General features: G+C 45.5%; 59 protein-coding genes and 1 riboswitch (1 of these 60 only partly in view). Of the genes, 15 read left to right on the forward strand and 44 right to left on the reverse strand.

Features of this window, described 5'->3' with window-relative positions; genetic code table 11:
* The 13 genes from AB5N96_RS09205 to AB5N96_RS09265 form a co-directional block, all read right to left on the reverse strand.
* Nucleotides 1-194: the 5' portion of a low molecular weight protein arginine phosphatase gene (locus AB5N96_RS09205; RefSeq protein ID WP_499705345.1), read on the reverse strand. Its footprint begins 253 nt before the window's first position; only the first 194 of its 447 coding nucleotides appear in the window; it begins with the start codon at nucleotides 192-194; its stop codon lies off the left edge, out of view.
* 35 nt (nucleotides 195-229) lie between these two features.
* The gene (locus AB5N96_RS09210; protein ID WP_499705346.1) at nucleotides 230-1,249 is read right to left on the reverse strand and encodes an L-threonylcarbamoyladenylate synthase; all 1,020 of its coding nucleotides are present in this window, start codon (nucleotides 1,247-1,249) and stop codon (nucleotides 230-232) included.
* A 6-nt stretch (nucleotides 1,250-1,255) separates the two neighbouring features.
* A complete protein-coding gene (locus AB5N96_RS09215) occupies nucleotides 1,256-1,495 on the reverse strand; it encodes a hypothetical protein (RefSeq protein ID WP_499705347.1) in 240 nt (79 codons plus the stop codon).
* A gap of 47 nt (nucleotides 1,496-1,542) precedes the next feature.
* Complete coding sequence (gene prmC / locus AB5N96_RS09220) at nucleotides 1,543-2,400, reverse strand: peptide chain release factor N(5)-glutamine methyltransferase (RefSeq protein WP_499705348.1); 858 nt, start codon at nucleotides 2,398-2,400, stop codon at nucleotides 1,543-1,545.
* Nucleotides 2,384-3,463 (reverse strand): peptide chain release factor 1, encoded by a 1,080-nt coding sequence (gene prfA / locus AB5N96_RS09225; RefSeq protein ID WP_499705349.1) that lies wholly within the window; start codon nucleotides 3,461-3,463, stop codon nucleotides 2,384-2,386. The genes prmC and prfA overlap by 17 nt, the downstream gene beginning before the upstream one ends.
* Nucleotides 3,464-4,076: 613 nt before the next feature.
* Nucleotides 4,077-4,649: a thymidine kinase gene (locus AB5N96_RS09230; RefSeq protein ID WP_499705350.1), complete on the reverse strand. Its 573-nt coding sequence runs from the start codon at nucleotides 4,647-4,649 to the stop codon at nucleotides 4,077-4,079.
* A 241-nt stretch (nucleotides 4,650-4,890) separates the two neighbouring features.
* The gene (gene rpmE, locus AB5N96_RS09235; protein WP_094943609.1) at nucleotides 4,891-5,106 is read right to left on the reverse strand and encodes a 50S ribosomal protein L31; all 216 of its coding nucleotides are present in this window, start codon (nucleotides 5,104-5,106) and stop codon (nucleotides 4,891-4,893) included.
* A gap of 172 nt (nucleotides 5,107-5,278) precedes the next feature.
* Nucleotides 5,279-6,562, reverse strand: a complete 1,284-nt coding sequence (gene rho / locus AB5N96_RS09240) for a transcription termination factor Rho (RefSeq protein ID WP_204589796.1) — start codon at nucleotides 6,560-6,562, stop codon at nucleotides 5,279-5,281.
* Between the two features lie 143 nt (nucleotides 6,563-6,705).
* On the reverse strand, nucleotides 6,706-7,668 hold the full coding sequence (gene glpX / locus AB5N96_RS09245) for a class II fructose-bisphosphatase (RefSeq protein WP_204589797.1): 963 nt from the start codon (nucleotides 7,666-7,668) through the stop codon (nucleotides 6,706-6,708).
* Between the two features lie 47 nt (nucleotides 7,669-7,715).
* On the reverse strand, nucleotides 7,716-9,005 hold the full coding sequence (murA, locus tag AB5N96_RS09250; protein WP_204589798.1) for a UDP-N-acetylglucosamine 1-carboxyvinyltransferase: 1,290 nt from the start codon (nucleotides 9,003-9,005) through the stop codon (nucleotides 7,716-7,718).
* Nucleotides 9,006-9,013: 8 nt separating this feature from the next.
* Nucleotides 9,014-9,661 carry a fructose-6-phosphate aldolase gene (gene fsa / locus AB5N96_RS09255; protein ID WP_204589799.1) on the reverse strand — a complete coding sequence of 216 codons (648 nt, stop codon included), beginning with the start codon at nucleotides 9,659-9,661 and terminating at the stop codon, nucleotides 9,014-9,016.
* Between the two features lie 64 nt (nucleotides 9,662-9,725).
* Nucleotides 9,726-10,583 (reverse strand): class II fructose-bisphosphate aldolase, encoded by an 858-nt coding sequence (locus AB5N96_RS09260; protein WP_392454700.1) that lies wholly within the window; start codon nucleotides 10,581-10,583, stop codon nucleotides 9,726-9,728.
* A 106-nt stretch (nucleotides 10,584-10,689) separates the two neighbouring features.
* A complete protein-coding gene (locus AB5N96_RS09265; RefSeq protein WP_204589801.1) occupies nucleotides 10,690-11,052 on the reverse strand; it encodes a response regulator in 363 nt (120 codons plus the stop codon).
* A gap of 173 nt (nucleotides 11,053-11,225) precedes the next feature.
* Between AB5N96_RS09265 and AB5N96_RS09270 the strand changes: the two genes are divergently transcribed.
* Entirely contained in the window at nucleotides 11,226-11,750 is a 525-nt protein-coding gene (locus AB5N96_RS09270; RefSeq protein ID WP_499705351.1) for a DUF2529 family protein, read from the forward strand.
* Nucleotides 11,751-11,802: 52 nt separating this feature from the next.
* Here AB5N96_RS09270 and pyrG read toward each other — a convergent pair whose 3' ends face one another.
* The 17 genes from pyrG to speE form a co-directional block, all read right to left on the reverse strand.
* Nucleotides 11,803-13,404 carry a CTP synthase gene (pyrG, locus tag AB5N96_RS09275; RefSeq protein ID WP_392454702.1) on the reverse strand — a complete coding sequence of 534 codons (1,602 nt, stop codon included), beginning with the start codon at nucleotides 13,402-13,404 and terminating at the stop codon, nucleotides 11,803-11,805.
* A gap of 172 nt (nucleotides 13,405-13,576) precedes the next feature.
* On the reverse strand, nucleotides 13,577-14,125 hold the full coding sequence (gene rpoE / locus AB5N96_RS09280; RefSeq protein ID WP_499705352.1) for a DNA-directed RNA polymerase subunit delta: 549 nt from the start codon (nucleotides 14,123-14,125) through the stop codon (nucleotides 13,577-13,579).
* 548 nt (nucleotides 14,126-14,673) lie between these two features.
* Nucleotides 14,674-17,940 (reverse strand): fused isobutyryl-CoA mutase/GTPase IcmF, encoded by a 3,267-nt coding sequence (gene icmF, locus AB5N96_RS09285; RefSeq protein WP_499705353.1) that lies wholly within the window; start codon nucleotides 17,938-17,940, stop codon nucleotides 14,674-14,676.
* Complete coding sequence (locus AB5N96_RS09290) at nucleotides 17,941-18,582, reverse strand: TetR/AcrR family transcriptional regulator (protein ID WP_392454706.1); 642 nt, start codon at nucleotides 18,580-18,582, stop codon at nucleotides 17,941-17,943. It lies immediately after the preceding gene.
* Nucleotides 18,583-19,722, reverse strand: coding sequence for an acyl-CoA dehydrogenase (locus AB5N96_RS09295; RefSeq protein WP_204589807.1), 1,140 nt, complete (start codon nucleotides 19,720-19,722; stop codon nucleotides 18,583-18,585).
* A 17-nt stretch (nucleotides 19,723-19,739) separates the two neighbouring features.
* On the reverse strand, nucleotides 19,740-20,876 hold the full coding sequence (locus AB5N96_RS09300; RefSeq protein ID WP_204589808.1) for an acyl-CoA dehydrogenase: 1,137 nt from the start codon (nucleotides 20,874-20,876) through the stop codon (nucleotides 19,740-19,742).
* A gap of 12 nt (nucleotides 20,877-20,888) precedes the next feature.
* Entirely contained in the window at nucleotides 20,889-21,740 is an 852-nt protein-coding gene (locus AB5N96_RS09305; RefSeq protein WP_204589809.1) for a 3-hydroxybutyryl-CoA dehydrogenase, read from the reverse strand.
* A 15-nt stretch (nucleotides 21,741-21,755) separates the two neighbouring features.
* Nucleotides 21,756-22,952 carry an acetyl-CoA C-acetyltransferase gene (locus AB5N96_RS09310; RefSeq protein WP_392454708.1) on the reverse strand — a complete coding sequence of 399 codons (1,197 nt, stop codon included), beginning with the start codon at nucleotides 22,950-22,952 and terminating at the stop codon, nucleotides 21,756-21,758.
* Nucleotides 22,953-23,123: 171 nt separating this feature from the next.
* On the reverse strand, nucleotides 23,124-25,283 hold the full coding sequence (locus tag AB5N96_RS09315; RefSeq protein WP_499705354.1) for a (Fe-S)-binding protein: 2,160 nt from the start codon (nucleotides 25,281-25,283) through the stop codon (nucleotides 23,124-23,126).
* Nucleotides 25,284-25,453: 170 nt separating this feature from the next.
* Nucleotides 25,454-26,026, reverse strand: coding sequence for a cob(I)yrinic acid a,c-diamide adenosyltransferase (locus AB5N96_RS09320; protein ID WP_499705355.1), 573 nt, complete (start codon nucleotides 26,024-26,026; stop codon nucleotides 25,454-25,456).
* Complete coding sequence (locus tag AB5N96_RS09325) at nucleotides 26,027-27,493, reverse strand: adenosylcobinamide amidohydrolase (protein WP_499705356.1); 1,467 nt, start codon at nucleotides 27,491-27,493, stop codon at nucleotides 26,027-26,029.
* Nucleotides 27,494-28,489, reverse strand: a complete 996-nt coding sequence (locus AB5N96_RS09330; protein ID WP_499705357.1) for a FecCD family ABC transporter permease — start codon at nucleotides 28,487-28,489, stop codon at nucleotides 27,494-27,496. It lies immediately after the preceding gene.
* On the reverse strand, nucleotides 28,482-29,432 hold the full coding sequence (locus tag AB5N96_RS09335; protein WP_499705358.1) for an ABC transporter substrate-binding protein: 951 nt from the start codon (nucleotides 29,430-29,432) through the stop codon (nucleotides 28,482-28,484). Before AB5N96_RS09335 ends, AB5N96_RS09330 begins: the two co-directional genes overlap by 8 nt.
* A gap of 130 nt (nucleotides 29,433-29,562) precedes the next feature.
* Nucleotides 29,563-29,700, reverse strand: a riboswitch (cobalamin riboswitch).
* Nucleotides 29,701-29,704: 4 nt separating this feature from the next.
* Nucleotides 29,705-31,369 (reverse strand): arginine--tRNA ligase, encoded by a 1,665-nt coding sequence (gene argS / locus AB5N96_RS09340; protein ID WP_204589816.1) that lies wholly within the window; start codon nucleotides 31,367-31,369, stop codon nucleotides 29,705-29,707.
* Nucleotides 31,366-31,785 carry a YwiB family protein gene (locus AB5N96_RS09345; RefSeq protein ID WP_204589817.1) on the reverse strand — a complete coding sequence of 140 codons (420 nt, stop codon included), beginning with the start codon at nucleotides 31,783-31,785 and terminating at the stop codon, nucleotides 31,366-31,368. Before AB5N96_RS09345 ends, argS begins: the two co-directional genes overlap by 4 nt.
* Nucleotides 31,786-32,154: 369 nt before the next feature.
* Nucleotides 32,155-33,030 carry an agmatinase gene (speB, locus tag AB5N96_RS09350; protein WP_392454714.1) on the reverse strand — a complete coding sequence of 292 codons (876 nt, stop codon included), beginning with the start codon at nucleotides 33,028-33,030 and terminating at the stop codon, nucleotides 32,155-32,157.
* Nucleotide 33,031: 1 nt separating this feature from the next.
* Entirely contained in the window at nucleotides 33,032-33,865 is an 834-nt protein-coding gene (speE, locus tag AB5N96_RS09355) for a polyamine aminopropyltransferase (protein ID WP_499705359.1), read from the reverse strand.
* 132 nt (nucleotides 33,866-33,997) lie between these two features.
* On the opposite strand from speE, the gene AB5N96_RS09360 reads away from it, so the two are divergent.
* Entirely contained in the window at nucleotides 33,998-34,273 is a 276-nt protein-coding gene (locus tag AB5N96_RS09360) for a hypothetical protein (RefSeq protein WP_499705360.1), read from the forward strand.
* 360 nt (nucleotides 34,274-34,633) lie between these two features.
* Here the strand turns inward: AB5N96_RS09360 and AB5N96_RS09365 are convergent, their stop codons facing one another.
* Nucleotides 34,634-35,155, reverse strand: coding sequence for a YwhD family protein (locus tag AB5N96_RS09365; protein ID WP_204589821.1), 522 nt, complete (start codon nucleotides 35,153-35,155; stop codon nucleotides 34,634-34,636).
* Nucleotides 35,156-35,227: 72 nt separating this feature from the next.
* Here AB5N96_RS09365 and thmT point away from each other — a divergent pair, with 72 nt between their 5' ends.
* On the forward strand, nucleotides 35,228-35,413 hold the full coding sequence (gene thmT, locus AB5N96_RS09370) for a 2-hydroxymuconate tautomerase (RefSeq protein ID WP_204589822.1): 186 nt from the start codon (nucleotides 35,228-35,230) through the stop codon (nucleotides 35,411-35,413).
* Between the two features lie 479 nt (nucleotides 35,414-35,892).
* On the opposite strand, the gene AB5N96_RS09375 is transcribed toward thmT, so the two are convergent.
* The 5 genes from AB5N96_RS09375 to pta all read right to left on the reverse strand — a co-directional run bounded on the left by AB5N96_RS09375 (nucleotide 35,893) and on the right by pta (nucleotide 40,158).
* Nucleotides 35,893-36,396, reverse strand: a complete 504-nt coding sequence (locus AB5N96_RS09375) for a YwgA family protein (protein WP_204589823.1) — start codon at nucleotides 36,394-36,396, stop codon at nucleotides 35,893-35,895.
* A 2-nt stretch (nucleotides 36,397-36,398) separates the two neighbouring features.
* Nucleotides 36,399-37,700, reverse strand: a complete 1,302-nt coding sequence (locus tag AB5N96_RS09380) for an HD domain-containing protein (protein WP_499705361.1) — start codon at nucleotides 37,698-37,700, stop codon at nucleotides 36,399-36,401.
* Nucleotides 37,701-37,856: 156 nt separating this feature from the next.
* Nucleotides 37,857-38,105, reverse strand: a complete 249-nt coding sequence (locus tag AB5N96_RS09385) for a YuzB family protein (protein WP_204589825.1) — start codon at nucleotides 38,103-38,105, stop codon at nucleotides 37,857-37,859.
* 246 nt (nucleotides 38,106-38,351) lie between these two features.
* Complete coding sequence (gene lipL / locus AB5N96_RS09390) at nucleotides 38,352-39,182, reverse strand: octanoyl-[GcvH]:protein N-octanoyltransferase (protein ID WP_499705362.1); 831 nt, start codon at nucleotides 39,180-39,182, stop codon at nucleotides 38,352-38,354.
* A gap of 28 nt (nucleotides 39,183-39,210) precedes the next feature.
* Entirely contained in the window at nucleotides 39,211-40,158 is a 948-nt protein-coding gene (pta, locus tag AB5N96_RS09395; RefSeq protein WP_499705363.1) for a phosphate acetyltransferase, read from the reverse strand.
* A gap of 142 nt (nucleotides 40,159-40,300) precedes the next feature.
* Here pta and hemQ point away from each other — a divergent pair, with 142 nt between their 5' ends.
* Nucleotides 40,301-41,050: a hydrogen peroxide-dependent heme synthase gene (gene hemQ / locus AB5N96_RS09400; protein WP_204589828.1), complete on the forward strand. Its 750-nt coding sequence runs from the start codon at nucleotides 40,301-40,303 to the stop codon at nucleotides 41,048-41,050.
* A gap of 214 nt (nucleotides 41,051-41,264) precedes the next feature.
* Here the strand turns inward: hemQ and AB5N96_RS09405 are convergent, their stop codons facing one another.
* Genes AB5N96_RS09405 through AB5N96_RS09420 form a run of 4 tightly spaced genes read right to left on the reverse strand, consistent with a single transcriptional unit; the run spans nucleotide 41,265 to nucleotide 43,368 of the window.
* Nucleotides 41,265-41,645, reverse strand: a complete 381-nt coding sequence (locus AB5N96_RS09405) for a DUF423 domain-containing protein (RefSeq protein WP_499705364.1) — start codon at nucleotides 41,643-41,645, stop codon at nucleotides 41,265-41,267.
* A 19-nt stretch (nucleotides 41,646-41,664) separates the two neighbouring features.
* Complete coding sequence (locus AB5N96_RS09410) at nucleotides 41,665-41,949, reverse strand: YwdI family protein (RefSeq protein ID WP_499705365.1); 285 nt, start codon at nucleotides 41,947-41,949, stop codon at nucleotides 41,665-41,667.
* Nucleotides 41,950-41,987: 38 nt separating this feature from the next.
* Nucleotides 41,988-42,635 (reverse strand): uracil-DNA glycosylase, encoded by a 648-nt coding sequence (locus AB5N96_RS09415; protein WP_499705366.1) that lies wholly within the window; start codon nucleotides 42,633-42,635, stop codon nucleotides 41,988-41,990.
* Nucleotides 42,636-42,642: 7 nt separating this feature from the next.
* Complete coding sequence (locus AB5N96_RS09420; protein WP_499705367.1) at nucleotides 42,643-43,368, reverse strand: DUF4230 domain-containing protein; 726 nt, start codon at nucleotides 43,366-43,368, stop codon at nucleotides 42,643-42,645.
* Between the two features lie 96 nt (nucleotides 43,369-43,464).
* Here AB5N96_RS09420 and AB5N96_RS09425 point away from each other — a divergent pair, with 96 nt between their 5' ends.
* The 5 genes from AB5N96_RS09425 to AB5N96_RS09445 all read left to right on the forward strand — a co-directional run bounded on the left by AB5N96_RS09425 (nucleotide 43,465) and on the right by AB5N96_RS09445 (nucleotide 47,427).
* The gene (locus AB5N96_RS09425; protein WP_499705368.1) at nucleotides 43,465-43,725 is read left to right on the forward strand and encodes a hypothetical protein; all 261 of its coding nucleotides are present in this window, start codon (nucleotides 43,465-43,467) and stop codon (nucleotides 43,723-43,725) included.
* Between the two features lie 89 nt (nucleotides 43,726-43,814).
* Nucleotides 43,815-44,648 (forward strand): bifunctional hydroxymethylpyrimidine kinase/phosphomethylpyrimidine kinase, encoded by an 834-nt coding sequence (gene thiD / locus AB5N96_RS09430; protein WP_499705369.1) that lies wholly within the window; start codon nucleotides 43,815-43,817, stop codon nucleotides 44,646-44,648.
* A 50-nt stretch (nucleotides 44,649-44,698) separates the two neighbouring features.
* Nucleotides 44,699-45,049, forward strand: a complete 351-nt coding sequence (locus AB5N96_RS09435; RefSeq protein WP_204589835.1) for a YojF family protein — start codon at nucleotides 44,699-44,701, stop codon at nucleotides 45,047-45,049.
* Between the two features lie 12 nt (nucleotides 45,050-45,061).
* Nucleotides 45,062-45,751: a bacillithiol biosynthesis deacetylase BshB2 gene (gene bshB2 / locus AB5N96_RS09440; protein WP_499705370.1), complete on the forward strand. Its 690-nt coding sequence runs from the start codon at nucleotides 45,062-45,064 to the stop codon at nucleotides 45,749-45,751.
* A 329-nt stretch (nucleotides 45,752-46,080) separates the two neighbouring features.
* Complete coding sequence (locus tag AB5N96_RS09445; protein ID WP_499705371.1) at nucleotides 46,081-47,427, forward strand: YjiH family protein; 1,347 nt, start codon at nucleotides 46,081-46,083, stop codon at nucleotides 47,425-47,427.
* A 225-nt stretch (nucleotides 47,428-47,652) separates the two neighbouring features.
* On the opposite strand, the gene AB5N96_RS09450 is transcribed toward AB5N96_RS09445, so the two are convergent.
* Complete coding sequence (locus tag AB5N96_RS09450) at nucleotides 47,653-48,606, reverse strand: L-threonine 3-dehydrogenase (protein WP_499705372.1); 954 nt, start codon at nucleotides 48,604-48,606, stop codon at nucleotides 47,653-47,655.
* 532 nt (nucleotides 48,607-49,138) lie between these two features.
* Between AB5N96_RS09450 and AB5N96_RS09455 the strand changes: the two genes are divergently transcribed.
* Nucleotides 49,139-49,273, forward strand: coding sequence for a hypothetical protein (locus tag AB5N96_RS09455; protein WP_499705373.1), 135 nt, complete (start codon nucleotides 49,139-49,141; stop codon nucleotides 49,271-49,273).
* A gap of 278 nt (nucleotides 49,274-49,551) precedes the next feature.
* On the opposite strand, the gene AB5N96_RS09460 is transcribed toward AB5N96_RS09455, so the two are convergent.
* Together AB5N96_RS09460 and AB5N96_RS09465 are read right to left on the reverse strand one after the other, a co-directional pair.
* The gene (locus tag AB5N96_RS09460) at nucleotides 49,552-50,742 is read right to left on the reverse strand and encodes a glycine C-acetyltransferase (RefSeq protein ID WP_204589839.1); all 1,191 of its coding nucleotides are present in this window, start codon (nucleotides 50,740-50,742) and stop codon (nucleotides 49,552-49,554) included.
* 39 nt (nucleotides 50,743-50,781) lie between these two features.
* Entirely contained in the window at nucleotides 50,782-51,432 is a 651-nt protein-coding gene (locus AB5N96_RS09465; protein WP_204589840.1) for a DUF6198 family protein, read from the reverse strand.
* Between the two features lie 97 nt (nucleotides 51,433-51,529).
* On the opposite strand from AB5N96_RS09465, the gene AB5N96_RS09470 reads away from it, so the two are divergent.
* The 5 genes from AB5N96_RS09470 (at nucleotide 51,530) to AB5N96_RS09490 (ending at nucleotide 56,532) form a co-directional block, all read left to right on the forward strand.
* Complete coding sequence (locus AB5N96_RS09470) at nucleotides 51,530-53,710, forward strand: DNA topoisomerase III (protein WP_499705374.1); 2,181 nt, start codon at nucleotides 51,530-51,532, stop codon at nucleotides 53,708-53,710.
* 89 nt (nucleotides 53,711-53,799) lie between these two features.
* Complete coding sequence (locus tag AB5N96_RS09475) at nucleotides 53,800-54,036, forward strand: hypothetical protein (RefSeq protein ID WP_499705375.1); 237 nt, start codon at nucleotides 53,800-53,802, stop codon at nucleotides 54,034-54,036.
* A 53-nt stretch (nucleotides 54,037-54,089) separates the two neighbouring features.
* A complete protein-coding gene (locus AB5N96_RS09480; protein WP_204589842.1) occupies nucleotides 54,090-54,272 on the forward strand; it encodes an SE1832 family protein in 183 nt (60 codons plus the stop codon).
* 66 nt (nucleotides 54,273-54,338) lie between these two features.
* Complete coding sequence (gene abc-f / locus AB5N96_RS09485; RefSeq protein ID WP_204589843.1) at nucleotides 54,339-55,916, forward strand: ribosomal protection-like ABC-F family protein; 1,578 nt, start codon at nucleotides 54,339-54,341, stop codon at nucleotides 55,914-55,916.
* A 430-nt stretch (nucleotides 55,917-56,346) separates the two neighbouring features.
* Nucleotides 56,347-56,532 carry a hypothetical protein gene (locus AB5N96_RS09490; RefSeq protein ID WP_499705376.1) on the forward strand — a complete coding sequence of 62 codons (186 nt, stop codon included), beginning with the start codon at nucleotides 56,347-56,349 and terminating at the stop codon, nucleotides 56,530-56,532.
* Here the strand turns inward: AB5N96_RS09490 and AB5N96_RS09495 are convergent.
* A complete protein-coding gene (locus AB5N96_RS09495; protein ID WP_499705377.1) occupies nucleotides 56,489-57,031 on the reverse strand; it encodes an RNA polymerase sigma factor in 543 nt (180 codons plus the stop codon). The two genes, AB5N96_RS09490 and AB5N96_RS09495, sit on opposite strands and share 44 nt — an antisense overlap.
* Nucleotides 57,032-57,209: the final 178 nt, after the last annotated feature.

Consider the following 57,209-nt stretch of genomic DNA (forward strand, 5'->3'; position numbering starts at 1 on the left):
GTCACGGGTTGAGAAGCATGCGAAGCATCTACCCCCTTTTCAGCCAAGGCTTGTTTGGCATGATAGGACATGTCCGCTCCGTGGCTTGCATAGACACCAGCCGATTGAACTTCGACGCCATCGAGCTCGCGCCAAATTGCTGCTGCCATTGGACTACGACATGTATTTCCTGTACAAACAAATAAAATGTTCATAGAAAGTCATCTCCTTTTTACCCCTCGTGGTTATCTCATAACCAAGTACCGCCCGCAGCTTTCTCGAGACGGTTCATCAATGCCTTGCCGACTCCTTCAGCTGGGAAAGCGGCCGCCACAATCAAATCGACTTCTACTTGATTACATGCCCGAAGTGCACTAAACAAGTGACGGCTAATTGACTCGAGTGACGCGTCAGTCCCGAGTGACAAAAACTCATCGTGAGGAAGGTAGCGATACTTTTCTGGAGCCACCAGCGCAATTTTTTTACCCATTCTGCGCAGCTCTTCCATTTTGTCACCTGTCATTGCCTGATCTAAATATGCTAAGTAAACCGGCGCATCTGGGGCATAATGCGTGTATTTCATTCCCGGAGCTTTTGGAGCCTGTTCTTCGCGAAGACGACCTGCACCTTGCATGTCTCCAATCACGTCTTGGAGCATTTCTTCTGTGATGGAACCTGGACGCAACAGTGCGGGTGGTTGAACGGTAAAGTCAACAATCGTCGATTCCAACCCGGCCGTTGCAGGTCCTCCATCCACAATCATTGGAATGCGTCCCTCTAAATCTTCAACAACGTGACTTGCCGCAGTGGGGCTAGGTTTGCCACTGCGGTTTGCGCTTGGTGCCGCTATAGGAATGTTCGCAAATTCAAGAAGTTCATGGGCAACGGGATGCGCCGGCATTCGCACACCGACTGTGGATAACCCAGCTGACACGGCTGGCGCAAGCGCCCCTTCTTTTAAAGGTAAAATTACCGTTAACGGACCCGGCCAGAATGCATCCATCGCTTTTTGTGCAAGTTCTGGAATATACGCGATGAACCCTTGCAGTTGCTCGGTTTTTCCTACATGAACAATAAGTGGATTATCAGAAGGACGGCCCTTTGCCTCGTAGATTTTAGCAACAGCTTGAGGATTTCTCGCATCTGCACCAAGGCCGTATACAGTCTCTGTCGGGAAAGCCACTACTTCTCCAGCGACCCACTTATCCACAATTTGTTGATAACTTTCAAGGTTATCCCCATCTCTATCCACATGTACAAACTTTGTCATTTCGCGTCATCCTTCTTGTAAACTGATTTTATTCCCATCCTGTGGAGAACTATCGTCATCATCTGTGGAAAACCATCGCTTCCATAGTGTGACAAAAAACGATTTTGGCTCTTCGACATCCTTCTCGTCGTAGCAACTATTTTTCACGAGGATACACCAAAAGTTATCTCCACGTCCATCTAATAAGATCCATAGAAAATGTTCAGCGGCGTCTAGCCGATTTAGTAAATTTTGAAAATGAGTCATCCCGATTCCCCCTTGAAATCAGCATGACCCACTTTCTACTACTCTATTCATAAAGTTGCAAAAACCATTCGGTCGCGTCCATTTAAATCTTGAACGACTTCCACTTTCGCTGTCGGAAGCGCTTGCTCTAGCAGTAGTTTAACTGCTGGACCTTGCAAATACCCGATTTCAAAACCGACGATGGCCTGCGCACTTAGTAGTTCTGGTAACCTTGCACACATTTTTTTATAGAAGTAAAGCCCCTCGTCTTCTGCAAATAGAGCAAGATGTGGTTCGTGGTCAAGGACGTTACCATGCATTTGCTGCTTTTCCACTTCTGCGATATAAGGGGGATTGGAGACGAAAATATCCCACTTCTCCCCTTCAATCGGCTCGGTCATATCCCCTTGCAAGAATTGAACGTCTGCTTGTAGGAAATCTGCATTTTGTCGCGCGATTTCTAGAGCTTGAGACGAGATATCCACAGCATGGACCTCAGCTTCTGGAATCTCCAGTTTCAAAGTCGTTGCGATGCATCCAGTACCTGTTCCGATATCCACAATTCGAACGGGTCGCTTAGCAAACACAGATTCCTTGCGGTGCACGAGTTGTTCAATCAATTCTTCCGTTTCCGGACGAGGAATGAGGACATCCGGAGTCACTTTGAAGTGACGGCCGTAAAATTCAGCTACTCCGCTTACATACTGATATGGCGTTCCGGTTGCGATTTGTTCAATTCCTTTTTCGTACTTTGTAATTTTATCTTCCGGAAATGGATCGAACTGCTTCATCATCACATCACTGGACGTGAACTGTAAAACATCTTGCAAGAAAAACTTTGCAGCAAGTCCTTCTTGTCCGTTTGCCTCTAAATAAGAAGAAGCCCATGAGAGGGCCTCTTGAATTGTATTAAATCGTGCTTTCATTCATCTTCTCCAGCTTTTCGGCTTGATCTTCGATAATCAATGCTTCAATGACTTCATCGAGTTTGCCTTCCATAATCTGGTCAAGTTTCTGGATTGTCAGGCCGATACGATGGTCGGTTACACGATTTTGCGGGAAGTTGTACGTACGGATACGCTCAGAGCGGTCACCCGTTCCAACTGCTGATTTACGTACAGCATCGTATTCCGCTTGTGCTTCTTGACGGTACTTGTCCGCAACACGCGCACGCAGTACTTTCATCGCTTTTTCTTTGTTTTTAATTTGCGATTTTTCATCCTGACACGTCACGACTGTATTCGTTGGAATGTGAGTTAGACGAACCGCTGACATCGTCGTATTAACCGATTGTCCACCGGCACCAGACGATGCATACGCGTCGAAACGAATGTCTTTGTCGTGAATTTCCACATCGACTTCTTCCACTTCCGGAAGACAGGCAACTGTCGCAGTTGACGTATGAATACGCCCACCCGACTCCGTTTCAGGAACACGTTGCACGCGGTGTGCACCGTTTTCATACTTCAATTTTGAGAAAGCTCCGTTTCCAGCAATCATGAAGACGACTTCTTTGTAACCACCAAGACCTGTAGGAGAAGAATCCATAATATCGATTTTCCAGCCATTTGTTTCAGCAAAGCGGCTGTACATACGAAATAGACTTCCAGCAAACAAGGCTGCCTCGTCTCCACCTGCTGCTCCGCGGATTTCCATGATGACGTTTTTGTCATCGTTCGGGTCTTTCGGAATCAATAAAATGTGCAGGCGTTCTTCGAGTTTTTCGATTTGCGCCTCCAGTTCATTGACTTCTTCTTTGACCATTTCGCGCATGTCTGCGTCGAGTTTGTCATCTAACATTTCTTTAGCTTCTGCCAATTGTTCTTTTGCTGCCTTGTATTCACGGTATGCATCGACTGTTTCTTGTAGGTCCGATTGCTCTTTTGAGTACTGGCGAAGCTTGTTTGTATCATTGACGATTTCCGGGTCCGATAGCATTTCGTTCAGCTTGTCATAGCGGTCTTCAACGGCTTGTAAGCGATCAAACATAGGGACACCTCCTGGGGCGGGTTTGTTATTAGGTTTTAAATACTTTTAAATGAGTAGTTGGTAATTTGTAATTTGTGCTATTTTATTGGAAATCCCTCCACCCAGGTCGTCATTTCCTGGGGGATTTTCCTCGAGCCTCCCCACGTAAGATGAAAGAAAAGCACTTTCATCTTCGTTGCCGGGTCTCGAGAAAACTCCGATAGCCCGGGAAATAACGACCTGGCTTCCGGGATTTGACGTCACAATTAAGTTATTCATGAAAATACTATAGCTATAAAAAGTGACAGGCACTAAATTTGATGCCAGCACTAAGTCACTAAGTCACTAAAGTAGGTTCAATCGACAAGAGTAGGTAGTGAGTTCCTGGGGTGACGTTCTATTAATCTAAATGGAATCGAGTTGCACCTCCTAGAAATCCCGCAAGATGCCATCGCATCCCATGAAGCAAAGAGCGCTTCACGGGCTCCGCTGTCATCTCGCACAATTTCTGAACAGTCGGCTCCACATCTAATTACAGTGGAGGCGAGAAGTGCAAGCTTCTCGTATGCCAAGAGGAGGCTCCGGTATGCTCCCCCCTGGGACTCACTGCCGTATCGCCAGAGATTGATCCTAACTATAGTGGTGGATTCGCATGACACTTCCGGCAAACCGGGTAGTAGCTATCGTTACCACCGATCACGATTTGAGTGCCCGTGCGAACTGGCTTTTTGTTCTCATCTACCCGCAAATTCATCGTTGCTTTACGGTGACAGAACCAACAAATTGTTTTCATTTCTTCGATTTTATCGGCGTACGTCAACATGTACCGGCTACCTTCAAACAATTCATTCATGAAGTCATTTTTCAGACCAAAGCCCATCACAGGAATATTTAGCTCATCTACGATTTGCGTAAGTTGCAGGACGTGTTCTTTGCTAATGAATTGGACTTCATCAATAAGAACACAATAGATACGCTCATTTTGATCTTTTACGTAGTCAAACAAGTTGGTATCCTCAAATACCGGAATCGCTTTGCGCTTGAGTCCGATTCGACTTGCGACCGTCCCCACTTCATCCCGTGTATCGATTGCTGGTGTGAAAATAATGACCGGTTTGTTTTGCTCTTCATAGTTGTGGGCAACTTTGAGGATCTCGATGGATTTCCCGCTGTTCATTGCGCCATGCTTGAAAAATAGTTGTGCCATGTAGGTACTCCTTTATAGTTTTTATAGGTACCTGTCCCAGAAACTATTCTGACATTCATGAATATTCACCAAATATACACCACGAACCTGTGTTATTACAGTTAGTTTTACATATTTATGAATTGTGTTTGAATTGTGTGGGTGACAGGTACCTTTTGGGAGTTACTTCCAAATAGAAGCCCGCTCCACTTTTCTATCAAAAAATACCTGTAAGGCAAATGCCCCACAGGTATTTAGGTTCTTAGTTTTGTTGCTCTTCTTTAAGACCGTATTTTTTGTTGAAGCGATCAACACGACCATCCGCTGCTGCGAATTTCTGACGTCCTGTGTAGAATGGGTGACACTCGCTGCAGAACTCGACGTTGATGTTTTCTTTTACAGAACCTGTTTTGAATGAGTTTCCACATGAACAAGTAACTGTTGCTTCTTTGTAGTCTGGATGAATTCCTGATTTCATCTGCTTTCTCTCCTCTCGCCCTGAACCATCTGGAACAGAGTTGGTTATGAAAACTGATACCTTACATGGCCCGGTGTGTCAGCCACATATGTAACAGAAATAATAAAACTTACAACGACTAGAATACCATGTTTTGGCGGTCAATTCAAGTAGTTAGTTTGAAAAAAGTTGCTTACAGGGAGGCTTTGTTTGCCTTATGTGCTTTCATTTCATCCGCTAATTGTTGGAAGAATGCGTCGTTGTCTTTTGTCTGTTTCAACTTGCGCATGAATCGCTCGGTAAAGTCTGGAGAATCCGAGAATGTCTTGCGGATGGCCCATAGTTTATCCAGCTGTTCTTTTGGCAGTAACAACTCTTCTTTCCGTGTACCTGAGCGGCGAATATCTAACGCTGGGAAGATGCGACGTTCAGCAAGCTGGCGATCTAGGTGAAGCTCAAGGTTTCCTGTTCCTTTGAACTCCTCGTAGATCACTTCATCCATACGCGAGCCTGTGTCGACTAAAGCCGTTGCTAAAATCGTCAAGCTTCCGCCTTCTTCGATATTACGAGCTGCTCCGAAGAAACGTTTTGGACGGTGGAATGCTGCTGGATCAATCCCTCCAGAAAGCGTCCGACCGCTTGGTGGAATGACTAAGTTGTACGCGCGTGCAAGACGCGTGATGGAGTCCATCAAAATAATGACGTCCCGCTTGTGCTCAACAAGGCGCATCGCACGCTCAAGAACAAGTTCTGTCACTTTTACGTGATTTTCAGGAACTTCGTCGAATGTTGAGCTAACAACATCTGCTTTCACTGAACGCTCAATATCTGTCACTTCTTCTGGTCGCTCATCGATTAGTAGGACAATCAATTCCGCTTCCGGATGGTTCGTTGTGATGGCATTGGCTACTTCTTTCAATAACATCGTCTTTCCGGCTTTTGGTGGGGCTACAATTAATCCACGTTGACCGAAGCCTACTGGCGCAACTAGATCCATGATGCGTGTAGACAATCGTTCTGGCGTCGTCTCTAACTTTAACTGACGGTCCGGGTAGAGCGGTGTAAGGGCAGGAAAATGAACACGTTCTTTTGCCGTCTCTGGGTCTTCCCCGTTTACCAGTTCAACGTGTAACAATCCGTAGTAACGCTCGCTCTCTTTTGGAGGACGTACTTTTCCGGTAACTTTATCTCCGTTACGTAAATCAAAGCGACGAATCTGCGAGGCAGAGATGTAGATATCTTCAGAACTCGGCGAATAGTTGATTGGGCGAAGAAAGCCAAATCCTTCTGATGAAATGATTTCTAAAACACCTTCCATGAAGAAAAAGCCTTCTTGCTCGGCACGCGATTTCAAGATGGATATAATGAGTTCTTTTTTTGTTAGTTTGCTGTAAGACGAGATTTTGTATCTCTTTGCGAGCTCATATAGCTCTTTTAACGTCATATTTTCCAGTTCATTGATTGTATGCTGGGTCATATTGGCACCACACTCTTAGATTATTTTGTTGGGATTGCATGTGTTGGGAGTTATCGGATACAGGAAGGGATGATTCAGTAGGAGTACTAAATGATAGAAGAAATGTCCGCACAGAAAAAGCTCTGTGCGGCATTCTATCTTTTTTACAGGACTAGATTCGGTTTCTTTTTCAAGCTATGACGGCCTTCTACGAAACGGACCGTACCAGATTTTGCGCGCATAACCAGTGTATGTGTTTCTGCATACCCTGCTTTGAACTGAACGCCGCGAAGAAGCTCTCCGTCTGTAACACCTGTAGCTGTGAAAATCGCATCGTCACCGCGTACAAGGTCTTCCATACGCAAGACTTTGTTCACATCAAGACCCATCTTGATACAACGCTCTAGTTCACCTTCTTCATGAGGTACTAGACGACCTTGAATTTCTCCTCCTAGACACTTCAAGCCAACAGCCGCGATCACGCCTTCTGGTGCTCCACCCATGCCGAACAAGATGTCGACACCTGTCTCATCAAACGCCGTGTTGATGGCACCTGCCACGTCTCCGTCGTTGATCAATTTGATGCGAGCTCCAGAAGCACGAATTTCGTCAATGATCTGTTGGTGACGCGGGCGATTTAAAATTGTTGCCACTACGTCTTGAATATCTTTGTTTTTGGCACGAGCAACGGCCTTTAAGTTATCGATGACCGGTGCATCAATATCGACCAATCCGACTGCTTCTGGACCCACTGCAAGTTTGTCCATATACATGTCTGGGGCGTGGAGCAAGTTGCCACGGTCTGCGATTGCTAGAACTGCTAATGCGTTCCAACCACCTGACGCGACAATGTTAGTGCCTTCAAGTGGATCAACGGCCACATCTACTTGTGGCCCACCGTTACCAAGACCTAATTTTTCACCGATATACAGCATCGGCGCCTCGTCCATTTCACCTTCACCGATTACGACGACACCTTCCATAGGAATTGTGTCAAATACAGAACGCATTGCGGTCGTCGCCGCGTCATCTGCTTCTATCTTTAACCCGCGCCCCATCCAGCGTGCAGACGCAATCGCTGCCGCCTCAGTTACACGTACTAATTCCATTGATAAACTTCGTTCCATCGTTTCTCCTCCTGCCAAGCGTTTTCTAAACCTGTCTTATTGTACCACTACACGGTTCTGTCTGCATTCGTAATTTCGACAGGCTCGAGCTTCACACGTCGAATGTCTGCGCCTAAAGCAGATAATTTCTCAATTAATCTACCATAGCCACGTTCAATGTGATAAATGTCGTGGACTTCTGTTTCCCCTTCAGCAATCAAACCAGCTAGCACTAGAGCAGCTCCTGCACGTAAATCACTTGCGCGGACACTTGCTGCTTCTAACTTTGTCGGTCCTTTAATAATGGCTGTGCTGCCTTCCACTCGACCTTCTCCGTTCATGCGACGCAATTCATCGATTTGCTTGAAACGAGCAGAATAGATCGTGTCTGTAATAACAGACGTACCATCCGCTTGCGTCATCAGCACAGTGAATGGCTGCTGCAAGTCTGTTGCAAAGCCTGGGTAGACAAGGGTCTTCACATCGACATTTTTCAAGTACTCTACGCGTGGAATATAGAGGGACTCTTCACGTTCTTCAATGACAACGCCCATTTCTTGCAGTTTGGCAGTAAGTGCTTCTAAGTGTAGCGGAATGACATTGTCGATCTGCACACCGTCACCGATGAGCGCTGCCATGATCATAAATGTTCCGGCTTCGATTCGGTCCGGAATAATCGTATGGTTCGTGCCGTGTAGGCTGTCCACACCTTCGATTCGGATGATGTTCGTCCCGGCTCCTTTGATGTTCGCTCCCATATTCGAAAGGAGTGTTGCCACATCAATGATTTCAGGTTCTTTCGCTGCATTTTCGATGATGGTACGTCCATTCGCACGCACAGCAGCGAGCATAATGTTGATAGTTGCGCCAACGCTGACAACGTCTAGATACACTTTTGTGCCTTCGAGTTGTTCTGCACGTAAATAGATAGCACCGTGCTCATTGGACACTTTCGCACCAAGAGCTTCAAACCCTTTGATGTGTTGGTCAATCGGACGTGGTCCTAAGTGACATCCACCAGGCAGACCAATTGCTGCGTGACCGAATTTGCCTAGCATTGCACCCATCAAATAATACGATGCACGTAGTTTTTTAATATTGCCATTTGGCAACGCCATGTCCTGGATGTTCGTCGGATCAACGACCATTGTTCCGTCTTCAAACGTCACAACAGCTCCGAGCTCTTCTAAAATTTCTTTTAAAATATAGACATCCGCGATTTCTGGTAAGCCTTCGATAGTGACAGGTGAATCGGCTAAAAGGGTTGCGGGAATTAGTGCTACCGCGCTGTTCTTTGCACCACTGACTTTGATGGTCCCTTTTAAACGATTGCCTCCATTGATTTTATAAACCTCCATAGAAGCACCTACTTCGCTTGACGATTGTTCCAGTCGTTCAAGAATGCTTCGATACCCTTGTCAGTCAGAGGGTGATGGAAGAGTTGTTGCAATACTTTAAATGGTGTTGTAGAGATGTGCGCACCATTTAATGCAGCGTCCGTGATGTGTTGAGGGTGACGGATCGATGCTGCGATGATTTCTGTATCGATATCGTGGATCGTGAAGATATCTGCAATTTTCGCAATCAGTTCCATTCCATCATGACCGATATCATCAAGACGCCCTAAGAAAGGAGACACATACGTTGCTCCTGCACGCGCTGCAAGTAAGGCTTGGTTTGCACTGAAGATCAGCGTCACGTTTGTTTTAATGCCTTCTGCGCGGAAAACTGAACATGCTTTTAAGCCTTCCGGAGTCATAGGAAGTTTTACTGTAATATTTGGAGCGATTGCTGCTAGCTCGCGTCCTTCTTTGATCATGCCTTCTGCGTCCAAAGCAATTACTTCTGCAGAAACAGAGCCATCGACAAGTGCTGTGATTTCACGAAGACGATCGTGGAATGAGATATTTTCTTTTGCTACTAGTGACGGGTTTGTTGTAACACCGTCGATGATGCCCCATGAGTGGGCTTCTTTAATTTCGTCAAAGTTTGCTGTATCGATAAAAAATTTCATGAATAATTTCCTCCAATTAGTGAAATGGGAGAAGCAATGAACGCTTCTCCCGTTAGTTCAATATTTACGCTTGGCCTGAGCTACCGAACTCGCGCATTTTGCCTTTTACTGTTTCTTTAATAGCATCGCGCATCGGCGTCAAGTATTTACGTGGGTCATATTGCTCTGCGTCTGCGTTTAAGAAGTCACGCACAGCTTTTGTACCCGCAATTTGATTTTCAGTATTTACGTTGATTTTTGCTGTCCCTAAAGAAATCGCACGTTTGATATCTTTCGTTGGGATGCCTGTTCCTCCGTGAAGAACAAGTGGAAGGTCTGCAAGTTTTGAGATTTCTTCCATTTCAGCAAAACCAAGGTTTGGTTCACCTTTATATGGTCCGTGTACGGAACCTAGTGCTGGTGCTAGGAAGTCGATGTTTGTGCGCTTCACAAGCTCTTCACACTCTTTTGGATCTGCATAGATGACGCCGTCTGCAACGATATCATCTTCTTGGCCACCAACTGTTCCAAGCTCTGCTTCTACAGAAACGCCATTTGCATGTGCATATTCTACAACTTTAGAAGTCGTTTCAACGTTTTCTTCAAATGGGTGGTGAGATGCATCGATCATGACAGATGTAAAGCCTGCATCGATTGCTTCTTTACATTTTTCAAAACTAGAACCGTGATCTAAGTGAATTGCAACAGGAACAGTTGTCCCGAAGTCTTTCATTAATCCCTTCACCATATGTACCACAGTGTTGAAGCCGCCCATATAACGCGCTGCTCCTTCAGATACACCTAAAATGACAGGAGATTTTTCTTCTTCTGCAGCTTGAAGGATCGCTTGTGTATATTCAAGGTTGTTAATGTTAAATTGCCCAACTGCATAGCCCTCACGTTTGCCTTTTTCAAGCATGTCTTTCATTGATTCTAATGCCATGAATGGACCTCCTCTAAATGGTGATAGCTTAAATTTAGGTTGACCTGCTATCTATCCTTCAGTGTACCAAAAAAAGGCGTGGGTTTCCACACCTGTCCTCTCGCTATTAAGAAGCTTTGAGCTGTTCGATCACTGCTGCACGTACTTCAAAGATATCAAATGGTTTGGTGAAGTAAAGAGACGCCCCAAGTCGCTTTGCTTCGTCAATCAAGTTCAATTCCCCATAAGCAGTCATCATCATCACCGGTGTAGTTGCATCCAGTGCTTTGATGCGCTTTAAAATCTCTATCCCGTTCATACCCGGAATTTTCATATCGAGCAAGACGCCGTCAATCGTCTGTGCATCAAATTTCTCGAGTGCTTCTTGGCCATTTGCCGCTACTGTAACCGTATATCCGGACTGTTCAAACACTTCTTGCAACAGCATTCGAATTCCCGGTTGATCATCGACGATCAATAAATGCGTCACACTTTCCCATCTCCTTATCGTACAAAAGTTTCTCGCATAATTAGTAACAATTATCCTCTTAGCAGGAAAAAAATTCAATACGTTTTTCGAAACATTTTTTCAACAAATCCTGACGTCCCACTAGCAAGGAGACCTTCAGGTTTTGTATACTGTGTCGTGAGGTGAAAGAACGTATGAAAATGTTAACAACACAAGTGACAGGTCTGCTCCAGCGGATCGCCAATAGCCAAGAAGAAGCGATTGAAGAAACAGCACGTCTTCTGGCACAAGCGACAGTCGGCGAAGGCCAGGTCTATTTGGCTCCATTTGGTGAGATGGAAGCTCTCTATGCAAATGCTACTGCTTCACAGCTATTCCCGAGTTTAGCAAAGTGGACAAGTGCGAGTGAATTAACGTCTGCGGATCGCGTATGGATTTTAACTCCGCGCGCTGATCATCCGGAAGCTTTAGCTCTTGCACGTGAATTAAGCGACCGCTTCATCCCATTTAGTGCGCTAGCTGCAGATAAAGCGTCGGAAGAAAACGTCTTAAGTGAGTTGGCCTATACTTACGTGTCACTAGGATTTGCAAAAGGATTGCTCCCGACCGATACCGGTGAACGCGTCGTGTTGCCTTATGCGTTAGCGGGCCTATTCGTTTATGAAGCAGTCCTCCTCGAGGTGCGCGACATGACGCTTGGGTCAGATGAGTTGGAGTAGACATAAAAAAAACCGGATTCGCGTTTGCGGATCCGGTTTTTATTTGGCTAGATTAGTTTTTTGCTTCTACAGAAGCTTTGATGAACTCACGGAACAATGGTTGTGGACGCGTTGGGCGTGACACAAATTCCGGGTGGAACTGAGAAGCTAAGAAGAACGGGTGATTTGGAAGCTCGATGATTTCTACTAAACGACCATCTGGGCTCGTTCCTGAGAATACGAAGCCTTCGTTTTCAAATGCTTCACGGAATTCATTGTTGAACTCGTAGCGGTGACGGTGACGCTCATACACTAAGTCTTCGCCGTAAGCTTCACGCGCTTTTGAGCCTGGCTTTAATTTACATGGGTATAGACCAAGACGAAGCGTTCCACCTAAGTCTTCCACATCTTTTTGCTCTGGAAGAAGATCGATGATTGCATGGTTTGTTTCTGGGTTCAACTCAGTAGAGTGTGCGCCTTCTAAGTGTAAGATTGAGCGTGCAAATTCTACAGTTGCAAGTTGCATACCTAGGCAAATCCCGAGGAATGGCACGTTGTTTTCACGTGCAAACTTCGTCGCTAAGATTTTCCCTTCCACACCACGGTCTCCAAATCCACCAGGAACTAGGATTCCGTCCACATCAGACAAGATTTCGTCTACATTTGATTCGTTGACATGCTCCGCGTTGATCCATTTCACATCGATATCTGCATCGAATGTGTATCCAGCGTGCTTCAATGCTTCTACGACAGAAATGTACGCATCCGGAAGCTCTACATACTTCCCGACTAGACCGATTTTGACTTTTCCAGAAAGACCTTTCACTAGAGAAACAAGGTTTTTCCAGTCTGTCATGTCCGCTTCTTTGTTTTCTAGCTTGAAGTGGTCAAGAACGATTTGATCAAGGTGTTGCTCTTGCAGATGAAGTGGAATTTCATATAGAGATTCCGCATCGAGTGCTTCGATAACTTCTTCCGGCTTGATATCACAGAACAATGCAATTTTGTCTTTCATTTCTTGTGGTACGGGTGCTTCAGAACGAACCACGATTACATTTGGTTGAATTCCTAGTGAACGTAATTCTTTTACAGAGTGTTGTGTCGGCTTTGTTTTCATTTCGCCCGCTGCACTGATGAACGGAAGAAGCGTCACGTGGATGTACATGACGTTGTCGCTGCCGACGTCACGTTTCATCTGACGAATCGACTCTAGGAATGGAAGAGATTCGATATCCCCTACTGTCCCGCCGATTTCTGTGATGACGATATCTGCATGTGTTTCGCGTGCTGCAAGGTACAAACGCTCTTTAATCTCGTTCGTAATGTGCGGGATGACTTGAACTGTTCCGCCGTTGTAATCGCCGCGACGTTCTTTGCGAAGAACAGACGAGTACACTTTTCCTGTTGTGATGTTCGAGTATTTGTTTAAGTTGATGTCGATGAAGCGCTCGTAGTGACCTAAGTCTAGATCTGTCTCTGCGCCGTCATCTGTTACGAAAACTTCCCCGTGTTGATAAGGACTCATTGTCCCTGGATCGATGTTGATGTATGGATCAAACTTTTGGATCGTGATGTCGAGTCCACGATTTTTTAGAAGACGTCCGAGTGATGCGGCCGTGATTCCTTTACCAAGTGATGATACAACGCCACCTGTTACGAAAATATACTTTGTCATGTGTAGTTCCTCCTGCATTTGAAATTGCCCTAACCGTGGCTATCTGTAAAAACAAAAAAGCGCCCTCCTGCTGCTTTGGCAGGGGAGCGCATTATGCACATTGGATGTCGTCTCTTTTTTGAGAGCCCAATTAAATCTTAATGCGATATGACACTGAAGTCAAGAATGAAAATTAGAGTTCTTCTTCCTCGTCCTCTAGGTCTTCATCAGCCTCTACTTCTTCGTCGATTTCAAATTCTTCGTCTTCCTCATCTTCAATAAGGTCTTCGTCGATTTCTTCGTCAACAGGAAGAAGTACTGGATCTTCTGGATCTTCGTCGTCATCTTCATCTTCGACTAGTTCTTCAAGTTCTTCTTCATCGTAAAGAAGCTCATCTTCGTCTTCGAGGATTTCTTCGTCTTCATCAACAGCTTTTGCTTTTTTCTTACGCACTTTAACAGTCGGTGCAGACTCTTCTTCGATCGTGTCTACCGGGTACCACTCACGTAGGCCCCATTGGTATTCTGATGTCGCCAGGAAGCGGCCATCGATATTCATGTCTGTATAGAATTGAAGTTTTTTCTCTTCCATTTCAGCATCTGTATATCCTGAAACGTCTTGAATTGCTTTGAACAAATCTTGCAGTTCAAGCGCTTCGCGACGGTCTGTAAGTAGGGTGAACGCTAGGTTGATTAGCGACTCTTCTTGTAATTGTTCTTTCGTCATCTCACGAAAATTCATTCGGTCAACGTCCTTTCTTTGTCCGTTTGCATACCTTTCATTGTACCCATTATGCAGAAATATTTCCACTATCTCTTTGTTCTTTTTTTCGACTTTATCATAAAGAACCCTACGGCGAATAAAAAGAAGGCTAAAATCAGGAGCGGAATGGAGCCGATTTGTTCGTTGTAGACGAATGCGGTGACAAAAAGGAGTGCGAGGACTATAAGCCAGATGATAAGTTGTTTCAAGAAGGACCCTCCTTTGTCTGATAGAATTATCGTACTATTTTGACAGGGCAGGCGCAAGGGGCATTCTAATAGGTACCTGTCCCAAAAACAATTCCGACAATCGTGATTATTCATAGATTATGCAACAGGAGTGTGCATTCTTGTGTAAGAAATCGGATAACTATAAATTGTTTTGGAATTGTTTGGGTACCAGGTACCTTTTGGGAGCGTTTTCCATTTGGTACCTGTCACCTTTCTTGAACATTGTTCCCAACCATAAAGAAACGCCACCGGCAAAGAATTACCTTCTCTACCAGTGACGCTCTTATCATCTAAAACTTACATATTCCGTCGATACTGCCCGCCCACTTCATATAGAGCGTTGGTGATTTGGCCAAGGCTTGCGACCTTGACTGTATCCATCAACTCTTCAAAAATGTTGCCACCTGTTTTCGCGACTTCTTTTAGACGAGCAAGTGCTGCTTCCGAAACGTCTGCATGTGCCGACTGGAAGTTACGCAAATTGTTGATTTGTGTTTCTTTTTCGTCTTTGGATGCACGTGCGATTTCCATGTTGTCGATATCGTCCTCAGTTGCCGGGTTCGGATTGAGGTAAGTGTTGACACCGATGATTGGAAGTTCACCTGTATGTTTTTTCATTTCATAGTGCATCGACTCTTCTTGGATCTTGCCGCGTTGGTATTGTGTTTCCATCGCGCCCAGGACACCCCCGCGATCGTTCATGCGGTCGAATTCTTGTAGCACCATTTCTTCCACTAAATCTGTTAACTCTTCCACGATAAATGCACCTTGGAGCGGGTTCTCGTTTTTCGACAAGCCGTGCTCTTTTGTGATGATCATTTGAATCGCCATTGCGCGGCGTACAGATTCCTCTGTCGGTGTAGTGATTGCTTCGTCATAGGCATTCGTGTGAAGCGAGTTACAGTTGTCTTGTAGTGCCATCAAAGCTTGTAGCGTCGTGCGGATATCGTTGAAATCGATTTCCTGAGCATGCAAGCTGCGACCAGACGTTTGAACGTGGTACTTCAGTTTTTGTGAACGTTCGTTTGCGCCGTACTTCTCACGCATGACGACTGCCCAGATGCGACGCGCCACACGACCGATTACCGTGTATTCCGGATCGAGACCGTTCGAGAAGAAGAACGACAAGTTCGGTGCAAAATCATCGATGTGCATGCCGCGGCTCAAATAGTATTCCACGTATGTGAACCCATTTGATAATGTGAACGCGAGCTGTGAAATCGGGTTTGCTCCTGCTTCTGCAATGTGGTAGCCAGAAATTGAAACCGAGTAGTAATTGCGCACTTTGTGATCGATAAAGTATTGCTGGATGTCGCCCATCATACGCAGTGCAAATTCTGTTGAGAAGATGCACGTATTTTGCCCTTGGTCTTCTTTTAAAATGTCCGCTTGAACTGTTCCACGGACGACTTGAAGAGTCGCTTCACGGACTTGTGTGAATTCTTCCACAGTCAAAGTGCGACCTAGCTCTTCTTCCTTCAGCTTCACTTGCTGATCAATCGCCGTGTTCATGAACATCGCCAAAATGATTGGTGCCGGACCATTGATTGTCATCGACACAGACGTCGATGGTGCACATAGGTCAAAGCCGTCATAGAGCTTTTTCATGTCCTCAAGCGTACAGATGCTCACGCCTGATTCGCCGACTTTTCCGTAAATATCCGGACGATGGTCTGGGTCTTCGCCGTAAAGCGTTACGGAATCAAATGCAGTAGATAAACGTTTCGCTGTATCGTCTTTTGAAAGATAGTGGAAGCGACGGTTTGTACGCTCCGGTGTACCCTCTCCAGCGAATTGACGTTTCGGGTCTTCCCCTTCACGTTTGAACGGGAATACACCTGCTGTATACGGGAATGAACCTGGTACGTTTTCTTTATACGCCCAGCGTAAAATTTCGCCGTAATCTTTGAATTTTGGTAATGCTACTTTTGGAATCTTTAGACCTGACAAGCTTTCCGTGCGAAGGATCGTACGAATCTCTTTGTCCCGTACTTTTGTAACGAACTCGTCTCCTGAATACGCTTCTTTCAGCGCTTCCCAGTTTTCTAAGATCCGTTTTGATTCAGCAGACAATTCGTTTTTCACGCCATCAAGTAGCGATTCGAGCGACTGGACAAGAGCTTCTTCTCCGCCCGATTCTTTGACTGCTTGTAGAGCACCTTCTAGTTGGAACATGCGGCGTGCCAATTCGACTTGTTGCTCCGACTTGGCGTGGTATCCGCGCACTGTATCTGTTAATTCACGCAAGTAGTAACGACGGTCGTTTGGAATAATGACATTTTGCTTTTGCGTTTTTGCAAACTCTTCGTAAGATGTCAACCAGTCAGAACCTGTCTTTTCATTGATTTTTGCAATGAGCGCAGCAAACAATGAATTCGTCCCTTTATCGTTGAACTGGCTCGCAATCGTTCCGTACACTGGCATCGTATCTAAGTCATCATGCCATAGTTCACGGCTGCGCTGGTACTGCTTCTGTACTTGGCGAAGTGCATCTTCAGACCCTTTTCGCTCAAATTTGTTGATGACGATCAAGTCTGCAAAATCGATCATATCGATTTTCTCAAGTTGAGATGGTGCACCGAATTCGCTCGTCATGACGTACATCGACAAGTCTGAAATTGTCGTGATTTCCGCATCCCCTTGGCCGATACCACTCGTTTCCACGATGATCAAGTCATAGCCAGCCGTTTTGACAACGTCTAACACGTCTTTGATAGCGCCAGATAGCTCGGTGCGTGAACCACGTGTCGCAAGGGAACGCATGAATACGCGTTTGTTGAAGATCGCATTCATACGGATGCGGTCTCCAAGCAATGCGCCACCTGTTTTTTGTTTCGTTGGATCAATCGACAAAATTGCGACACGTTTATCCGGAAGCTCAGATAAGAAGCGGCGGATCAATTCGTCTGTAAGTGAACTTTTCCCTGCGCCTCCAGTACCTGTGATCCCAAGAACCGGTGTACCTTTTGATTTTGCTTTTGCTGCTTCAATCAATTGCTTCGCTTCGTCAGAACCTGTTAAAGTGGCTTCTTCTGCAATCGTGATCAAACGTGCAAGTGTCTCTGGCGTTTCAACAGATGCTGTCTCCAGCTGCGCTAAAGCCCCATCTGCAGGCGTTGCAACGTCACACTCTTCAATCATTCGGTTGATCATCCCCTGAAGACCTAACTTACGCCCATCTTCCGGTGAGAAAATGCCACTGATTCCGTAGGCATGTAGTTCTTTGATTTCTTTTGGTAGGATAACCCCGCCGCCACCGCCGTAAATACGGATATGCGGTGCGCCTTTTTCAGCGAGCAGGTCTTTCATATATTTGAAATATTCAACGTGTCCTCCCTGGTACGATGAAATCGCAATGCCTTGTGCATCCTCTTGAATGGCAGCATTGACGACTTCTTCCACGGAACGGTTATGGCCAAGGTGAATGACCTCGACACCGCTCGCTTGTAGGATGCGACGCATGATATTGATCGATGCATCATGTCCGTCAAACAAACTCGATGCCGTCACGAAACGGACCGGATTGGTCGGACGGTAAACTTCAACCTGTGCTACTTGTACCACTTACAGTTCCCCCTTTGTTCTTGCCCCTAGACCACGCAAAATAAATGCGACTTGTAGGTCTGTAAATTCATCAATCGAGTAGTTCTTGTGAAGAGCCCAGCGACGGTAAGCCCACATTTGACCCTGTGTAAAAATCGAGTGTGCGTATAAGTCTATCTCTCGCTCATTGAGCGACAGTTCCCCTGACGTCACGCAACTTTGTAAAATCGTGCGGAAGATGGCTGTCATTTCTTCTTCTTTACGAAGAACATACGACAAGGCTTCTTTCGGAAGCGATTTTGTTTCTTGGTACATGACAACGAATTCATCTTGCATATCATTGATGACACTGTAGTAATAGCGAATCGCGGACACCAGTTCGTCAAGTGTACCGTTTTTTGCACCGACGGACTCGATGCGTTCAAATACTTCATCATAGATGCTGTCACAGACGAGGTAGAGCACGTCTTCCTTCGTACGGATGTATTCATAGAGCGTGCCTATGCTAAATCCGGCTTCTTTGGCAATTTCACGCGTGGTGGTGCGGTGAAAGCCCTTCTCTTTGAAGAGCTTGACCCCCGCACCGATCATTTGCTGACGACGCTTTGTGATCAGCTGTTCGTCTTTGACGGACGTTTTGACAAGGTGCTTGCCCTCTGTCATTTATTTTGTCAAGTTGCGCGAGATAACAAGGCGTTGAATCTCTTGCGTACCTTCATAGATTTGTGTGATTTTCGCATCGCGCATGAAGCGTTCAACCGGATAGTCTTTCGTGTAGCCGTAGCCACCGAAGACTTGAACTGCTTCTGTAGATACTTTCATTGCTGTATCCCCCGCCATCAATTTCGCCATTGCCGACGCTTGACCGTATGGAAGGTTGTTCGACTCAAGCCATGCTGCTTGGTACGTCAGTAAACGAGATGCTTCAGTCGCCGTCGCCATATCGGCCAGTTTGAATGAAATCCCTTGGTTTGCTGTGATTGGCTTACCAAACTGAACGCGCTCTTTTGCGTAGTTCACAGATGCATCAAGTGCACCTTGCGCGATTCCGACCGCTTGCGCAGCGATACCGTTACGACCCCCATCTAACGTCTTCATTGCAATGATGAAACCTTGACCTTCTTCACCGAGTAGGTTTTCTTTTGGCACGCGGCAGTTATCGAAAATAACTTCAGTTGTTGGAGATGAACGAATTCCAAGCTTCTTTTCTTTCTTCCCTACGGAGAAACCAGGCGTGCTTGCTTCTACGATGAATGCAGACGTCCCTTTATGTTTTGATTCTGGATCTGTTACCGCGAATACGATATAGATGTCGGCAATCCCACCGTTTGTGATGAAGATTTTCGAGCCGTTGATCACGTACTCATCGCCATCAAGTTTTGCAGTTGTTTTCATTCCACCTGCATCTGAACCCGAATTCGGCTCTGTTAAGCAGTACGCACCGATTTGAGACCCTTCTGCCATAGGACGAAGGAATTTTTGTTTTTGCTCTTCTGTACCGAACTTGAATACAGGCCAGCCCGCTAGAGATGTGTGAGCTGAAAGCGTTACTCCAGTAGATGCACAGACACGTGATAATTCTTCTACTGCGATGACATATGCCAAGTAGTCAGAACCGATCCCGCCGTATTCTTCTGGCCACGGAATACCTGTTAAGCCTAGCTCTGCCATTTTGTCGAACAGCGCACGGTCAAAGCTTTCGTTTTCATCGCGTTCTGCAGCTGTTGGTGCCACTTCTTTTTCCGCAAAGTCGCGTACCATTTTTCGAATCATTTCATGCTCTTCTGATAATTGAAAGTTCATTTCATTTCCCGCCTTTTTTAGTTTGTAAGGTGTTTGCCGATTACGAGGCGCTGAATTTCAGACGTACCTTCGTAGATTTCTGTAATTTTTGCATCGCGGAACAAGCGCTCCACTGGATATTCTTCTGTATAGCCGTAGCCACCAAACACTTGAACTGCTTCAATCGAAACGTCCACTGCTGTTTTGGAAGCAAATAGTTTTGCCATAGACGCTTCTTGTCCGCATGGTTTGCCGAGCTGGCGCAAGTTTGCTGCGCTGTAGACAAGTAAGCGAGACGCTTCAACGGCAGTTGCCATGTCTGCAAGTTTAAAGCCGATACCTTGGTTGACAGCAATCGGTTTCCCGAACTGCTTGCGTTCTTTGGAGTATGCGACTGCCTCGTCAAGTGCTGCTTCAGCAATTCCAAGTGCTTGTGCTGCAATTCCGATACGTCCTACATCTAAGTTCGCCATCGCGATTTTAAAGCCTTCCCCTTCTTGCCCTAGCAAGTTGGCAGCAGGTACTTTCATATCTTCAAATGTTAATTCGACTGTGCGTGAACCGTGTAAGCCCATTTTGTGCTCGTCTTTTCCGACGATAAAGCCTGGCGTGTCTTTCTCCACGATAAATGCCGAGATCCCGCGAGAGCCTTTTTCTGGATCTGTGTTTGCGAACACAATGTATACGTCTGCTTCTCCGCCATTTGTAATGAACACTTTCGAGCCGTTCAGCACGTAATGATCCTCTTTTTTGACTGCACGTGTTTTTAAAGAGCCTGCATCACTACCAGCAGCCGGTTCTGTTAAACAGAATGCCCCGAGGTACTCTCCACTTGCTAGCTTCGGTACATAGTTTTGTTTTTGTTCTTCAGTTCCGAAGTATAAGATTGGATTTGTGCCAACCGACGTATGCACGGACAAGATAACACCGACTGTCGCCGAAACTTTCGACAACTCATGGATGGCGATGATGTAGCTCATGAAATCCATTCCTGCACCGCCGTACTCTTCCGGAATCGTGATGCCCATCAACCCAAGCTCGCCCATCTCTTTGATAATGTCGCGTGGGAATTCCCCAGCTTCCATGTGCTCAATAAACGGAGCGATTTTTTCTTTGGCGAATTCACGGACCATATTGCGCATCATTGTTTGTTCTTCAGTAAAACGTAGTTCCATACTAAACGCTCCTTATTCGTAGACGTAGAATCCGCGACCAGATTTCTTGCCGAGCCAACCAGCCTTCACATATTTGCGAAGTAGTGGACAAGGGCGGTATTTGCTGTCGCCGAAGCCGTCGTGTAGGATTTCCATGATGTAGAGGCATGTATCAAGACCTATGAAGTCTGCAAGTTGCAGCGGTCCCATCGGGTGGTTCATTCCAAGCTTCATGACGTCATCAATGGCTTCTTTTGTTGCAACGCCCTCGTACAATGTGTAGATGGCTTCGTTGATCATCGGCATTAGAATGCGGTTTGAAACGAATCCTGGGAAGTCGTTCACTTCGACAGGCACTTTGCTCAATTTTTTCGTCATATCTTCGATTTCTGTGTATACGTCATCTGAAGTCGCAAGTCCGCGAATGATTTCGACTAGCTTCATAACAGGTACCGGGTTCATGAAGTGCATACCGATTACTTGTTCCGGTCGGTTTGTGACCGCTGCGATTTCCGTGATTGGAAGAGACGATGTGTTTGTCGCCAAAATCGCATGTTTCGGTGTGATTTCATCAAGCTGTTTGAAGATTTGTTGCTTGATTTCCATGTTTTCCACTGCTGCTTCGATGACGATATCTACGTCTCGTGCGTCGTTGATATCTAAAGACTTTGTGATGCGTCCAAGGATGGCCGTTTTTTCGTCTTCTGTCTTGCGTCCTTTTTCCACATCACGTGCTAAGTTTTTTGTAATGCCTGCTAAGCCGCGTTCGAAGAATTCTTCAGCACGGTCATTTAGTTTCACATCAAAACCTGCTTGCGCACAAACTTGCGCGATTCCTGACCCCATTTGGCCTGCGCCAATTACTAATACCTTTTGAATAGCCATCTCTATCCGCCTCTCTTACGCTTGTTTTGGTACTTCGATTAGAATTGCATCCCCTTGACCGCCGCCTGAACAGATGGCTGCGATACCAAGTCCTCCGCCACGCTTTTGAAGTTCAAGTGCTACTGTGTAAACAATACGTGCTCCTGATGCGCCGATCGGGTGACCGAGAGCAACCGCTCCGCCGTTCACGTTTACTTTCTCTGCATCCAGGCCAGCGATCTGATTGCTGACAAGTGCAACCGCTGCGAATGCTTCGTTGATTTCAATCAAGTCGATTTCTTCAATCGATTTGTTATATTTTTCAAGAAGTGTGTTGATAACTAGTCCTGGTGTTTGCGGGAAGTCTTCTGGTGCCACTCCCACTTCTGCATGTCCGACGATATAGCCAAGCGGTGTTGCGCCTAGTTCTTGTGCTTTTTGTTCAGAAGTCAGTACGACTGCACAGGCTCCGTCGTTCACACCTGGTGCGTTTCCTGCTGTAATAGTTCCTTCTTTTCCAAACACCGGTTTCAAGTTCGCGAGCCCTTCTACTGTCGTGCCTTTACGAGGTGCCTCGTCTGTTGCCACCGTGATTGGGTCTCCCTTGCGTTGTGGGATCTCAATCGGTGTAATTTCCTCTTCAAAACGACCAGACTCAATTGCTTTGAGTGCTAAGTCATGTGAGCGTGCTGCCCATTTGTCTTGCTCCTCGCGGCTGATTTCAAATGAATCCGCTGTTGAGTTTCCGTACGTTCCCATATGCACATTTTTCGGATGGAAAGCACAGGACAATCCGTCATACACCATGCCGTCTACTACTTGCGCATTCCCCATACGGAATCCTTCGCGTGCTTTTGGAAGGTAGTACGGTGCGTTAGACATCGACTCCATCCCGCCTGCAACGATGATATGCTCTTCTCCAAGTCGGATCAACTGGTCACCGAGTGAAATGCTGCGCATACCAGATGCACATACTTTGTTGATGGTTTCTGTTTTGACGCTCCACGGAATCCCAGCTTTGTTCGCTGCTTGACGAGAAGGAATCTGTCCTTGACCTGCTTGCAGAACTGTTCCCATGATCACTTCATCGACTTGCTCAGGTGTAACTCCAGCGCGTTCTAAGGCTGCTTGAATTGCGTGTCCCCCGAGATCTGATGCGGAAAGTGGGCTAAGTGCTCCACCAAATTTACCAAATGCCGTACGTGCTCCTGAAAGGATAACTGTCTTTGTCATTTGCGTAACTCCTTTTATTGAAAAGTTTTGTTGTAATCGCTTTCATAAGGTAGAAAAAATATAGGCTATCGAGCGCTCGCTCAGTTTAGTCCCGTAAAGAAAGGGAGTGCATTCCACACTCCCTTCACTTACGTTTAGTTTAACGAATTATCTGATGAATTGCAATACTTACTACTGAAGGATTGGTTCTACTTCTTCTTCAGTCGTGGGTGGTTGCATTTCCCCAAATACAGCTAGCTCAAGAAGTTCCGCCACATCATACGTACCGACTGACTCTTCTACTTCTTTTGCTTTCGTTCCATCGGACAACATTGTCAAGCAGTATGGACATCCAGATGAGATCACAGATGGGTTTACTGCTAATGCTTGTTCCGTACGTGCTACATTGACACGGTTTCCAACGTGTTCTTCCATCCACATCATACCGCCACCCGCTCCACAGCACATGCCTGTCTCGCGGTTACGTTCCATCTCGACAAGCTTGACACCAGGAATGGCTTTTAGAATTTCACGTGGTGGATCGTAGACATCATTGTAACGGCCTAAGTAACACGAATCGTGGAACGTGATGGTCTCGTTTACAGCGTGTGTAGGCTTCAAGCGTCCCTGATTCACAAGGTCATACAACATTTCTGTATGGTGAAGGACTTCTCCCGACCAACCGAAATCACTGTATTCGTTTTTAAAGATATTGTATGCATGCGGATCAATCGTCACAATTTTTGTAACGCCCGCTTTTTCGAATTCTTTGATGTTTGCTTGTGCAAGCTCTTGGAATAAGAATTCATTTCCGAGACGACGTGGTGTGTCTCCAGAGTTTTTCTCTTTATTTCCTAAGATAGCGAATTTCACGCCTGCCTCGTTCATCAAGTGTGCGAAAGCTAGAGCGATTTTTTGTGAACGGCTATCGAACGATCCCATTGCACCAACCCAGAACAAGTACTCGAATCCTTCTCCTGATTTGTCTGCTTCTTTCACAGTAGGGATGGCGATGTCCGGACGTGCGTCACGCCAGTTTTCTTTTTCTTTACGGTTTAGTCCCCATGGATTCCCTTGCTTTTCGATGTTTGTCATCGCGCGCTGAGCGTCTTTGTCCATTTTTCCTTCCGTCATGACAAGATAACGGCGAAGGTCGATAATTTTATCAACGTGCTCATTCATTACAGGACATTGGTCTTCACAGTTACGGCACGTTGTACATGCCCAAATTTCTTCTTCTGTGATGACATCTCCGATCAATGATGGGCTGTAGATGTCTTCAATAACAGCACCTTGTGCACCAGCTGCCATAGCCAACTGGTTTCCTTTAGTCCCGCTGAACGCCAGTGCTGGCACCCATGGCTTTTGTTGTGTCTCAACAGCTCCCGTGAATGTTAAGTGATCACGAAGTTTTGTAATCAGATCCATCGGTGACAACATTTTCCCTGTCCCTGAAGCTGGACACATGTTTGTACAGCGTCCACATTCTACACATGCGTAGAAGTCGATCATCTGTGCTTGCGTAAAGTCTTGGATGCGGCCCACACCAAACGATGGCATTTCTTCTTCCGCGTCCGGGTTGTCTTCATCTTCTTCCAAATCAAAGTCAATCGGTTTTAGGCGTCCAACATTGTCTAAACGGTGGTAATAGACGTTTGCTGGTCCTGTGATCAAGTGGAAGTGCTTTGATTGCGGAACGTACACTAGGAATGTGAGTAGGAATAGTAAGTGTGCCCACCACATAATGAAGAATACGACTGCAGCCGCTGTTGGTGGCAAGAAGCCAAATACCGCTGCGATGGATGAAGCGACTGGCTCTGTCCATGTCCCCGCATGGTCGTGCCAAATCATGTTCATACCGTTTCCGATCAATACAGAAACCATTAGACCCCCGATGAAGATGAGGACTAGTCCACTCTTCCAGCCACGTTTTAGACGAGCTAGCTTTTCAACGTAACGACGGTAGAATGCCCACACGACAGCAATTAAAATGACGAGTGTGACAATCTCTGTGAAGAAAGTGAAAGCAGGATACAAAGGCCCAAGTGGCAAGTGTGAATCCGGTTTCAAACCTTTCCAAATAAAATCAATTGCGCCTAATTGAACGAGTAAAAACCCGTAGAAGAACATGACGTGGATTGCACCACTTTTCTTATCCTTCAATAGTTTCTTTTGTCCAAATACATACACCCAAATCTTGCGCATACGCTCTTTGACATTATCTTCGAACTCGACTTTTTTCCCGAGTTTGATGAATTGGTAACGTGTCTTGAGCAGGTACGCGAATAAGTAAATGGCATAGCCAGTTACAGCGATGAATAGAACCCAGTTTGCGATTAATAACGGACTCAATTTCTTCTCCCCCTCTAGGATGACATTCGATCTTACTTGTAAGCATAACAACGCTATTCGAAGAAAGAAAGTGTTTGTTTCAGTATAAAAATGAATGAGCATTCAGTCAAGGTTTTTTTCCTCATCTAAAAATCCCCTGACCAACAAAAGCTGATCAGGGGATTGGAACACTATTCTTTTTCTGTGTGAAACACTTTTGCGCCGCGGATGTACTCTACGTCGCGGACTCCACTGCGGGCATTGACCACGCGTGCTGCCGCGAACAAATAATCCGACAACCGGTTCAAATAGCGCTGAACGATGACAGGAACATCCTCCTGTTGTTTCATCAAACTCACCATTTGACGTTCTGCACGGCGCGCAACTGTTCGCGCGATGTGTAAAGTCGCTGCAGCAGAAGTTCCACCTGGTAAGATGAACCGTTCGAGTGCCGGCCCTTCCTCCATCAACTGGTCGATACGCTTTTCTAAAACTTCGATTGGTTCTTCTGTCAATTTATAATTCCGGACTTTTGTTACAACGGCTAAATCACCACCACAATCAAAAAGTTCGTGTTGGATAGCTTCTAAATCTTCAAGAATGTCCTTGAATAATTCCGCATTAAGTTCCGTAACAGCTTTGCCGATAAAAGAATTGGCTTCATCGATCGTGCCGTACGTTTCAATTCGTAGATCGTCTTTATCTGCGCGCGCACCAATTAAACTGGTTTGCCCTTTGTCCCCTGTTTTCGTGTAAATCTTCATTTAGTTTTCCTCCCCTTGTACCTGCTTGTAAGAACGAATCGCTTGGCGCGTACAGTCGACGACGCCTTTTCCGATTAACTTTCCGAGTTCCGTGATTGGGCCGCCGTAAGGTAAGTTCTCTCCTTGTTGGGTGGCTGCGACCACAAGACTATCTGTTGGCGTACCCGTCGCTAACGTCCCAGTGCGTTTATCCAAGACTTGTTCTTCCGCAAGAGCTTTCGTCTTCGCTTCTGTGGCTGTCATCATCGCTTCAATAAACGCTTCATCAGACAAGTTTCCGTTCACGAGGATCCATGTATTGATTGTACCAATGGCTGGTAGAGACTGCACTTCATGTGCCCGTGACACATCGAGAGCGTTTCCGATGCCCGCGGTGACCATGATGATGAGTGATCCAAATGACGCTTCATACTCTTTGATAGCTGCTCCGCTTACATCTACTGCTGTGAGTTGCATGACGGTCTCTGTTGGAATCCAATGACGCATCCGCGCAAACTGCTTCACTTCCTGTTCGACATCATTGACGTTGTATGTCTGTGGTACTTGCCGATTCACGATTGTGCGGTACCAGCCAAAACCCGGATTCAAAACTGCTGAGGACACTACCCGAAGTGGACGCTCCTTGTGAAGCACAATGGCGTTTTCGGTCACGAGCACGTCCGTGGCACGAACCCAGGAAATTGAGCCTTCCACTTCACTTGGCAATAAAGTCATCTGCGGCTTAGGTTCAACCGGGTGCGCCGCGACATCTAGACGTGTCTCATAGACCGTTTCGAGTGTCGCTTTTTCTACAACTTCATGTGGCTCTCCGTAGGCGGACACGCGGCCTTTTTCCAGTAGCAACAAATGATCACAATAAAGAGAAGCCAGGTTGATATCGTGGAATACACTGACGACGGCTGTATTTTGCGTTTGTACATGCATTTTTAACGTATCAAGCAATTGTTTTTGGTGTGCGATATCTAGGTGATTCGTCGGCTCATCGAGAAGAAGAAGATTCGCTTGCTGGGCAAGTGCTTGTGCGACAAATACTCGTTGCTGCTCCCCACCCGATAATGTCGTAATTTCTTGATACGCATACGGTACAACTTGGGTAATCTGCATGGCCTCCATGACAGCTTCCTCATCCGCTGTCTTCCAGCTTGAGAACAACCCTTGTTGATGCGGGTAGCGTCCAAGCGACACCGCTTCTTTTACAGTCATCCCAAAACTTTGGGGCGGCAATTGCGGAAGCACGGCCATCTTGCGTGCGAGTTCTTTTGGTTTATAAGATGTCATTGGCTTGTCTTCGATAGAGACTTTCCCAGAGGATGCAGAGAGCAGTCCACTGACAAGCTTCAAAAGTGTCGACTTCCCACTTCCGTTCGGACCGAGAATCCCTAAGATTTCCCCAGGTTTTACTGTGAACGAGACATCATGGACAATAGGATGGGCGTAACCACCGGAAATCTTTTCGACTCGTAACATCTAGTTCACGCCCTTTCGTCGCTGGCGGAAGAAAATCCACGCAAATACAGGTGCCCCTATGAATGCGGTCATGACACCAATTGGCAGCTCGGTCGGCTCGATAATCGTGCGTGCCACCAAGTCACATAAAATGAGCAAGGATGCGCCGTTAATCATACTGAGTGGCAACACGTGCCGGTTGTCAGCACCGAATAATTGCCGGACCATGTGCGGCACGACCAGACCGACAAATCCAATCGTTCCCGAAACTGCTACCGCTGCCCCAGTCAACATGGAACCTGCAACGAGGACTTCTTTTTTCACGCGCGCGACATTGACCCCTAAATGATGCGCGCGGTCTTCACCAAGTTGTAGAGCATTCAAATCCCGCACTCGGAACAAAAGCCATGTACCCGCAATCGCCACGAACGGTACAATCATTTGCACGTGTGTCCATGTTCGCATAGCGACACTCCCAAGTAGCCAGCCAATAATTTGACGCAATTCTTCGCCAGTTAGAGCGATCATGAGCGAAATCATGGCACCGAAAAAGGAACTCGTAATAATCCCTGTCAAAATGATAGTTTCCATCCGCAGTGAGCGGTCAATCATGCGGGCGAATGAAACCACGACGATGAGTGTGACAACCGCTCCGACCATACTGAGTAGCGGTAATGTGAACATTCCGAAAAAAGGTAAGGACAATCCAAAAAAGATGGTTGCCACGGCTCCGACTGACGCGCCGGAAGAGACACCGAGTGTGTACGGGTCAGCAAGTGGATTTTTCAATAATGCCTGGAATGCAGCTCCAGCCACTGCTAAGCTAGCTCCGACAAGGGCTGCGAGAAACACACGCGGCATCCGGATATTCCAGACAATCGTTGAGGCGGTTGCATCCTCGCTCCCTCCCCATAAAGTGGATACTGGAATCTGGACGGCACCAATCGAGACACCGAGCCAGATTGAAGCGACTAACAGCAAGATCGATACAATCCAGCCAAGAGGTCTTCTAGTCATTCATAATTTCCGGGTAGACAGCCTTTGCAAGCTCTTCAAGAGCCAGTGCAAGACGCGGTCCCGGACGCGTTGTAATATCTTCATTCACTTCTATGACAGCATCTTGCTGCACTGCTGTCACTTGATCAAATCCAGGTCGTGCTTTCACAGCATCCACGGCATTTTCCATGTAGTTATACGTCAAGACGATGACATCTGGGTTGCGTGAGATGATTTCTTCTGAGTTCATCATCAGCCAGCCTTCTTGGTCCGCTACAACATTTTCTGCATTGATAAGTTCTAGTAGTTCTTGATTCAATGTACCTTGGCCTGCTGTGTAGATTTCAGGGTCCCCCGATGCTTCCAAGAAAACTTTTTTCGGTGTTTCAACCGCTTCTAATTTACTCGCTACTTCTTCTACTTGCGCTTTCATATCTGCAACGACTTGATCAGCTTCTTCTGATTTCCCCGTCACTTCTCCGATGTCGAGAATGGTCTCGTACGTTTCATCAAAACTCATTGCATTGTCAACGACAAATACTTGTACACCTGAGTCGATCAGTGGTTGCAAGCCTGCCTCTGCTGACGACCAGCTCGATTCATGTGCAAGGATGAGGTCGGGTTGGAGAGCGGTCATCACTTCGATGTTAAATTCAAATGAGCCGATCTTTTCTTTCGTCGTTGCCGCTTCTGGGTAGTTATCGTAATCTGTGACCCCTACGACTTCTTCATCTAATCCTAAGGCGAATAAGATTTCCGTATTACTCGGAATCATCGAGATGATAGCGTCTGGTGCTTCTTCCAAGGTAATTTCATTGCCCACTGCATCAGTAACTGTGAGTGGAAATGCTGTATCTTCTGTTTCCGGAGTTGTTGACGTCTCCGGAGTTTCAGTTGCTTCTTCGTTTGTACATGCCCCTAGTAGTAAAGTGGCTGCTAAAAGTGAACCTACCCATTTTTTCATTGTCTTTCCCCTTTTCTGTGTATGTAAAAAACCCGCCTTCCTCTACGGAAAGACGGGTGAAAATAGGTATAAATCGGCTAGAGCATGCAAAAAGGCATAGTCGACTTACACCAACCCATCCTCGTAGGTTCACGGCGCATTCAACAAGGCAGGTTTCCTGGCTTACGACTGATGTCGCTTACAGTGGCGGGACCGCGCTGGACTTTCACCAGCTTCCCTTTTACCTCAAGCAATCCGTTACTTGAGCACCTTGTTGTGTTGTGTCTAGCGTACTACATTTTCTCTGGAGCGGAAACCCCTAATAATTTCAGTGCATTTTCAATCGTTTGGCGCGTAGCCGAAATCAGTGCAAGGCGTGCTTGTGACAAGTCTTTTGCTTCTGGGTCCAATACTTTGTTGGCATTGTAGAAGCTATGGAACTGTGCAGCTAGTTCTTGAATGTACGTTGCCACGCGGTGCGGTGCACGAAGCTTCGCTGCATCTGCCACCACTTGTGGGAAGTCTCCCACTTTTTTCATCAAGTCAATCTCTTTTTCGTCCGTTAACAAGGACAAGTTTTCAACGGATGGGGCCATTTGGTGCTCTTCTGCTGCACGCAAGATCGAACAGATACGCGCATGTGCATACTGTGCGTAATAGACAGGATTTTCATTCGACTGAGAAACAGCCAGGTCAAGGTCAAAGTCCATGTGTGAATCGCCTGAACGCATACCGAAGAAGTAACGCACTGCATCGAGCCCAACTTCTTCTACTAGTTCACGCATCGTCACAGCTTTCCCTGTACGTTTGCTCATCTTCATCTTCTCGCCGTCTTTATACAATTGCACCATTTGAATGACGCTGACTTCTAACGTGTCGCGGTCATAGCCGAGCGCTTGAATGGCTGCTTTCATACGTGGAATATAGCCGTGGTGGTCTGCACCCCAGATGTTGATCAGCTTTTCAAAACCACGGTTGATCTTGTCTTCGTGGTACGCAAGGTCTGGCGTCAAGTATGTGTAGCTGCCGTCTTGTTTGATCAGTACGCGGTCTTTGTCATCGCCAAATGTTGTCGAGCGGAACCAGGTCGCGCCTTCTTCTTCGTAGATATGGCCGTTCGCACGAAGCTTGTCCAGTGCCACGTCAATTTTGCCGTTTTTATAAAGTGAAGACTCCGAGAACCACTCGTCGAAGTTCACGCGGAAGTCTGCTAGATCTTGTTGCAATTTCTCAAGTTCTTTTTGTAACCCGTAGCTACGGAAGAATTCATAGCGCTCTTCGTCCGATAGAGATGCGTATTTGTCCCCGTCGTTTGCTGCAAGTTCCCCCGCAATGTCTTTAATATCTTGTCCATGGTAACCGTCTTCCGGCATGTCCCGGTCTTGCCCGAGCGCTTGGAAGTAGCGTGCTTCTAACGAAAGCGCCAAATTGTGAATTTGGTTTCCAGCGTCGTTGATGTAATATTCACGACTCACGTCATAGCCTGCGAAATCAAGAACGTTACACAGTGAGTCTCCTACAGAAGCTCCGCGCGCGTGGCCGAGGTGCAAGTCGCCTGTTGGGTTCGCAGAGACAAACTCGACTTGTACTTTTTCGCCTTCCCCAGTGTCTGAGCGACCGAATGCCGTACCCGCTGTAAAAGCTGTGTTGATGACTTGTTGCAGGTAGTCTTTTTTTGTACGGATGTTTAGGAAACCAGGTCCCGCGATTTCAACAGATTCAATCGATGTTCCTTCTGTTTCAAGTTTCTCTAAAATCTGTTCAGCAATAGCACGCGGGTTTTGCTTCGCGATTTTTGTGAGTTGCATAGCAACGTTTGTCGCGTAATCCCCGTTTGCTTTGTCACGAGGGGCCTCTAAGTGGATCGAAACCGACTGGTCGCCTGCTAGACCTGTCGCGTCGACTGCTTTTTGAAGAGCGTCTTTAATGGATTGTTGAAGTTGTTCTACTGCATTCATTCGGTTACCTCCGTATAATGATAGTCGATTGTGTAATCGCCCATTTTTTCACTGTCTTGATAAAGAGAATATTCAATGCGGTCGTGGCCTTCTGTATGGATGATTCGACTCGTGAATACTTCCAGCGGCATCGTATGACCGTGCATTGTATAGTGCCCTTTTGTTTTTTGTCCAAGTTCGAACTCAATTCGCATATCCGCGACGCCTCGCCGTCGGATGTAGCCACCGGACCCTTCAAATTTAACGAGGGTTTGGGTGATTTCTTCTGTCACTTCTTCAAACCGTAAGAAGCGTTTTTGTTGTTTGTAATACATCGAGCCAGTTGCCCGGTGGTATTCCTGGGTCATTTTTGTTCCGGGATGCTTGAAGGTCGACACAATCTTCAGCTGAATCGGAATCCCTGCCTGTTCGGTCATTCTCAAGCCCTCTTTTCGGTATTTGGTTATTTCTATAACCTTTTTAGTATACGGGAGATTGGGGAGATTGTGAAGGTGGGAGTGTTGTTTGGGGAGTCCTACAGCCAGAACGCTATTTCCTGGGAGAGTTTCACGCTTTTTTAGGTACCTGTCCCACAAACAATTCTGACATTCATGATTATTCACCATTCATGCAGCGCAAACTCGCACTATCAAGTTAAAAAATGTATAAAAATAAATTGTGTTGAAGTTGTGTGTGTACCAGGTACCTTTTAGGAACTATTTCCAATTACGATTGATTTTTTAAAGCGGTGATCTCACGAAAAAACACGGAAATCGAGAATACCTCGACTTCCGTGTTTTGAACTCTTACTCTTTTATCCACCCAAGCAACATCTCACGAATCAATTTTGAAGCCGTGTTTGCTGTTTGCTCCGATGAATCATAGATTGGTGCCACTTCAACTAAATCAAAGCCGACCACGTTGACGCCAGAGTTTGCGATTGCGTGGATCGAAGCAAGTAGCTCGCGGCTCGTGATACCACCGCAGTCTACTGTGCCCGTTCCCGGTGCATGCGCTGGGTCTAAGACATCGATATCGATCGTCACGTATACCGGGCGACCTTCAAGTTTTGGTAACACTTTTTTCAGTGGTTCCAATACTTCAAACTTTGCAATTTCCATACCGTTCGCTTTTGCCCACTCGAACTCTTCTTTCATTCCAGAACGGATTCCGAATGAATAGACGTTGTGCGGCCCGATATGTTCAGCGATTTTACGAATTGGTGTCGAGTGAGAAAGAGGCTCTCCCTCATAGTCCACACGTAAATCTGTGTGCGCGTCCATATGAATGATTGCAAGGTCTTTGTGAACCGCTGCGACTTCTTTCATGACCGGCCACGATACTAAGTGTTCCCCGCCCATTCCGACTGGGACTTTGCCGTCTTGGAGTAGTTGACGAATGAAGCCACCGATCAACTCAAGGCTCTTCTCCGCATTTCCGAATGGAAGTGGGATATCGCCTGCGTCAAAGTAGTTTACGTCATCTAGCTCGCGGTCGAGGTACGGGCTGTATTCTTCAAGACCGATTGACACTTCGCGAATACGCTGTGGGCCAAAACGAGAACCTGGACGGTAACTAACTGTCCAGTCCATAGGCATTCCGTAAATTACGGCTTGCGCGTTCTCGTAGTCTTGTTTGCTTTTAATAAAAACGTTGCCACTATATGCTTCATCAAATCTCATCTTACTCACCTGCTAAATCCTTCACGAATTTTGGTAGGACGAACGCTGCAGTGTGAAGCTCTTTCGTATAGTACTTCGTGTCGATGTCGTGGAATTGCTCCGCCGGCACGTTCAATGGATCATGTTTCTTCGATCCGATTGTGAAGCACCAAAGACCTGATGGGTACGTCGGAATATTTGCCGTGTAGAGCTTTGTGATTGGGAAGATTTCCTTCACGTCGCTTTGCACTTGCTTGATTAAGTCCGCTTTGAACCAAGGGTTGTCGGACTGTGCCACGAACAAACCGTCTTCTTTCAAGGCTTTGTGGATTCCAGCATAGAAACCTTTTGTGAACAGGTCAACTGCAGGTCCCATCGGCTCTGTTGAATCGACCATGATCACATCATATTCATTTTCCGATTTTGCGATGTGCATGAAGCCGTCACCAACGATGACCTCGACGCGTGGGTTATCAAGTTCCCCAGCAATTTCCGGAAGGTATTTCTTTGAGTATTCGATTACTTTTCCATCTATATCAACCAACGTTGCTTTTTTCACTTTCGGGTGCTTCATCACTTCACGGATTACTCCACCGTCTCCACCGCCGACAACCAATACGTTCTCAGGATTTGGGTGTGTGAACAATGGCACGTGTGCCACCATTTCGTGATAAACGAACTCATCTTTTTGAGACGTCATGACCATGCCATCTAGGAACAACATGTTGCCCCACTCTGCTGTTTCCGCCATCTCTAAGAATTGCCACTCCGTCTGTTCAACGTGTAACGTTTTATTTATCTTCATCATAATTCCAAAGTTTTCGGTCTGCTTTTCTGTATACCAGTTTCCGCTCATTTATCTATCTCCTTCCAAGCTTGAAAAAATAAAATACAGACAAACTATACAGGTTTTTTCAAAAAGTGCAACTGTTTTTCGTTTAATCTGTCCATTCCCTTTCCATACTAGAGGAAAGGGAGGGAAACGTCTATGAAACGTGCGCAGCTACGCCGAAGAAAGAAACAAAAGTCCTGGTTTCGACGAGGACTTCTTGCCGTGTTGTTCCTATTTGGTATCGCGCTTGGTGGATACGGCTGCCTATGGTTTTATGCGCAACTGCTCGGCCCACCGATACTTGCGGTCCCTTCTGCCAACACGTACACGGACTCCCTTGGTACGCCCGTCACGACACGTTACAGTGAAGAAAGGCGGAATTGGATAGAACTTGACGACATGTCCCCTTACCTTCCAATGGCGTTTTCGTGAGGTGCCTGTCACCTTTTGGGAACCACTGGAAAAAGGTGACAGGCACCGAATGGTGAATGAAATCGAGTTACGCCTCCTAGAAATCCCGCAAGAAGCCATCGCGGTCCATGAAGCCAAGAGCGCTTCACGGCCCACGCTGTCTTCTCGCACAATTTCTTAACAGTCGGCTCCACATCTAAACATAAAAAACCCCCAAATGGTTTCCGGCCATTCGGGGGCGTGACGCCTGCTTTTACGAGCGTGTACGGGTATGCAAGCTGGTAAAAGAGCGTCGTGTCCTAGCATTACAGTTACGTAAGCTTTAAACTCATTTTACTTTCTTTAGTGCCGAAATTCAACCGGATTTGAAATTGTCACAGTTTAGTCAGAACTTGCAAGTGCCTGTTTCAATTCTTCTGGACTTCTTTCCCACATCTGCTCATCGTGAGACTTTAAGAAATCACGCAAAATATCTTTTGACCGTTCGTCCAAATTTTCTAGCATAAATTTGCGTTTCATCGATTTGTCCATTCGGTTCACGTGATCTGCTAACAACTTATAACCACGGCGCTTTTCACGGTTGATCACCATTTCACACGACGCCATTCCTGCATAATATGGGCCTTCTGGAAGCTGGTCAATTGTTACCCACACGAGCCAGTACGGTTTCCCGCCTGCTGAGTCTTCTCGGTTGGTTGTGAATTTGATCCCGCGCTCCGTATCACTGCGTGCATGCATCGCTCCGATTTCAACGCGGGCCACCCCCTCTTCTACATCGACGATTACGGGGGAAACATTTTCAAGTGATAACGAACCAATCCCGTAGCCTTTGTGGCCGTCTGTTGGGTCGTTTTTTATAATGGTGAAGCCTATTTTTTGTTTTGGTTTTTGCTCATCTGGCATATCGCTTCGCTCCTTCCTCTATGGTACGATAGCTATTAGTATACAGAACATTTCGCAAAAGGAGGAAGAAATATGCCATACGTTACCGTGAAAATGTTAGAAGGTCGCACTGAAGAACAGAAAAAAGCTTTAGTTGAGCGTGTGACTGCTGCAGTGACAGAAACTGTCGATGCACCTGCTGAGAAAGTTGTCGTGTTCATCGAAGAAATGCCGAAGAACCATTACGCTGTTGCAGGAAAACGCCTTTCTGACCAGTAATCTAGAATCAACAAAAGACAGCAAATTCTTTTAGAACAAGAGAATTTGCTGTCTTTTTTTAGGTACCTGTCCCAGAAACAATTCAGACATTCAAGATTATTCATCAAATATGCACTGCAAACCCGCATTCCTGCGTTGTATTCTCGATATTCATAAATTGTGTTGGAATTGTTTGGGTACCAGGTACCTTTTGGGAACTGCTTCCAACTCGTTTTCACTAAACTTGGAATCGAGGAATCGAATTACTTATTCTAACTTGAGTTGAGTGCAACACTCTCTCCAGATACATTCTCTATTTCAATCGCCAGAGATTGAGTACAAGTAGTTTTCTAGAGCGGTGTTCTCCACATCTAAGTGGAATCGAGTTGCGCCTCCTAGAAATCCCGCAAGATGCCATCGCGGTCCATAAAGCCAAGAGCGCTTCACGGCCCACGCTGTCATCTTGCACAATTTCTGAACAGTCGGCTCCACATCTAAATTTAACAGTTATTCTTCTTCAAATCCTCAATAAACTTGAACGCTTCTGCAAACTCTTCGTCTGAAAAATTCAACTTCCCTTTGACAATATGTACCTTATCGATCTGAGCCTGCTGCTCCAAATCATCGAAGTAAAATAAAGTTGCCACAAGCTCCAAGAAACGAGAGGACTTTTCTTTCATTTCCCCAATACACGTTGAAAAGGCGTCGCCCAATGGAGGGGACAGTTCCATAAAGTCCATGCTTTCAGAAGTCGTGGAGTACGCATATTGTGTATATGCCCCTTTGTCTTCTTTTTCTTCCACCAAGAACCCCATTGTGCAAAGTTCTTCGATACGCGCCGTCAATTCCTCAGAATACGGGCCATACATATGGAATTCATATTTTTCGTTCACAGGATAGCCGAGCTTTTTTGCGATGTACATCATCTTTTGAAGTTTTTTTCGGCCTGTGATGCCATGTGCCTGCTCGATAAACCGCACGATTGCTGCGTGATCACGTAGCATGGTTACACCTCCTTCAGTCCTAATACGTCTCGGATACGTCGCTCTGCAGGCGTATCACCGCGCAGCCGTTCTTCCGGAAAATACAATTTATGATCGGAGCGCCTCTTGCCAGAGACCGCTTCTACAATTTCTGATTGGCGAGACAGTTCCTTTATTTCACCAGATGGCATGAGTAAATGGATTGGAATTCGTTCGCCCTCTTCGCCTGGACGGTAAAAATCATACGGTAAGTCAGACGACGAATCGAATACTAAATAGTAGTCTGGGTCGATACCCGCTTCTCGGAAAAGGGATTCCAGCTCCCGCATTTTCATAAAGTCTTTGGCGGGATCAAATTCGGTATACTGGAACAACTTGCGGTACATGAAACGAGAACACAAGTCCGCAAGAATCGTGTCCTGCTCCTTCGTCCACAATTGGAAATAGGTCAGTAACACACTTTCATCGAGTGCGACATAGTCTTCTAGTGTGAATGTGCCGTCAAAGAAACTTTTGAAGTGTGTAGGTTCATGTGTAAACGTGTACCCTTCCTCACTCAGTTTTTTTGCACGGTGAAGGGCTTTTGTCAAAATCACTTCCGCACTTCGTGATACCGGGTGGAAATAGACTTGCCAATACATTTGGTAGCGGCTCATGATGTAATCCTCTACCGCGTGCATCCCACTAGATTTGATGACAACTTGGTCTTCGCGCGGGCGCATCACACGTAAGATTCGTTCCATATCAAAGTGCCCGTAGCTGACCCCTGTGAAGTAGGCATCGCGTTGCAAGTAATCCATTCGGTCGGCGTCGATTTGACTTGAAATCAAGCTGACGACTTGTTTGTTTGGATACGTCTTTGCGATGACGTCTGCTACTTTTTGCGGGAAGTCTGTACTAACGCGTGACAAGATAGCATTCACTTCAGTGTCGCCGAGTAAGATAGCTTGTGTGAAGTCTTCATGGTCTAATGAAAATACGTTTTCGAATGCGTGGGAAAACGGCCCGTGTCCGAGGTCATGCAAAAGCGCTGCACAGAGGACAACTAAGCGTTCCGACTGATCCCATTCGGGGCGCCCTTCAAAGCTGTTGTCGATAATTCGACGAACAATCTCATAGACCCCAAGCGAGTGGCTAAAACGGCTATGTTCCGCTCCGTGAAACACCAGATACGTCGTCCCGAGCTGACGAATGCGGCGAAGTCGTTGGAATTCTTTTGCACCAATGACATCCCAAATCACTTGATCACGAATATGTATATAACGGTGGACCGGATCTTTGAACACTTTTTCTTCTGCTAGTTTTTGTGTGGCATAAGGTGTCATGCTTTCACCGTCTTTCAATCAGTATAAGGAAGTTGTCGGTTGAAAAAAAGGGTCTTCCGAACTGCTCTTCTATACCCTTCTTCTTCGTGAACAAGTCCTTTAAATCCTCTAAATTGCTCAGAATAAAAAAAGTCTGACTCAACTTTCGTCAGACTGTTACGCGTTTGGTAGCATCCCTTGGGATTCTAGCTTCGCAATTACTTTTTCCATCAATTCCTCTTCAGATAGCGCCGCAACTGGGCGGTTGTTGACGAATGTAAATGTCTTTTTACGTCCAGGCCCACAGTAGGACTGGCATTCTTTCACTTCTATTTCAGCCTCAGGATCGAGAGCTTTCAGTTTCGGAAGCAGTGTCTTGAGATGGACGGCGTCACACTCATTGCAAACACGAAAATGGTTTGCCATAATCTCCACACCCTTTTGTGTAATGTCGAACTCGTTGTCATTGTAGCGCAGGAAATTGTTTTCTAGCAAGCGAAATTTATGTGAATAAAAGTCTTAGAATCTGCCTATGCTAGATTTTAGAACACAAGAGAAAAGAGGGAAAATTACTTCCCAGGGAAGATTTCAAATACAAGTTAACTTCTTATTATAGGAAACTCTCTGGGAAGCTCCAGGGACCTAAAAAGGGCAGCCGCGGCTGCCCTTTTTCTAGTTCTTCGTTAACATTTTCTGGTTTCGTTCGACGACACGAGTCAAATAGGATGTGTACAATTCCATCTCTTCCTGTGCAAGTGACTGGATACGCACGTCGCCAGCCAAGGCCTGAATGACCTGGTAGCTGCGGACGACCAGGTCTTGCACGGTGAATGGCTGTCCCGTTAATTCAACGAGGGACGCCATCACTTCCGGTTTGATTTCAGGGTACGTGAATTTAGTCGGTTCGCCTTGCAGTGCCAAGTCGTAAAATTCACGAACGAGTTCTGCACGCGCGCTTCCGCTTCCCTCCACACATAAATAAATCTGAACGGCAATGCCTTGACGAATGCGGCGTTGCGAGATACCTGCGAACTTCTTGCCACCGATACTTAAATCGTAATCGCCCGGGCAATAGGACCCGACAATCTCATACGCTTCAATCTGGTCTTCTACTTCTGGCAACATCAATTTCACAAAGTCAACCATCGCTTCGTAGCCTGCTGGAATATCAATGGGTTCTCCTTGCTCTGAAAATACTAGAGAGAGATTCAACACACCATCATCAAGGACAACTGCGAGGCCGCCTGAGTTCCGAACGATCGGTGAAAACCCTTGTGTCCGGAGATAGTCCATTCCGTCTTCTAAATAGGGCAACCGGTGATCTTGAATACCGAGCACGACTGTCTGACGGTGCACCCACGTGCGAAGTGTTGGGGGTGAAATAGTTTGACCGACTGCATGGCAAAGCGTATCGTCCGCCGCGAACGATTCTAATGCAGAACGTGATTGTGCACTTAGGGATTCATCCCAAAATCGCCATAAAGGGCGTTGTAATAATTTCATGAGACAACTTCTTTCTAGTCCATCCGTGCTACTGCAAACTTTGTGCAGCAGTCAAATAACTTAATTTGTAAACATCATCTGCAGAACACCCTCGTGACAAATCGTTCACCGGCTGATTTAACCCTTGCAAAATTGGCCCGATTGCTTCAAACCCGCCTAAGCGCTCTGCAATTTTGTAGCCAATGTTTCCTGCTTCAAGTGTTGGGAATACGAAGACATTCGCTTGCCCTGCAACTTCTGAACCTGGTGCTTTCTTTGCAGCGATGGACGGGACGAGACTTGCATCAAACTGTAGCTCTCCGTCGATTGACAACGCTGGGTCTTTTTCCTTCGCAAGTTCTAGCGCACGCGAAACTTTTTCTGTTTCTTCTGATACAGCGGAACCTTTCGTAGAAAACGACAGCAATGCCACTTTCGGGTCGATACCGAATGCAGAAGCGGTCTTGGCGCTTTCTACAGCGATTTCTGCTAAATCTTCACTCGTTGGTGCAATCGTGATGGCGCAGTCGGCAAATACGTAACGCGTGTCGCCTTTTGCCATGATGAACGCGCCACTTGTTTTTTGGATGCCTGGCTTTGTTTTAATAATCTGGAGTGCTGGACGAACAGTATCCGCTGTTGTGTGGGAAGCGCCACTGACTAATCCGTTCGCTTTCCCCGTATACACGAGCAGTGTTCCGAAGTAGTTCACTTGCTTCAATAATTCACGTGCTTGTTCTGGCGTAGTCTTTCCCTTACGGCGTAATACGAATGCTTCTACAAGCTCTTCTATATAGGCATAGGTTTCTGGGTTGATTACCTCAATTCCTCGCTCAGACAATTCCGGAACATTGCCGATAACGACCGGCTTGATTATACCTTCTTCATGTAGACGAATCGCTGCTTCTTGTATACGAGAGTCTGTCCCTTCAGGTAAGACGATGGTTTGTTGTTTCGATTTTAGCGTTTCTTTGATTTGATCGATGAAATGTGTCATCCGGTCTCCTCCTTCGTTCTTCTATTGCAAGAATACATGATTTAGCCACAGTTTGTCATGCCTTGTCAACGCTACAATAGAAAGGTGGGCAAGACATATGGTAAACTGGGAATGTTGAAAAGGACTAAAGGAGTGTTTAAATATGAACGAAGCAGCAATTACATTAGATGGCTGGTACGTACTGCATGACTTCCGCACGATGGACTGGTCTTCTTGGAAACAGTTATCGGCAGAAGAGCGCCAAGCCGCAACAGAAGAGTTTTTAGCATTTTTAGATGAGATGCAACAAGTCGATGATGCAAAAGAAGGGGCTCACGCATTTTACACGGTGGTCGGTCAAAAAGCAGACTTCATGTTGATGACATTGCGCCCGACAATGGACGAATTGAATGCGATTGAAAACCGCTTCAACAAGCTGACGATTGCAGAATTCACAGTTCCTGCGTATTCGTACGTATCAGTAGTCGAGCTTTCAAATTACTTGGCTGGGGAATCGAATGAAGATCCTTACCAGAATCCACACGTTCGCGCGCGTCTTTATCCTGAACTTCCACGCTCACAATATGTTTGTTTCTATCCAATGGATAAGCGCCGTGAAGGAGAAGACAACTGGTACATGCTTTCAATGGATGACCGCAAAGCTATGATGCGCAGCCATGGTATGATTGGCCGCGGCTATGCTGGGAAAGTAAAACAGATCATCTCAGGCTCTATCGGTTTTGACGATTTCGAGTGGGGCGTTACATTGTTCGCGGATGATGTGCTTCAGTTTAAGAAGCTTGTTTACGAAATGCGTTTTGATGAAGTGAGCGCACGTTATGGCGAGTTCGGCTCGTTCTTCGTAGGAACTTACCTAGACAGCGACAAGCGTAAAGAGTTTTTTCAAATTTAATTAGATATACTAAAAGGGAGCTTCTCATATTAATTGAGGAACTCCCTATCTTTATATTCCATGACGTGTAGGGGAAGCGTTCCGCGGGCGCGGGCTGAGCCAAGGTCTCAGCTTCCGCTTTTAATCCCGCTGGAGTCACCCCTACACTTTTTAAATAATGTTGATCCAACTACTTTTCGCTTTTAAATTTATTACTACCCAACTTCTCTGCGTTTTATAAAGCTGATTTGACAACGGCTACGATCAGTAGCACCCACCCTACTAGAAAAGCCACTCCACCAATCGGAGTAATTGCCCCTAAAATCCCTACTCCACTCAAAGCAAGTACGAATAAACTTCCAGAGAAAATAACAATTCCAAGTAAAATCGCATAGCCGGCACCAGTTAAAGCACCACTAGCTCCAAGTATATTTGGATGCATCAAAATCCCAATCGCAATGAGTGCGATTGCATGAAACATTTGATACTGTACTGCTGTCTCCCAGATTGCTAAATAGCGTTCGGATAGACGCTCCTCTAACGCATGTGCGCCAAATGCTCCTAAAGCAACAGCTAGGAAACCGTTAATAGCTCCCGCAATAATAAACAACTTCACGTTCTATTCCTTCTTTCGTTTAAAAATCAAATAACGAATCTCCATTAGCATCGTCTTCTTCAAATCGTTTGCCTGTCAGTGGAACTGACGGCGAAGCTTGTTGAACAGGTGGTGCTGATTGGGGCATAACTACTGATTGACTTTGAGTTGGCGTTTGTACAGGAACAGAACCTGTTGCAAGCCCAATATCACAAAGCGCACGAATCGCCGCGAAACATTCTCTTCGTTCGGCATCTGTTGTAGCCACTTGAAGACGTTGTGTATACGTTTGAATTTGTGTTGCTACTTGTTGATAACTGATCATGTCGTTTGACTCCTTTTCCCCGTTCCATGCTAGCGTAGTCAGCGGCAAAAATCAATTGGTGACTTGCCCCAAGCTTCCAGTTGCTGATTGATCTGCGAGTAAGGTTTGCTTCCAAAAAATCCTCGAGAAGCACTCAACGGGCTTGGGTGAACAGACTCTATAATCACATGTTTCTCGGTATCGATCAGGGCCTTTTTCGTTTGGGCCGGTCTTCCCCACAATACGAAAATGACAGGTTCTTCTTTGTCAGAAACAGCGCGAATGACGGCGTCTGTGAAGTTCTCCCAGCCCCATCCTTTATGAGAATGCGCATTGCCTTGCTCGACTGTGAGTACCGTATTTAAGAGTAGCACACCTTGAGCGGCCCAACTGCGTAGGTCTCCCGTAGAACGTTTGCATCCAAGGTCTGCTTCCAACTCTTTGTACATATTGCGAAGAGATGGTGGAAGTGGTGTTCCGGGCTGTACTGAAAAACTGAGTCCATGTGCTTGCCCAGGTCCGTGATACGGGTCTTGTCCTAAAATCACCACACGAACGTCTTCAAAAGCTGTGTATTTGAGTGCATTCAATACGTCGTCCCATGCCGGATAAATCGTTTTCGTTTTATACTCTTCTTCCAATCGTTCTTTCAATAGAATGAAATACGGGGCTTCCCACTCATCAGCTAATGCTTCTTTCCACTCCACTTGGCCATCACTCCTCGAATTCGATCGTCACGTCGTAGTCGACTAGTTGGAACATGTCTTGTAACACTTTTTCAGCGTTTGTTTCGGCTAATGTCAGTAATCCATTAGATGACGCTTCTTCCTTCATTAATTTTTGCGCTTCCGCTGCAATTTCATAGGACTCTGTTAAGTCTAGATTTTCAGCTAATAATCCAGTATGTGAATAGGCTTGAACTTGATCCATAAAGAGGGTGGGTTCTCCCAAAATCACTGGCTTAGGAATAGTAAAGTTTGCTGTTTTTGCATCTTCGTCTAATTCAATATCTTCTTCAGAGATAGCCGACAAATCAATACCTGCTTGAACTTGACCGGGAAAGATTATTAAAATTTGACGAGTCGTACCTGGGATTTTCACATCGAAAGGTAACGTTTTAAAATCTTCTCTTTGAATGACCGTTTTTAAATACCCTTCAGCTGTAACTAACTCTTCACTTTCTTGCAATCGTTCAATAAATGCACTTTTACTCTCACTAGAGCTAGTGCCGATTAAAGAACCAAACTCAAACGTTCGTACAAAATTAAAAGCTAGTAAAATAACGACAATACCTATTAATAGGGGGATCCATTTTGTAAGCTTTACTGGATTTCTAACACTTCGAACTCTTCCAGGTGGTTCCGCGTAGGTTGCTGCTTCTTCTCGTTTCAACTCTTGTAATTTTTGTTCGAGCTCTTTAATTCTTTTGTCATTCGACATAGGATTCCCTCTTTCGACAGTTTCTTAAACTGTACCAGAAAAATTCCACTAGTAGCAATTGGAAGCCCGTGATAGGATGACTTCAGAGGTGAAATTATGTCAGATTTACGATTTCGAGAAAAACTACGTGAAATTGAAAAAGCCGCGACGACAGAGGACCATGTTCCCGAGAAAGCTAAACAACTGGGACTTCGTCTAACAGCCATCTTTGCAAGCCTTGTCATTCTCGCGATTTTTGTGCTGGCCATTCTTTCAATAATCGGAAAAAGTTACGGTACCGCCGCTTTTCTTTTTATAACAGGTAGTGGTCTAGCTGTAATTGCGTGGAATGTGGCAAGGGCGCCTAAGCTTCCTTAATGGAAATCTGGCGAGTATCTGCTACAATAAAACATAGAATTCAGAGCGGAATGATGCTATCTTCCGCCGTGGAAAATGGGGGAACTACAATGTCAATCAAGAAAACTCTTACAATTGCAGGTTCAGATACATCTGGAGGCGCAGGTATCCAAGCCGATTTGAAAGCCTTCCAAGAGCATGGAACGTACGGTATGACAGCGTTGACAGTAGTCGTTACAATGGATCCAGACAATGGCTGGAGTCACGGGGTTTATTCCCTTCCAACAGACGTCTTAAAGTCTCAAATCAAAACAGCTCTTTCAACAGGCGTGGATGCGATCAAGACAGGAATGTTAAGCACAGAAGAAATCATTGAAATTGCAGGAAATGCGATTCAACAAGCTGGCGTAGACAACGTTGTCATTGACCCAGTAATGGTATGTAAAGGCGAAGACGAAGTTCTGAATCCAGGAACTGTTGGGGCAATGATTGAATACTTACTGCCTCACGCAAAAGTTGTCACACCGAATCTTTTCGAAGCAGGACAACTTTCAGGGCTTGGCGCTTTAAAAACAATTGAAGATATGAAAGCTGCTGCAAAGAAAATTCACGAGCTTGGCGCGAAAAACGTCATCATTAAAGGCGGCAAACAGTTGCAGCACGAAAAAGCTGTGGACCTGTTCTTCAACGGAGAGACGTTCACGTTATTAGAGACAGAAAAAACACCTACTACTTACAATCACGGAGCAGGCTGTACATTTGCAGCATCTATCACAGCCAACCTAGCAAACGGCATGTCTGTAGAAGACGCTGTGTTTGAAGCGAAAGAATTCGTTTCTGCTGCAATCAAAAACGGTTGGAAATTAAATGAATACGTCGGGCCAGTCCTACACGGAGCTAAAGGCATTCACGGCGCACCAGAAGTCACAACTACAGAAGTTTAATAGCCTGCACTATGCAGGCTTTTTCTAACGCACGCGAAGGAGGTCTATCTATGGAAACTGTTCAACTCGAAACTTTACAACACCACCTCGACCGCTTCGCCGGCGAGGACGTTTACATTCATTTAGAAACGACGAATGGCGCATATGCCAACCACTTTAATCAAGAAGTATTTAATGCAGGCGCATTCATCCGCAATGTTCAGTTACGGTATGAACTTGCAAAAGTCGTGGGCGACTCCCCCCACCGTGTCGGTCTAAAATTGCCGAATGGCTGGGTATATGCACAAGGCATCACGCACTTTGAAGTGGATGAACACGACCGCCTATTGATGGCCGGTCATGACTATAGCGGCAAATTAGCGGTCGCTCTTCAGATCAGCCGCACACCGTTTGCTTATTAAGGAGGAATTGACATGACTTTACCGCATGAAGAAGCTGTTCTCGTCATCTTTCCTCATCCGGATGACGAAGCATTTGGTGTCTCTGGCACCATTTCAACGTATATAAAACAAGGTATTCCTGTTACATACGCTTGCCTAACGCTCGGTGAGATGGGACGTAACTTAGGAAATCCACCGTTTGCGACACGTGAATCACTTCCACAGATTCGCAAAAAGGAATTGCAAGCCTCTGCAGATGCAATGGGACTTACGGATCTGCGCATGATGGGGTTACGTGACAAGACGATTGAGTTCGAAGACGACAACAAGATGGTTACGCTCGTGAAAGATTTGATCGAGGATGTGAACCCCTCTCTTATCATCACGTTTTACCCAGATTACTCTGTCCATCCTGATCATGAAGCGACGGCTCGCGCAGTATCGCGTGCAGTTTATCGTCTTCCTAAAGAAGCACGACCTAAACTGTATGCTGTTGCATTCTCGAATGATACAAAGGATGATTTGGGAGAGCCTCATGTGATTCATGACATCACAGAAGCCCGCGACAACAAAATGGGTGCGATGCGTGCACATATTTCTCAGACAGCTTGGATGCTTGAAGAAATGGAAAAACGCCTTGCCGAAGGTGAACCGGAAGCGGAAAACTGGCTCCACTTTGAACGTTTTTATGTATACGATGTGGAAACGAGCAAGTATCAGTAAACCAAATCGATGCCTGGTGAAAACTAGGCATCTTTTTAATTTTTCTGAATAAATTTCACTATAATTTATTTCACAATAATTTATTCATTATTATCGAATATTCATACGCTAATATGCACTTTACTTCCTTAAAGTACGCATATAAATTGAATAGATTGAATAAACAAAATAGTTCAATTTTACTATCTAAAACTAAAATTACAGTCTTTTCACCTTGAAATCATGCGATTTTCACAGACTTTTACAATATCTTACATAGACATTTGAAAGCGCTTTTCGTATGATAAGTGCACGGTTTCGCCGAAGTATTTACATAAAGGAGACTACGTATGAAAAAGAAATTTTCTCTTTCCACATGGTTGCTGTTTTTAATCCCTTCCATCGTGGGTGTTGTTTTATTCATGATTCCACTTCCAGATGGCGATACAATGCGCGTACCGATCGCTTCATTCGCCAACGTTCTTTCTGGTTGGCTAGCTCCTGTTATTCAGTGGATTGCGTTAGCCACAGTGGCACTCGCAGCGATTGGTTCGTTACTGTTTGTCGCACGTCCGAAAGATGATTCGTTCGCGTCTGGTCTTTTTAAAGTTACACCGTTTTGGTTAGTCGTTCGTCTTATTGCACTAGTGTATGCTGTGATGATCATTTTCCAAATCGGACCGGAAGCTGTTTGGAATGAGTATACAGGTGGCTTACTTTTAGAACCAACTGAAGGTTTGGTTTCTTTCCTATTCACCATCTTCTTATTTGCCGGATTACTTCTTCCATTGCTTTTAAACTTTGGTTTACTCGAGTTCTTCGGTGCCATGCTTGTAAAAGTGATGCGTCCTTTATTTGGACTTCCAGGTCGTTCAGCAGTCGATGCGGTCACGTCTTGGGTCGGAGATGGAACAATCGGCGTTCTTCTGACTTCACGTCAGTATGAAGAAGGCTACTATACGAAAAAAGAAGCAGCCATTATCGGAACTACCTTCTCTGTCGTATCCATCACGTTTAGTATTGTTGTTATCGAAGAAATTGGTCTTGGTGCATACTTTTTACCATTCTACGGAACAGTTATTTTAAGTGGAATTATTCTTGCACTCGTTATGCCACGTATTTATCCACTTCGCGGCAAGTCGGAAACGTATGTGGATGATACACCACTTGATTTGTCACGTGAAGAATTACCTGTACACCATTCCGTTGTATCGTATGGTTTAGAAAACGCATTGAAGAAAGCTGATGCCAATCGCTCAGTTTCAAACTTCTTTAAAGATGGATTAAAGACTGTTGCCGATATGTATATAGGTGTTGCACCCGTCGTTCTTGCTTTCGGTACGACTGCGTTGATGCTTGCGGAATACACACCGGTCTTTACAATCCTAGGAAAACCGTTTGAACCGTTATTGATGATTGCAGGTCTGCCTGAAGCTTCAGAAGCAGCCGCGACAATCGTTGTCGGGTTTGCGGATATGTTCTTACCTGCAATTCTTGGGTCAGGAATTGAATCAGAAATGACACGTTTCTTCATTGCAACGATGTCGGTTACACAATTGATTTATATGTCTGAGGTCGGTGGACTTCTTCTAGGTTCGAAGATTCCAGTCAACTTCAAAGACTTACTTGTCATTTTCCTACTACGTACATTGATTGCATTCCCAATCATCGCGGTAGTAGCGCATCTTCTGTTTTAATGGATAATATAAAATAGGTTGAATCAAAAAAGGAGTTTCTCGTAAATTGAGAGACTCCTTTTTGTATGGTGTTAGGTGTGTAGGGGAAGCGTTCCGCGGGCGCGGGCTGAGCCAAGGTCTCAGCTGCCGCTTTTAATCCCGCTGGAGTCACCCCTACCCACTTTACAAGTTTTGTGATTTATCAATTTCTTTTTAGAAATCAACTTTAACCTAATTATTTTTTTATTACACTAGTTGTTGTTTCGCACGTAATTGTTTGAGCATGTCGCGCGTCATCGCATCTAGGTCGAACTGTGCCTTAAAGCCCCATTCGTCACGAGCAGCCGTTGCATCGATTGAATCTGGCCAGCTGTTTGCAATCGCTTGGCGAATCGGATCCACCTCATAATTTAATGTAAAGCCAGGAAGTTCTTTGCGAATTGAAGCAGCAAGCATTTCCGGATCAAAACTCATCGCTGTAACGTTGAAAGCGTTGCGGTGAATCAATTTCGTCGGGTCTGCCTCCATCAAGTCAACGATTGCTTGAAGTGCATCTGGCATATACATCATGTCCATGAAGGTGCCTTTGTCGATATACGACGTGTACGTTCCTTCTTCCAACGCTTTGTAATAAATATCAACCGCATAGTCCGTCGTTCCTCCACCTGGTAGTGTTTCGTACGAAATCAAACCTGGGAAGCGAACGCCGCGTGTGTCAACATCGAACTTTTGGAAGTAGTAATCACAAAGTAGTTCTCCTGAAACTTTGTTCACACCATACATTGTCGTCGGGCGCTGTAATGTGTCTTGTGGAGTATTCACTTTTGGAGTCGATGGACCAAATGCGCCAATCGAACTCGGTGTGAAGAACTGCATGTTTTCTTCGCGTGCAACTTCTAGTGCATTGACTAAACCACCCATATTGATGTTCCAAGCAAGTAATGGCTTTGCTTCAGCTGTTGCTGAAAGAAGTGCTGCCATATGCATCATTGTGTCCGCACCGAACTCTTTTGCAATGCGGTGCATCTCTTCTGCATTTGTTACATCTAAGATTTCAAATGGCCCTTCTTCAACGATCGGGCTGTCGATGTGACGGATATCTGTTGCTAGAACGTTTTCGGTTCCGTATTCTTTGCGAAGCTTGGTGATCAGCTCTGAACCGATTTGGCCAAGAGCCCCGGTAATCATGATTTTTTTCATGGCGATTCGCTCCTTATTTACAGTTGTATTTTTGGAAAGTACATTATAGTAGTATAGAACATTGATTTTATAATGTTTTTACAACTAGTATTATAGTATGTTCTTTGGGGAGGTACAATACTTAGATGTGGAGCCGACTGTTTCAAAACGTTGAGTTCCGTTGCGAGGCTGCTTTCCGAGGGCGCGGCGTGAGCCTCCTCAGCGCAAAAACACGCTTCCGGGGTCTCACGTTCCACTTTTAACCCCTCCGGAGTCAGCCCCTCCACTCCACTCAACTTTAGTTTCGATAAGTGCGATGATTCGTCTTCAAAATCTAGATGTCCAGCAGCAAATCACGAAAGTGCATCAGCACTATCTAAAAGTTGCACACAAAAAGTAGAAAGTTGCTCATAAAAAAATGCCAGCAGCAAATTACAAAAGTTGCACATGCCCAGGAACTCACTACCTCCACTTGTCGATTGTAAGAATCATAAGATCTTACTAGAAAGGCCCTTAAGAAATCAGGTCTGAGTTTTGGACTAGTTTCCATAATATGACTTCGGTAGAAGAAATCACGTTTAGTGTAGAAGAAAAATCAGTTTCAGTAGAAGAAATCCTGATTAGTGCAGAAGAAATTACGTATTCATCCGATGAACGTTCGTTCAGGTTGAAGCCGACAGCTTTTTAAAGGTGACAGACCCCTTATAGGAAATCCCGGAGGTCAGGACGTCATTTCCCGGGCCATCTGGGTTTTCACGAGACCCGGCAACGAAGATGAAAGTGCTCTTCTTTCATCTTACGTGGGGAGGCTCGGGGAAACCCACCCAGGAAATGACGTTCTGGGTGGAGGGATTTACTGGTACGAGATGGTAAATGGTGACTGGCACCAAATGGGGGTAGTTTCCAAAATAAAAACCCCACGCCTGAGAGATACATCTCTCCAAGCGCAGGGCTTCAAATACGTATTTAGTTAATGACACCGAGCTCTTTTCCGACTTTTTCATAAATCGCTAAAGCATCATCGAGCATTTCTTTTGTGTGGGCCGCAGTTGGCATGTTGCGAACACGCCCTGTCCCCTTTGGAACTGTTGGGAAGACGATTGATTTTGCGTAGACGCCTTCTTCCGCTAAACGTTTTGAGAACTGCTGAGTCAGCTTCTCGTCTCCGATGATTGTCGGTGTGATTGGTGTTTCTGAATGACCGATATCGAATCCAAGCTTCTCAAGACCTGCTTTAAAGTAGTTTCCGTTGTCCCAAAGTTTGTCGTGTAGTTCTGTTGAGTCGATCAGCATCTGGATAGCTGCTGTGATCGCGGCTACATCCCCTGGTGGAAGAGCTGTCGAAAACAAGAATGGACGTGAACGAACTTTCAACCAGTCAATCAATTGTTTTGAACCGGCTACGTAGCCACCCACAACACCAATTGCTTTTGATAGTGTTCCGATTTGGAAGTCGATCTCTTTTTCTAGACCGAAGTGCTTCACAGTTCCTTTTCCTTTACCCATGACGCCTGATCCGTGCGCGTCATCTACATACGTGATCAAGTCGAATTCGCGTGCGATTTCTACGATTTCTGGAAGCTTCGCTAGGTCGCCGTCCATAGAGAACACGCCATCTGTGATGACCATGATTTTGTTGTAAAGACCGGATTCTTTCGCTTCTTTCGCTTTCGCTCGAAGATCGTCCATATCGTTATGTTTGTAAGCAATGATTTTTGCGCGCGACAAGCGGCATCCGTCAATGATCGATGCATGGTTCAATTGATCCGATAAAATCGCATCATTTTTATCCATCACACCTGAGATAGCTGCCATGTTGCAGTTGAAACCAGATTGGTACGAGATCGCTGCTTCTGTTCCTTTGAACTCCGCAAGCTTCTCCTCTAGTTTCACGTGAAGGTCTAGCGTTCCATTGATTGTACGAACAGCCCCTGCACCTACTCCGTATTTATCTGTTGCTTCTTTTGCGATGCGTTTTAATTCATCGTTTGTTGCAAGTCCTAAATAGTTATTTGAAGAAAGGTTGATGAGGTCTTTGCCACCGATTTTAATAATCGGACCATTTGGACCCTCTACTGGATCGATTTCGTTGTAGAGGCCTTGCTCTTTTAACTCATTTAGATTTTTCTCTAAAAATGTATCGAGTGATTTTGACATAGTTTTCTTCCTTTCCTAGCTGTAGTCAGTAGTAGTGTATCATTTAATGACCGGTTTTGCCTTTACCTTCACATCGAAAGGTTCTCCAGACAGCTTCTCAATCAATTTTTCAACCGCGGGCAATGTATAATGAACCAACTGTCCAAGACCAAATGCAATCAGTAAGGTCCCGACTCCCACAGGACCACCGAGTAGCCATCCCAGCAACACAACGCCCATCTCCATTGACGTTCGCACCGTCTTCACCTTCGCACCCGTCTTCGCGACAAGCATCATCATAATGGAATCACGCGGGCCTGCACCCACTCGAGCAGCGACGTATGTACCTGCACCAATTCCCATCACGATGACCCCTAAAACGAACACGATTGATTGAACCACAACCGATTCCGGATCGGGAAGCAACCAGTTGTAAATATCGATGAATGCACCAATCAACAAAATATTCAACCAGGTTCCAAGGAGCGGGATGCGCCTTTCAATGACGAATACGACCAAAATCAACAAGAAGCCTACAAGAATCGACCAAGTCCCAATCGTCAATCCAAACAATTGAAACAACGCGACGTGCAACACGTCCCATGGTCCGATCCCTAAGTAGTTCCCTTTAATCGTCAGTGTTATTCCTAGCGCCATTAACAAGAGCCCGATTAAATACACGCTCCAGCGCACGACGTAATTCTTTTTCACATTAAACCCTTCTTTCTCATACACTCCTTTAAGTATACGACATGAGGTCAAGCCCTTGATATGGTAAGATAGGGACACATGAAGGAGAGATTAGTGTATGAAAAAAGTAGTTCTAGCAGAAAAACCATCTGTTGCCCGTGACATCGCGCGTGTCCTGAAATGCACGAAAAAAGGAAACGGCTTTTTAGAAGGCGACAACTATATTGTGACTTGGGCACTCGGCCACTTAGTGACACTTGCTGACCCTGAAACGTATGACAACAAGTACAAGACTTGGAATTTAGAAGATTTGCCGATGATGCCTGAAAAATTGAAACTAACAGTCATTCGCCAATCAAGTAAGCAATTCCACGCGGTAAAAGCACAACTCGAACGAAAAGATGTGAACGGCTGGATTATCGGAACAGATGCCGGTCGCGAAGGCGAACTAGTCGCTCGTTGGATCTTCGCAAAAGTGAAAGCAAAAAAACCGATTCAACGTCTTTGGATTTCGTCTGTTACGGATAAAGCAATCAAAGACGGGTTTGCCAAACTGCAGCCTGGTCAAAAGTATGAAAATCTGTACCATGCAGCGGTTGCTCGTTCAGAAGCAGACTGGTATGTCGGACTGAATGCAACACGTGCACTCACGACGCGCTTCAACGCGCAGCTCTCTGCGGGTCGCGTCCAAACCCCGACCGTTGCTATTATTGCAGCACGTGAAGAGGAAATTAAAAAGTTCACCCCGCAAACGTATTACGGTGTGCAGGCAATGACGAAAGAAGGCTTGACCCTTACATGGCGTGATGCCAAATCTGGGGCAAGTCGCTCGTTTGATGCTACCAAAATCAAGCAACTCGTGGAAGCTGTCGAATCGAAAGAAGCGGTCATCACGTCACTCGATGTGAAAAAGAAAAAAACATACTCTCCTGCTCTTTATGATCTAACGGAATTGCAACGTGATGCGAACAAACGCTACGGATTCTCTGCAAAAGAAACACTTAGTACGATGCAGAAATTGTATGAACAGCACAAAGTACTGACGTATCCGCGTACCGATTCACGTTTCCTATCGAGTGATATCGTCCCGACACTTGCTGAACGCTTGAAAGCTTGTGCGGTGAGCGATTACCGAACAGTTGCCAATAAGATTTTGACGAAACCTATCAAAGCTTCTAGTTCATTCGTGAACGATGCAAAAGTGTCGGATCACCATGCCATTATTCCAACAGAGGAAACTGTGAACTTGAGTGCGATGAATGACAAAGAACGAAAAATTTATGACCTTGTTGTGAAACGCTTCTTAGCTGTCCTTCTTCCTGCACATGAATTTGAGCAGTTAACAGTTGTCACAAAAGTTGGCTCAGAAGAATTTTTCGCAAAAGGGAAAACTGTTCTTCAAGAAGGCTGGCATGAAGTGAAAAACTTACAAGAAGATGACGATGAGGAAGTCGCAGAACAACGTTTACCAAAACTTGAAAAAGGGCAAAAACTTGCGATTGATTATGTACGTCAGACTTCCGGTCAAACGAAACCACCTGCTCGTTTCACAGAAGCGACACTACTGAGTGCGATGGAAAACCCCTCTGGCTATCTTGAGGATTCCAATAAACAGTTAGCAGACAAGTTAAAGAAAACGGGTGGACTCGGCACAGTTGCAACACGCGCTGACATTATCGAGAAGCTCTTTAACTCGTTCTTGATTGAAAAACGTGGCAAAGATCTTCATGTCACATCTAAAGGCAAACAACTACTTGACCTCGTCCCTGCTGACTTGCGTTCTCCTGAAATGACAGCTGAGTGGGAAACGCAGTTAGAAGCAATCGCCACTGGTAAGAAGAAAAAAGATGTGTTCATCACAGAGATGAAACAGTACACAGAAAAAATCGTTCAAGAAATCAAGTCAAGCGATGCGAAATTCAAGCATGATAACATCTCATCTAAGACATGCCCAGATTGTGGCAAGCCGATGCTTGAAGTGAACGGTAAAAAAGGCAAGATGCTCGTGTGTCAGGACCGCGAATGCGGACACCGCAAAAATGTCTCTCGTCTCACGAACGCACGTTGCCCACAATGTAAGAAAAAACTTGAGCTACGTGGTGAAGGCGATGGTCAGATCTTCGTCTGTAAGTGCGGACACCGTGAGAAGTTATCTGCATTTGAAGCGCGCCGAAAGCAACAAGGCACTGGAAAAGCAGATAAGCGCAGTGTGCAGAAGTTTATGAAGCAGCAACAACAAGATGAGCCTGTTAACAACGCGTTAGCGGAAGCGTTGAAAGGGTTAAAGTTTGATAAATAAAATTAGCGCTCGTGTGACTAAGTCTAAGTCGCATGGGCGTATTTTTTTCTAGCTTCCTTCATAGAGTATCTGAGAGAACTCTAAGGAGGATGATTGCTATAAAAATCGCCTATATTCTTGACCCAACAACTGAAATGACTCTTTACGCGCAAAAGCGCGCTACCCAAATCCAATCAAAGTGGCCGGACTCCGTGAAAATCTTCAGCAAACGGGCTGATCAGGTTCTTCCTGTACTCTTTTCGCAACGCAACATGGACGGGTGCGACGTCTCATCTATTTTCCAAGAACTCCAAGCACTTGCAGAACTTCGAGAATTCACATCATAACTCTGTTTGTGTTAGACTAAAGGGTAGATTGTCAAGCAAAGGAAGTAATAATCATGACAAAACACGAACTAGAGCAACAACTCGCTGAACTGAAAATGGATTATGTACGCTTGCAAGGTGATATGGAGAAGCTTGAATCGACAGGTCATCCAGCTATGCTTGAAAAAGCAGAGGCACGCTTAGCGGCGATAGAAGTCCACTTACAGGAATTAAACGAAGCGCTCGCTAAGTTCTAATTAGTGAGCGTTTTTTCGTATAGCCACTTTTCATGGAAACTATATTTTAAGGATTGAGGAACAATCATGAGTTTATTAACAGTAGATAATTTAGGACATTCCTTCGGAGATCGCACTCTTTTCAAAGACGTATCCTTCCGATTAGTAGAAGGGGAACATGTTGGACTAGTCGGTGCAAACGGCGTCGGGAAATCAACGATGATGTCTATCATCACAGGCGAACTAGTGCACGATACAGGTCGCGTGGAATGGCTTCCGGGCACACATTATGGCTACTTGGATCAGCATACACGCCTGCAGCCCGGTCGCTCGATGATGGATACATTGCGAGATGCTTACCTTCCACTTTACGAAAAAGAAGCAAAAATGAACGATATCGGCATGAAGATGGCGGAAGCTTCTCCAGAAGAACTCGAGCAACTGCTTGATGAGATGGCTGAAATTCAAGATGCCTTGGATGCTGGAGATTTCTATACACTTGATATGAAAATTGAAGAAGTCGCACGCGGTCTTGGCCTCGATGCCATTGGTTTAGAAAAACCCGTAAACGCACTTTCTGGTGGACAACGTACAAAGGTCTTATTGGCAAAATTGCTTTTAGAAAAACCGAAAGTGCTGCTACTTGATGAGCCCACAAACTATTTGGACGAAGAGCATATCAACTGGCTAGCAAACTATTTAAAGAATTACCCACATGCCTTCATGTTGATTTCGCATGACACAGAATTTATGAACACTGTCACAGATGTCATTTTCCACTTAGAATTCTCGAAGCTGACGCGCTACACAGCGACGTATGAAAAATTCATTGAGCTTGCGGAGCTGCATAAACGTCAACATATCGACGCATACGAGAAACAACAAGATTTCATCAAGAAACAAGAGCAGTTCATCGCAAAAAATAAAGCACGTTACTCGACAACAGGCCGTGCAAAATCTCGTCAGAAACAATTAGACCGCATGGAGCGTATTGATCGTCCCGAAACTGCACAAGATGCTCAATTCAGCTTTAAAGAAGCACGTGGATCAAGTCGTTTTGTCATAGAAGCTGACCATTTGGTTATCGGGTATGACAAACCCCTTCTCCCACCTCTTACATTTACAATTGAACGCGGAGAAAAAATCGCACTTGTTGGAATGAATGGTGTCGGAAAATCGACGTTGTTAAAAACAATGCTCGGTAAAATTCCTTCACTTGATGGAAAAGTAAGTCGCGGGGACTTTTTGATTCCTGCTTACTTTGAACAAGAAGTGAAAGCTGGAAACGTCACACCAATCGACGATGTTTGGGGAACATTCCCGAGTATGGATCAAAACCAAGTCCGGGCTGCACTTGCTCGCACTGGTCTGAAAAACGATCACATCTCTCGCCCTCTCTCAAGTTTAAGTGGTGGCGAACAGGCAAAAGTCCGTCTATGTAAGTTAATGCTCGATGAGAGTAACTGGATGTTGTTTGATGAGCCGACCAATCACTTGGACGTACAAGCAAAAGCAGAACTGAAGCGCGCTATGCAAGAATACAAAGGCACAATTGTCCTTGTTTCCCACGAGCCTGATTTTTATGAAGGTCTTGTGACGAAAGTATGGAATGTAGAAGAATGGTTCTCGACAGGCGAAGAGTTTGTGGAAGAGCGTTCTGAATAAGCAAAGAGGCTGGGTCATAAGTACAAAACTTAGCCTGATTAGCTGATTAAGAAATAGAAAAACCGCGTAAAATCAAGGTTCTTGAAACTTGATTTTACGCGGTTTATTCATTTTAATGAGTTCTGTCCCATCCTCTTTTGATTGTTTCTTAGGTACCTGTCCCAAACACTATTCTGATATTCATGACTATTCATCAATAATACACTTGGAATCCGCATTCCTGCGTTGTATTGTCAATAAATATAAATTGTGTTGGAATTGTTTGGGTACCAGGTACTTTTTGGGAACTGTTTCCATAACGAAGAGTGGCGTTCTACACATCTAATGGAATCGAGTTCCGAACGCCAGAAACACGCTCCGGAATCAGCCGCACCCGCAAAGGCTGAAGAACGCCTTCACGGGCACGTCTGATTTCCTCGGAGTTTCTTGAGTGGCGTTCTCCACATCTAATGGAATCGAGTTGCGCCTCCTAGAAATCCCGCAAGAAGCCATCGCAATCTATGAAGCAAAATACGCTTCACAGCTCACGCTGGCTTCTCGCACAATTTCTGAACAGTCGGCTCCACATCTAATTACGCAAGCAACATTTCCGCCGATTCCGCGTCATTTAAGATAAGCTCACGTAATCGCTGCTTCGCACGGAACAAACGAGACTTCACTGTACCAATCGAAACTTTCATCATTTCCGCGATTTCAACAAGGGATAATTGTTTTACATAGAAATAAAAGACCGTTTTGCTGTAGATTGAGTCAAGTTCCCCAAGCTTCTTCTGGATCAGTTCACTCACATCTGCTTGCGCTAGCTGATCTTCAATCGGAAGCGTGTCTGCTGCAATCAGGTCAAGAATCGAGACATCCAATTGGTCCGGTTGAATTACAACATGCTTGCTACGACGAACATCTTTGCGGTATTTGTCACGGAATGTGTTCATAGTAATTGTTGTTAACCAAGCTTTTACATGGTCCACGTTCTCAAGATATGATTCGTAACGTACAACTTTCATCCAAACATCTTGCATCAAATCTTCAGCTTCCGCCTGGTTTTTTGTAAGTTTTAAGCATAAGTAGTAAATTGAGCGATTGTATTGTTCATAAACGGTTTCAATCTTTGTCATGATCGTTCCCCTCCGGTTCGTTTCTTCGTACCCTTATCTTCTCAAACTCCTACCTTACGAACCATCGACTGTTCTTTCATTTCAATTACATCTATGTAATCTAAGAAAATCCGGCCAAAAACCCTGGCCGGACCTTTTTGAACTATTTCACATCTGATATTTGATAGTGGGCTCCGGA

The sequence above is a fragment of the Chryseomicrobium imtechense genome (genome assembly GCF_041475995.1).
GTDB lineage: Bacteria > Bacillota > Bacilli > Bacillales_A > Planococcaceae > Chryseomicrobium > Chryseomicrobium aureum.

Bases quoted from the DNA above. Each gene is read 5' to 3' on its own strand.
- speE (WP_499705359.1), bottom strand. From the start codon at position 33,865: ATGAGCGGAAACTGGTATACAGAAAAGCAGACCGAAAACTTTGGAATT.
- AB5N96_RS09230 (WP_499705350.1), bottom strand. From the start codon at position 4,649: ATGGCACAACTATTTTTCAAGCATGGCGCAATGAACAGCGGGAAATCC.
- AB5N96_RS09460 (WP_204589839.1), bottom strand. From the start codon at position 50,742: ATGTCAAAATCACTCGATACATTTTTAGAGAAAAATCTAAATGAGTTA.
- AB5N96_RS09325 (WP_499705356.1), bottom strand. From the start codon at position 27,493: ATGTTACGAGTCGAAAAGATTTCCGGTGGTTACGCCCATCCTATTGTC.
- AB5N96_RS09300 (WP_204589808.1), bottom strand. From the start codon at position 20,876: ATGGAACTACGTTTTACTGAAGAACAAACAATGATGCGCAATATGGTC.
- AB5N96_RS09480 (WP_204589842.1), top strand. From the start codon at position 54,090: ATGACAAAACACGAACTAGAGCAACAACTCGCTGAACTGAAAATGGAT.
- AB5N96_RS09435 (WP_204589835.1), top strand. From the start codon at position 44,699: ATGGAAACTGTTCAACTCGAAACTTTACAACACCACCTCGACCGCTTC.
- AB5N96_RS09330 (WP_499705357.1), bottom strand. From the start codon at position 28,489: ATGACTAGAAGACCTCTTGGCTGGATTGTATCGATCTTGCTGTTAGTC.
- AB5N96_RS09475 (WP_499705375.1), top strand. From the start codon at position 53,800: ATGATTGCTATAAAAATCGCCTATATTCTTGACCCAACAACTGAAATG.
- AB5N96_RS09495 (WP_499705377.1), bottom strand. From the start codon at position 57,031: ATGACAAAGATTGAAACCGTTTATGAACAATACAATCGCTCAATTTAC.
- abc-f (WP_204589843.1), top strand. From the start codon at position 54,339: ATGAGTTTATTAACAGTAGATAATTTAGGACATTCCTTCGGAGATCGC.
- AB5N96_RS09270 (WP_499705351.1), top strand. From the start codon at position 11,226: ATGAAAATGTTAACAACACAAGTGACAGGTCTGCTCCAGCGGATCGCC.
- AB5N96_RS09310 (WP_392454708.1), bottom strand. From the start codon at position 22,952: ATGACAAAGACAGTTATCCTTTCAGGAGCACGTACGGCATTTGGTAAA.
- AB5N96_RS09305 (WP_204589809.1), bottom strand. From the start codon at position 21,740: ATGGCTATTCAAAAGGTATTAGTAATTGGCGCAGGCCAAATGGGGTCA.
- AB5N96_RS09470 (WP_499705374.1), top strand. From the start codon at position 51,530: ATGAAAAAAGTAGTTCTAGCAGAAAAACCATCTGTTGCCCGTGACATC.
- pta (WP_499705363.1), bottom strand. From the start codon at position 40,158: ATGACACATTTCATCGATCAAATCAAAGAAACGCTAAAATCGAAACAA.
- rpoE (WP_499705352.1), bottom strand. From the start codon at position 14,125: ATGAATTTTCGTGAGATGACGAAAGAACAATTACAAGAAGAGTCGCTA.
- AB5N96_RS09380 (WP_499705361.1), bottom strand. From the start codon at position 37,700: ATGACACCTTATGCCACACAAAAACTAGCAGAAGAAAAAGTGTTCAAA.
- AB5N96_RS09410 (WP_499705365.1), bottom strand. From the start codon at position 41,949: ATGATCAGTTATCAACAAGTAGCAACACAAATTCAAACGTATACACAA.
- AB5N96_RS09320 (WP_499705355.1), bottom strand. From the start codon at position 26,026: ATGAAGATTTACACGAAAACAGGGGACAAAGGGCAAACCAGTTTAATT.
- thiD (WP_499705369.1), top strand. From the start codon at position 43,815: ATGTCAATCAAGAAAACTCTTACAATTGCAGGTTCAGATACATCTGGA.
- fsa (WP_204589799.1), bottom strand. From the start codon at position 9,661: ATGAAATTTTTTATCGATACAGCAAACTTTGACGAAATTAAAGAAGCC.
- AB5N96_RS09425 (WP_499705368.1), top strand. From the start codon at position 43,465: ATGTCAGATTTACGATTTCGAGAAAAACTACGTGAAATTGAAAAAGCC.
- bshB2 (WP_499705370.1), top strand. From the start codon at position 45,062: ATGACTTTACCGCATGAAGAAGCTGTTCTCGTCATCTTTCCTCATCCG.
- murA (WP_204589798.1), bottom strand. From the start codon at position 9,005: ATGGAGGTTTATAAAATCAATGGAGGCAATCGTTTAAAAGGGACCATC.
- AB5N96_RS09345 (WP_204589817.1), bottom strand. From the start codon at position 31,785: ATGACCGAACAGGCAGGGATTCCGATTCAGCTGAAGATTGTGTCGACC.
- AB5N96_RS09335 (WP_499705358.1), bottom strand. From the start codon at position 29,432: ATGAAAAAATGGGTAGGTTCACTTTTAGCAGCCACTTTACTACTAGGG.
- prmC (WP_499705348.1), bottom strand. From the start codon at position 2,400: ATGAAAGCACGATTTAATACAATTCAAGAGGCCCTCTCATGGGCTTCT.
- lipL (WP_499705362.1), bottom strand. From the start codon at position 39,182: ATGAAATTATTACAACGCCCTTTATGGCGATTTTGGGATGAATCCCTA.
- AB5N96_RS09450 (WP_499705372.1), bottom strand. From the start codon at position 48,606: ATGAAAAAAATCATGATTACCGGGGCTCTTGGCCAAATCGGTTCAGAG.
- AB5N96_RS09455 (WP_499705373.1), top strand. From the start codon at position 49,139: ATGACTTCGGTAGAAGAAATCACGTTTAGTGTAGAAGAAAAATCAGTT.
- prfA (WP_499705349.1), bottom strand. From the start codon at position 3,463: ATGTTTGATCGCTTACAAGCCGTTGAAGACCGCTATGACAAGCTGAAC.
- AB5N96_RS09365 (WP_204589821.1), bottom strand. From the start codon at position 35,155: ATGCCAGATGAGCAAAAACCAAAACAAAAAATAGGCTTCACCATTATA.
- AB5N96_RS09420 (WP_499705367.1), bottom strand. From the start codon at position 43,368: ATGTCGAATGACAAAAGAATTAAAGAGCTCGAACAAAAATTACAAGAG.
- glpX (WP_204589797.1), bottom strand. From the start codon at position 7,668: ATGGAACGAAGTTTATCAATGGAATTAGTACGTGTAACTGAGGCGGCA.
- speB (WP_392454714.1), bottom strand. From the start codon at position 33,030: ATGAGATTTGATGAAGCATATAGTGGCAACGTTTTTATTAAAAGCAAA.
- thmT (WP_204589822.1), top strand. From the start codon at position 35,228: ATGCCATACGTTACCGTGAAAATGTTAGAAGGTCGCACTGAAGAACAG.
- AB5N96_RS09210 (WP_499705346.1), bottom strand. From the start codon at position 1,249: ATGACAAAGTTTGTACATGTGGATAGAGATGGGGATAACCTTGAAAGT.
- AB5N96_RS09375 (WP_204589823.1), bottom strand. From the start codon at position 36,396: ATGCTACGTGATCACGCAGCAATCGTGCGGTTTATCGAGCAGGCACAT.
- AB5N96_RS09260 (WP_392454700.1), bottom strand. From the start codon at position 10,583: ATGGCATTAGAATCAATGAAAGACATGCTTGAAAAAGGCAAACGTGAG.
- AB5N96_RS09385 (WP_204589825.1), bottom strand. From the start codon at position 38,105: ATGGCAAACCATTTTCGTGTTTGCAATGAGTGTGACGCCGTCCATCTC.
- AB5N96_RS09445 (WP_499705371.1), top strand. From the start codon at position 46,081: ATGAAAAAGAAATTTTCTCTTTCCACATGGTTGCTGTTTTTAATCCCT.
- AB5N96_RS09215 (WP_499705347.1), bottom strand. From the start codon at position 1,495: ATGACTCATTTTCAAAATTTACTAAATCGGCTAGACGCCGCTGAACAT.
- rho (WP_204589796.1), bottom strand. From the start codon at position 6,562: ATGACCCAGCATACAATCAATGAACTGGAAAATATGACGTTAAAAGAG.
- AB5N96_RS09360 (WP_499705360.1), top strand. From the start codon at position 33,998: ATGAAACGTGCGCAGCTACGCCGAAGAAAGAAACAAAAGTCCTGGTTT.
- AB5N96_RS09295 (WP_204589807.1), bottom strand. From the start codon at position 19,722: ATGAACTTTCAATTATCAGAAGAGCATGAAATGATTCGAAAAATGGTA.
- hemQ (WP_204589828.1), top strand. From the start codon at position 40,301: ATGAACGAAGCAGCAATTACATTAGATGGCTGGTACGTACTGCATGAC.
- pyrG (WP_392454702.1), bottom strand. From the start codon at position 13,404: ATGACAAAGTATATTTTCGTAACAGGTGGCGTTGTATCATCACTTGGT.
- rpmE (WP_094943609.1), bottom strand. From the start codon at position 5,106: ATGAAATCAGGAATTCATCCAGACTACAAAGAAGCAACAGTTACTTGT.
- AB5N96_RS09290 (WP_392454706.1), bottom strand. From the start codon at position 18,582: ATGACAGAGGGCAAGCACCTTGTCAAAACGTCCGTCAAAGACGAACAG.
- argS (WP_204589816.1), bottom strand. From the start codon at position 31,369: ATGAATGCAGTAGAACAACTTCAACAATCCATTAAAGACGCTCTTCAA.